General features: G+C 64.3%; 43 protein-coding genes and 1 pseudogene (1 of these 44 only partly in view). 10 read left to right on the top strand and 34 right to left on the bottom strand.

What is annotated here, in order from left to right:
* The first annotated feature begins 80 nt into the window (after window positions 1–80).
* Complete coding sequence (locus IVB13_RS17730) at window positions 81–1,667, top strand: AMP-binding protein (protein WP_247295044.1); 1,587 nt, start codon at window positions 81–83, stop codon at window positions 1,665–1,667.
* 69 nt (window positions 1,668–1,736) lie between these two features.
* On the opposite strand, the gene IVB13_RS17725 is transcribed toward IVB13_RS17730, so the two are convergent.
* Window positions 1,737–2,903 carry an acyl-CoA dehydrogenase family protein gene (locus tag IVB13_RS17725; RefSeq protein WP_007613843.1) on the bottom strand — a complete coding sequence of 389 codons (1,167 nt, stop codon included), beginning with the start codon at window positions 2,901–2,903 and terminating at the stop codon, window positions 1,737–1,739.
* 179 nt (window positions 2,904–3,082) lie between these two features.
* On the opposite strand from IVB13_RS17725, the gene IVB13_RS17720 reads away from it, so the two are divergent.
* Together IVB13_RS17720 and IVB13_RS17715 are read left to right on the top strand one after the other, a co-directional pair.
* Window positions 3,083–3,586, top strand: a complete 504-nt coding sequence (locus IVB13_RS17720) for a MaoC/PaaZ C-terminal domain-containing protein (protein ID WP_018454038.1) — start codon at window positions 3,083–3,085, stop codon at window positions 3,584–3,586.
* Window positions 3,586–4,437: a CoA ester lyase gene (locus IVB13_RS17715; protein WP_162496395.1), complete on the top strand. Its 852-nt coding sequence runs from the start codon at window positions 3,586–3,588 to the stop codon at window positions 4,435–4,437. The genes IVB13_RS17720 and IVB13_RS17715 overlap by 1 nt, the downstream gene beginning before the upstream one ends.
* A 186-nt stretch (window positions 4,438–4,623) precedes the next feature.
* Here IVB13_RS17715 and IVB13_RS17710 read toward each other — a convergent pair whose 3' ends face one another.
* A complete protein-coding gene (locus IVB13_RS17710; protein ID WP_085361511.1) occupies window positions 4,624–5,421 on the bottom strand; it encodes a fumarylacetoacetate hydrolase family protein in 798 nt (265 codons plus the stop codon).
* Window positions 5,422–5,619: 198 nt separating this feature from the next.
* Here IVB13_RS17710 and IVB13_RS17705 point away from each other — a divergent pair, with 198 nt between their 5' ends.
* Window positions 5,620–6,519, top strand: coding sequence for a LysR substrate-binding domain-containing protein (locus IVB13_RS17705; RefSeq protein ID WP_018454035.1), 900 nt, complete (start codon window positions 5,620–5,622; stop codon window positions 6,517–6,519).
* A 105-nt stretch (window positions 6,520–6,624) separates the two neighbouring features.
* Here IVB13_RS17705 and IVB13_RS17700 read toward each other — a convergent pair whose 3' ends face one another.
* The 13 genes and pseudogenes from IVB13_RS17700 to IVB13_RS17645 all read right to left on the bottom strand — a co-directional run bounded on the left by IVB13_RS17700 (window position 6,625) and on the right by IVB13_RS17645 (window position 20,107).
* The gene (locus IVB13_RS17700; protein WP_018454034.1) at window positions 6,625–7,737 is read right to left on the bottom strand and encodes a trypsin-like peptidase domain-containing protein; all 1,113 of its coding nucleotides are present in this window, start codon (window positions 7,735–7,737) and stop codon (window positions 6,625–6,627) included.
* Between the two features lie 27 nt (window positions 7,738–7,764).
* Window positions 7,765–7,890, bottom strand: coding sequence for a hypothetical protein (locus tag IVB13_RS40220; protein WP_018454033.1), 126 nt, complete (start codon window positions 7,888–7,890; stop codon window positions 7,765–7,767).
* The gene (locus IVB13_RS17695; protein ID WP_085395707.1) at window positions 7,890–8,222 is read right to left on the bottom strand and encodes a hypothetical protein; all 333 of its coding nucleotides are present in this window, start codon (window positions 8,220–8,222) and stop codon (window positions 7,890–7,892) included. Before IVB13_RS17695 ends, IVB13_RS40220 begins: the two co-directional genes overlap by 1 nt.
* Window positions 8,223–8,355: 133 nt before the next feature.
* Complete coding sequence (locus IVB13_RS17690) at window positions 8,356–8,817, bottom strand: Hsp20 family protein (RefSeq protein ID WP_018454031.1); 462 nt, start codon at window positions 8,815–8,817, stop codon at window positions 8,356–8,358.
* A 240-nt stretch (window positions 8,818–9,057) separates the two neighbouring features.
* Window positions 9,058–10,548 carry an amidase family protein gene (locus IVB13_RS17685; RefSeq protein ID WP_247489892.1) on the bottom strand — a complete coding sequence of 497 codons (1,491 nt, stop codon included), beginning with the start codon at window positions 10,546–10,548 and terminating at the stop codon, window positions 9,058–9,060.
* Window positions 10,549–10,565: 17 nt separating this feature from the next.
* Window positions 10,566–11,363, bottom strand: coding sequence for a xanthine dehydrogenase family protein subunit M (locus tag IVB13_RS17680; protein WP_247489890.1), 798 nt, complete (start codon window positions 11,361–11,363; stop codon window positions 10,566–10,568).
* A gap of 11 nt (window positions 11,364–11,374) precedes the next feature.
* A pseudogene (locus IVB13_RS17675) lies at window positions 11,375–13,758 on the bottom strand (xanthine dehydrogenase family protein molybdopterin-binding subunit).
* A gap of 2 nt (window positions 13,759–13,760) precedes the next feature.
* Window positions 13,761–14,252, bottom strand: a complete 492-nt coding sequence (locus IVB13_RS17670; protein ID WP_247295051.1) for a (2Fe-2S)-binding protein — start codon at window positions 14,250–14,252, stop codon at window positions 13,761–13,763.
* A gap of 21 nt (window positions 14,253–14,273) precedes the next feature.
* A complete protein-coding gene (locus IVB13_RS17665) occupies window positions 14,274–15,380 on the bottom strand; it encodes an ABC transporter ATP-binding protein (protein ID WP_085395710.1) in 1,107 nt (368 codons plus the stop codon).
* An 8-nt stretch (window positions 15,381–15,388) separates the two neighbouring features.
* The gene (locus IVB13_RS17660; RefSeq protein WP_018454025.1) at window positions 15,389–16,291 is read right to left on the bottom strand and encodes an ABC transporter permease; all 903 of its coding nucleotides are present in this window, start codon (window positions 16,289–16,291) and stop codon (window positions 15,389–15,391) included.
* A complete protein-coding gene (locus tag IVB13_RS17655) occupies window positions 16,288–17,205 on the bottom strand; it encodes an ABC transporter permease (protein WP_085361515.1) in 918 nt (305 codons plus the stop codon). Before IVB13_RS17655 ends, IVB13_RS17660 begins: the two co-directional genes overlap by 4 nt.
* A 55-nt stretch (window positions 17,206–17,260) precedes the next feature.
* A complete protein-coding gene (locus IVB13_RS17650) occupies window positions 17,261–18,610 on the bottom strand; it encodes an extracellular solute-binding protein (RefSeq protein WP_247295053.1) in 1,350 nt (449 codons plus the stop codon).
* A 195-nt stretch (window positions 18,611–18,805) separates the two neighbouring features.
* Window positions 18,806–20,107: an MFS transporter gene (locus IVB13_RS17645; RefSeq protein ID WP_204512143.1), complete on the bottom strand. Its 1,302-nt coding sequence runs from the start codon at window positions 20,105–20,107 to the stop codon at window positions 18,806–18,808.
* A gap of 352 nt (window positions 20,108–20,459) precedes the next feature.
* Between IVB13_RS17645 and IVB13_RS17640 the strand changes: the two genes are divergently transcribed.
* The 3 genes from IVB13_RS17640 to IVB13_RS17630 are packed head-to-tail and all read left to right on the top strand — an operon-like array spanning window position 20,460 to window position 24,221.
* On the top strand, window positions 20,460–21,674 hold the full coding sequence (locus IVB13_RS17640) for an ABC transporter substrate-binding protein (RefSeq protein ID WP_085351926.1): 1,215 nt from the start codon (window positions 20,460–20,462) through the stop codon (window positions 21,672–21,674).
* Window positions 21,675–21,681: 7 nt separating this feature from the next.
* Window positions 21,682–23,409 (top strand): FAD-dependent oxidoreductase, encoded by a 1,728-nt coding sequence (locus tag IVB13_RS17635; RefSeq protein WP_085385314.1) that lies wholly within the window; start codon window positions 21,682–21,684, stop codon window positions 23,407–23,409.
* Window positions 23,410–23,426: 17 nt separating this feature from the next.
* Window positions 23,427–24,221 carry an IclR family transcriptional regulator gene (locus IVB13_RS17630; RefSeq protein WP_085361518.1) on the top strand — a complete coding sequence of 265 codons (795 nt, stop codon included), beginning with the start codon at window positions 23,427–23,429 and terminating at the stop codon, window positions 24,219–24,221.
* Between the two features lies 1 nt (window position 24,222).
* On the opposite strand, the gene IVB13_RS17625 is transcribed toward IVB13_RS17630, so the two are convergent.
* The 6 genes from IVB13_RS17625 to IVB13_RS17600 form a co-directional block, all read right to left on the bottom strand.
* On the bottom strand, window positions 24,223–24,996 hold the full coding sequence (locus IVB13_RS17625; protein ID WP_085351929.1) for an SDR family oxidoreductase: 774 nt from the start codon (window positions 24,994–24,996) through the stop codon (window positions 24,223–24,225).
* Between the two features lie 58 nt (window positions 24,997–25,054).
* Window positions 25,055–25,645, bottom strand: a complete 591-nt coding sequence (locus IVB13_RS17620; RefSeq protein WP_143273367.1) for a thiamine pyrophosphate-dependent enzyme — start codon at window positions 25,643–25,645, stop codon at window positions 25,055–25,057.
* Window positions 25,645–26,184, bottom strand: coding sequence for a thiamine pyrophosphate-binding protein (locus tag IVB13_RS17615; RefSeq protein ID WP_085351930.1), 540 nt, complete (start codon window positions 26,182–26,184; stop codon window positions 25,645–25,647). The genes IVB13_RS17620 and IVB13_RS17615 overlap by 1 nt, the downstream gene beginning before the upstream one ends.
* Window positions 26,185–26,507: 323 nt before the next feature.
* Entirely contained in the window at window positions 26,508–27,251 is a 744-nt protein-coding gene (locus IVB13_RS17610; protein WP_085351931.1) for an aspartate/glutamate racemase family protein, read from the bottom strand.
* 9 nt (window positions 27,252–27,260) lie between these two features.
* Window positions 27,261–28,526, bottom strand: coding sequence for an FAD-binding oxidoreductase (locus IVB13_RS17605; RefSeq protein ID WP_085351932.1), 1,266 nt, complete (start codon window positions 28,524–28,526; stop codon window positions 27,261–27,263).
* 3 nt (window positions 28,527–28,529) lie between these two features.
* The gene (locus IVB13_RS17600; protein WP_247295055.1) at window positions 28,530–30,191 is read right to left on the bottom strand and encodes a thiamine pyrophosphate-binding protein; all 1,662 of its coding nucleotides are present in this window, start codon (window positions 30,189–30,191) and stop codon (window positions 28,530–28,532) included.
* Window positions 30,192–30,395: 204 nt separating this feature from the next.
* On the opposite strand from IVB13_RS17600, the gene IVB13_RS40215 reads away from it, so the two are divergent.
* Window positions 30,396–30,521: a hypothetical protein gene (locus IVB13_RS40215; protein ID WP_256464935.1), complete on the top strand. Its 126-nt coding sequence runs from the start codon at window positions 30,396–30,398 to the stop codon at window positions 30,519–30,521.
* A gap of 83 nt (window positions 30,522–30,604) precedes the next feature.
* Here IVB13_RS40215 and IVB13_RS17595 read toward each other — a convergent pair whose 3' ends face one another.
* From IVB13_RS17595 to IVB13_RS17570, 6 genes are read right to left on the bottom strand one after another with little or no spacing between them, the layout of a single operon-like run.
* Complete coding sequence (locus IVB13_RS17595) at window positions 30,605–31,390, bottom strand: ABC transporter permease (protein ID WP_085361521.1); 786 nt, start codon at window positions 31,388–31,390, stop codon at window positions 30,605–30,607.
* Window positions 31,387–32,253 carry an ABC transporter permease gene (locus IVB13_RS17590; protein ID WP_247489888.1) on the bottom strand — a complete coding sequence of 289 codons (867 nt, stop codon included), beginning with the start codon at window positions 32,251–32,253 and terminating at the stop codon, window positions 31,387–31,389. The genes IVB13_RS17595 and IVB13_RS17590 overlap by 4 nt, the downstream gene beginning before the upstream one ends.
* A 19-nt stretch (window positions 32,254–32,272) precedes the next feature.
* A complete protein-coding gene (locus tag IVB13_RS17585) occupies window positions 32,273–33,322 on the bottom strand; it encodes an ABC transporter substrate-binding protein (protein ID WP_247295057.1) in 1,050 nt (349 codons plus the stop codon).
* A gap of 22 nt (window positions 33,323–33,344) precedes the next feature.
* Window positions 33,345–34,652, bottom strand: coding sequence for an FAD-binding oxidoreductase (locus IVB13_RS17580; RefSeq protein ID WP_247295058.1), 1,308 nt, complete (start codon window positions 34,650–34,652; stop codon window positions 33,345–33,347).
* A 15-nt stretch (window positions 34,653–34,667) separates the two neighbouring features.
* On the bottom strand, window positions 34,668–35,384 hold the full coding sequence (locus IVB13_RS17575; protein ID WP_018454007.1) for an HAD family hydrolase: 717 nt from the start codon (window positions 35,382–35,384) through the stop codon (window positions 34,668–34,670).
* Window positions 35,385–35,420: 36 nt separating this feature from the next.
* Window positions 35,421–36,503 carry an ABC transporter ATP-binding protein gene (locus IVB13_RS17570; protein WP_018454006.1) on the bottom strand — a complete coding sequence of 361 codons (1,083 nt, stop codon included), beginning with the start codon at window positions 36,501–36,503 and terminating at the stop codon, window positions 35,421–35,423.
* A 210-nt stretch (window positions 36,504–36,713) separates the two neighbouring features.
* Between IVB13_RS17570 and IVB13_RS17565 the strand changes: the two genes are divergently transcribed.
* Window positions 36,714–37,652 (top strand): LysR family transcriptional regulator, encoded by a 939-nt coding sequence (locus IVB13_RS17565; RefSeq protein WP_204512151.1) that lies wholly within the window; start codon window positions 36,714–36,716, stop codon window positions 37,650–37,652.
* 57 nt (window positions 37,653–37,709) lie between these two features.
* Here the strand turns inward: IVB13_RS17565 and IVB13_RS17560 are convergent, their stop codons facing one another.
* The 7 genes from IVB13_RS17560 to IVB13_RS17530 form a co-directional block, all read right to left on the bottom strand.
* Window positions 37,710–38,621 (bottom strand): lipase family protein, encoded by a 912-nt coding sequence (locus tag IVB13_RS17560; protein ID WP_085361526.1) that lies wholly within the window; start codon window positions 38,619–38,621, stop codon window positions 37,710–37,712.
* A 263-nt stretch (window positions 38,622–38,884) separates the two neighbouring features.
* On the bottom strand, window positions 38,885–40,075 hold the full coding sequence (gene uxuA / locus IVB13_RS17555; RefSeq protein ID WP_204512152.1) for a mannonate dehydratase: 1,191 nt from the start codon (window positions 40,073–40,075) through the stop codon (window positions 38,885–38,887).
* 15 nt (window positions 40,076–40,090) lie between these two features.
* Window positions 40,091–41,140, bottom strand: a complete 1,050-nt coding sequence (locus IVB13_RS17550) for an L-idonate 5-dehydrogenase (protein ID WP_085361528.1) — start codon at window positions 41,138–41,140, stop codon at window positions 40,091–40,093.
* On the bottom strand, window positions 41,137–42,543 hold the full coding sequence (locus IVB13_RS17545; protein WP_085351941.1) for a TRAP transporter large permease: 1,407 nt from the start codon (window positions 42,541–42,543) through the stop codon (window positions 41,137–41,139). The genes IVB13_RS17550 and IVB13_RS17545 overlap by 4 nt, the downstream gene beginning before the upstream one ends.
* 4 nt (window positions 42,544–42,547) lie before the next feature.
* Complete coding sequence (locus IVB13_RS17540) at window positions 42,548–43,126, bottom strand: TRAP transporter small permease (RefSeq protein ID WP_018454000.1); 579 nt, start codon at window positions 43,124–43,126, stop codon at window positions 42,548–42,550.
* Between the two features lie 136 nt (window positions 43,127–43,262).
* Window positions 43,263–44,222: a sialic acid TRAP transporter substrate-binding protein SiaP gene (locus IVB13_RS17535; protein WP_018453999.1), complete on the bottom strand. Its 960-nt coding sequence runs from the start codon at window positions 44,220–44,222 to the stop codon at window positions 43,263–43,265.
* Between the two features lie 105 nt (window positions 44,223–44,327).
* Window positions 44,328–45,137, bottom strand: a complete 810-nt coding sequence (locus IVB13_RS17530; protein WP_247489886.1) for a FadR/GntR family transcriptional regulator — start codon at window positions 45,135–45,137, stop codon at window positions 44,328–44,330.
* 145 nt (window positions 45,138–45,282) lie between these two features.
* On the opposite strand from IVB13_RS17530, the gene IVB13_RS17525 reads away from it, so the two are divergent.
* Window positions 45,283–46,606, top strand: partial view of a mannitol dehydrogenase family protein gene (locus tag IVB13_RS17525; RefSeq protein ID WP_247489884.1) — the 5' portion only. 146 nt of this gene lie beyond the right edge of the window; the window shows 1,324 of its 1,470 coding nt (coding positions 1–1,324); the start codon lies at window positions 45,283–45,285; its stop codon lies off the right edge, out of view.

The raw sequence follows: 46,606 nt of genomic DNA, 5'->3' as shown, positions 1-46,606 counted from the left end.
AGAAACTTCTTGGCCGCCGTCCACCTCGCCGCTCTCGTCGCTTATTGGATCAATTGAGTCTGAACCCTAGTCCGGTTGCCATGAGCGCCAATGAATTCTCGCTGCAATCGCTGATCCGGGCCGAGGCGGCCGCTGATCCCGCCTTCGTGTTCGACGGCACGCTGGTTTCGCGCGCCGAATTCTCGGAACAGATCGAGCAGACCGCCGCCTGGCTTGCCGCGCGCGGTATCGGCAAGGGCGACGTCGTCGCGGTCTGGCTGGTCAACCGGATCGAATGGATCGCACTGCTGTTCGCCGCCGCCCGGCGTGGGGCAATCGTCGCCGCCGTCAATACACGCTACCGCAGCGCGGAGGTCGCGCATCTCCTGAAGCTGTCCGGCGCCCGTGTGATGGTGATCGAAGCCGCGTTCCGCTCGATCGACTTTGCCGCTATTCTCGCCGACGTCGCCAAGGACGAGGTGCCCGCGCTGCGAGAACTCGCGGTGGTCGGCGCGGATGAGATTCCCGCCCAATGGCCATGCGTACGCTTCGACGCCTTCGACAAGCCTTATCCGCCGGCTACGCCGGAGGAGGAGGACGTCGGTCTGCCTCTGCTGCTCTACACGACGTCGGGCACCACCAAGGGACCGAAGCTTGTCGCGCATTCACAGCGAACATTGGCCACGCACGCCGCCGCCGTTGCCAAGGCGCTCAAACTCTCGCCGCAGCGCCATGCGCTGCTGGCGATGCTGCCGTTCTGCGGCACTTTTGGCATGACGAGCCTGCTCGGCTTCGTCGCAGCGGGCGCGGCCGTCCATGCGCTCGACGCCTTCGAGGCCGCGCCGGCGCTGAAGATTCTCCGCGAGTGCGGGATCACGCACGCCTTTGGTTCCGACGAGATGTTCCGCCGCATCCTCGCCCTCACCGACGCGCCGCATCCATTTCCGCATCTCGAGGCATGCGGCTTTGCCGCGTTCCAGCCCGGCTGGCGCGAGCTTGCGGCGGAGGCCGAAGCGCGCGGCATGCCGTTGCACGGCCTCTACGGTTCGAGCGAGGTGCAGGCGCTGTTCTCGATCGCACGCTCGAGTGATGGCTTCGCCGATCGCATCGAGGGCGGCGGCTGGCCGATGTCGCCGGAGGCCAAGGTCCGGGTGCGCGACACCGAGACCGGCGAACTCGCCCCTCGCGGCGTCTCCGGCGAGATCGAGATCCGTGCGCCGTCACTCTTTCTCGGCTACTACAACAATCCCGACGCGACGCGCGACGCCTTCACCGCGGACGGCTTCTTCCGCACCGGCGATATCGGCCAGCTGCGCGGCGACGGCTCCTTCGTCTACGAAACCCGCGCGGGCGACGCCATGCGGCTCGGCGGCTTCCTGGTTGCGCCCGGCGAGATCGAGGACGAACTCAAATCGTGCGCTGGCGTGGCCGACGCCCAGGTCGTCGCGGTCGATCTGAAGGGAAACGCACGCTGCGTTGCCTTCGTGATCCCCGCTCGGGAAACCCACCACGAGCCGCCGCGGCAGGACGCGCTGATCGCGCGCCTGCGCGAGCGGCTCGCCGGCTACAAGGTCCCGGCTCGGATCTACGTCGTGGAGGCCTTCCCCGTCACCGACAGCGCGAACGGCGTCAAGATCCAGCGCGCCCGGCTTCGGGCCATGGCGATGGACCGGATCGCGGCCGAATAGCTCTGCCGTAGCGCGTCACGGTGATCGGGCGCGAATATCGCGGCGCCCGGCAATGGTACGTGTTCGAGCTTAGTATGACTTGGCCAGTCCAAGCACCTTTTCCGCGATGAAGCTCAGCGCAAGCTGCGGGCTGACCGGCGCGATGCGCGGAATCAGAACTTCACGCAAGTAACGCTCGACGTGAAACTCCTTGGCATAGCCAAAACCGCCATGGGTCATCACCGCCTGCTCGCAGGCGTGATATCCGGCCTCACCCGCAATGTATTTCGCGGCATTGGCGGCGCCACCGCAAGGCATGCCCTTGTCGTATTGCCAGGCCGCCGACATCACCATCAACCAGGCCGCCTCGAGCTCGACCCAGTTTACAGCCAGCGGATGCTGAATGCCCTGGTTCTTGCCGATCGGCCGGTTGAACACCACGCGGGTCTTGGCGTATTCGGTCGCGCGCGACAGCGCGAGCTTGCCGAGGCCGACGGCTTCCGCGGCGATGAGAATGCGCTCGGGGTTCATGCCTTCGAGAATGTACTGGAAGCCTTTGCCCTCTTCGCCGATGCGATCCTCCATCGGGATTTCAAAGTCCTCGAAGAACAGCTCGTTGGAATCGACGACCTTGCGGCCCATCTTCTCGATCTCGTGGACCTTGATCCTGTTGCGGTCGAAGTCCGTATAGAACAGGCTCAGCCCATGCGTCGGCGAGCGCACGTCCTCCAGCGGCGTGGTGCGCGCCAGCAGCAGGATCTTGTGCGCGACCTGCGCGGTGGAGATCCACACCTTCTGGCCGTTGACGATATAGCGGTCGTTCTTGGCCACCGCTCGGGTCTTGAGCTGTGTGGTGTTGAGGCCGGTGTTGGGCTCGGTCACGGCAAAGCACGCCTTCTCGCGGCCCTCGACCATCGGCGGCAGCATGCGCTTGCGCTGTTCCTCGGTGCCGAACACGACCACGGGATTGAGACCGAACACGTTGATGTGCACCGCGGAGGCGCCGGACATGCCGGCGCCGGATTCCGCGATGGCGCGCATCATAATCGCGGCTTCGGTGATGCCGAGGCCGGAGCCGCCATATTCCTCCGGCACGCAGATGCCGAGCCAGCCGGCGTCCGCCATGGCCTTGTGAAAGTCGTGCGGGAAGCCGCCGTCGTGGTCCTTCTTCAGCCAATAGGCGTCGGGAAAGTCTTCGCAAACCTTTGCGACGGCGTCGCGAATGGCTTCCTGCTGAGCGGTGAGCGCGAAATCCATATTCTTGATCTCCTTCTTGGGAGAAGCGAACGCGCAATCTCCCCCTCGTCGCGTTCCCCACGCGAAGGCCGTGGCGGATTGGTGCGCCCGAACGTGCCTTCGCTTGCGTTCTTTAACTTGAAAAGCAGGGTACAGATACGTGAATTTCCCTATCAACTGTGTGTAGCATGCATAGGGTCATGCGGCGCGAGGATGCGAGCGCGCCGTTATTTCGCAGGGAGGAAACCGCGATGGCCGGACTTTATTTCGAGGAGTTTTCGGTGGGCCAGGAGTTCAGGCATCCCCTGACGCGGACCGTCACGGAGATGGACAACACCCTGTTCAGCCTGCTGACGCTCAATCCGCAGCCGCTGCACATCGACGCACATTTTTCGGCCCAGACCGAGTTCGGCCAGCGCATTTTCAACAGCCTTTACACCCTCGGCATCATGATCGGCATGACGGTCTATGATACGACCATGGGGACCACCGTTGCCAATCTCGGCATGACGGACGTCACTTTTCCGAAACCGGTCTTCCATGGCGATACGCTGCGGGCGACGACAAAGGTGCTTTCGTTGCGGGAATCCAAATCGCGCCCCAAGGCGGGCATCGTCGAGTTCGAGCACCACGCTCTCAACCAGAACGACGAGATCGTCGGCAAATGCCGCCGCATGGCGATGATGCACAAGAGGCCGGTCTGATGCGTTCGATGCTGTTCGTGCCGGGCGACTCCCCGCGCAAATTCGAGAAGGCCAGCGAAGGCAACGCCGACGCGCTGATCATCGATCTCGAAGATTCCGTCGTCACCGACAAGAAGCCGGAGGCGCGCGGGTTGACGCTGACGATGCTGAAGGGCCGCAACAAGCCCCACCAGCTCTATGTCCGCGTCAACGCGCTCGACACCGGCATGACGCTCGCCGACCTTGCCGCGGTGATTCCGGGCCAGCCCGACGGCATCGTGCTGCCGAAATCGCAGGGCGGCGACGACGTGCGACAGGTCGCGACCTGGCTGGAAGCTTTGGAAGCTGCGGCTGGTATCGCCATTGGCTCAACACGCATCGTCTGCGTCGCGACCGAAACCGCAGCTTCGATCTTCGGGCTCGGCAGCTACAAGGGCTGCTCTCCTCGCCTCGCGGGCCTGATGTGGGGCGCGGAAGATCTCTCGGCCTCGCTCGGCGCGACTGAGAAAGCGGCGGGCGGCGTGTTCCACAGCCCTTATCGTCTGGCCCGCGATCTCTGCCTGATGGCGGCCGCCGCGGCCGAGGTCGCGCCGATCGACACCGTCTATACCGACATCGACAATCTCACCGGACTCGAACAGGAAACGCGCGCGGCGCGGCGTGACGGTTTTTCGGCGAAAGCGCTGATCCATCCCAAGCACGTCGACGTGGTCAACGCGGCGTTCGAGCCGACCGAAGCCGAGCGCAATTGGGCCGAGAAGGTGATCGCGGCGTTCGCGAGCAATCCGAACTCCGGCACGCTGCGCCTCGACGGCCAGATGATCGACAAGCCGCATCTTCGCGCCGCAAAGAAGATCCTCGGCCAGAGTTAGATCAGGACGCCGCGCTGCGACAGATGGGATCGAAGCCACTCTCAGCGTCGTCGTGGCCGGGCTTGTCCCGGCCATCCAGGGCTTCCACGCAACCGGCACCCAAAACGTGGATGCCCGGGACAAGCCCGGGCATGACGAAGCGAAACGTCCGGCCCCTCACTTTCCGCAGGCGGGGAGAGGGGAGCGTTAGACGATCTTGATCGACATATCCGGCAAGCCGTCGAGCTTGCACAACAGCACGTCGCCCTTCACGACCGGGCCGACATTCTCCGGCGTGCCGGAATAGATGATGTCGCCGGCCTTCAGCTCGAACGCTTCCGACAGTTTTGCGATTTGCTCGGCCACGCTCCAGATCATCTTGCTGAGATCCGAGCTCTGCTTCACCGTCCCGTTGATCGCCAGCGAGATGGCGCCCTTGTCGAAATGCCCGGTCTTGCTGGCCGGGTGGATCGGGCCGATCACCGCGGCGTGGTCAAAGCTCTTGCCGATCTCCCACGGCTTCTTCTCCGCGGCCATCCCGTTCTGGAGATCGCGCCGGGTCATGTCGAGGCCGAGCGCGTAGCCATAGACGTGGTCGAGCGCCTTCTCGGCCGGGATGTTGCTGCCGCCGGATTTCAGCGCGGCGACCAGCTCGACCTCGTGGTGATAGTTCTTGGTCAGCGACGGATAGGGATGATCGGCGACTTCGCCCACGGCGACGTTCTGGATCGCGTCGGTGGGCTTCTGGAAGAAGAACGGCGGCTCGCGGTTCGGGTCCGAGCCGCGCTCGATCGCGTGCGCCGCGTAGTTGCGCCCGATGCAGTAGATGCGGCGGACCTGGAACACCTGAGTTTCGCCGACGATCGGGATGGTGACCATCGGCACTGGAAAGATCGGCTTCGGGCCGGCCTGCGCCGCGGCCGGCGCAACTTCCGCGATTGAGGCAGCACTTGCCGCCGCGGCAATTGCGAGCAGCTCCCGTCGCGTTGCTGATGTCTCTTTCATGGCTTGTGCTCCCTTTTTATGTTCGTTGGGCGCATAATGCGCGCCGAGCCGCCTGATAATCAATATTCAGTATGCCAGCAATGCTGGACCGGCACGTCGACTAATTTAGAACAGGCCGGCTGCAGCCGAGCCTTCCGAACCGGCTCCCTTTCACCCTAGCATGGAACTTGCATAAATTCTGGGCGACATGGACGCCGCATGAACCTCATCAGCCTCGATATCCGCATGCTCCGGTCGCTGATCTCCGTGGTCGAGACCGGCAGCATCACCGAGACCGCGCGGCGGCTGGGCCGCACTCAGCCGGCGATCACTCTGCAGTTGCAGCGGCTGGAGGAGCTCACCGGCAAGCAATTGTTCGAGCATGTCGGGCGCCGGCTCACGCTGAGCGAGGACGGCACCACGGTTCTCACCTACGCCAAATCCATCCTGAGGTTGCATGACGAATTGATTTCGCAGCTGGCGTCACAGGAGATCGAGGGTCAGGTCGTGCTCGGCACGCCCGACCTCTATGCCGCCTTCATGCTGCCGCAGATCCTCAGCGTGTTCCGAAAATCATTCCCGCGCGTCCAGGTCGAGCTCAATTGCGCGCTCTCGACGCCGCTGGTGGGCCTCGTCAAGCGCGGCGATGTCGACATCGCGCTCGTCACCCGCATGAACGATTTTACGGGCGGCCAGGTGGTACGGCGCGAGCAACTGGTCTGGATGACCGGCGAGCAGTCCTCCGCGCACCAGGAACGGCCTATCCCGCTGGCGTTGCTGCCGCCCGGCAACATCTATCGCGACTACGCGATTGACACGCTGGAACGTGCGAATCTGCGCTGGCGCATCGCCTGCGTCAGCGAAAGCGTCGGCGGCCTCCAGGCGGCGGCCTTCGCCGGCATGGCCGTGACCGTACTCGGCCGCAGCGCGCTGGTGCCGGCGATGCGCGAGATCGGCCCGAACGAGGGCCTGCCGCCGCTGCCGAAGATCGAGCTGCTGCTTTACAAGTCGAGCGGCGCGACCTCGAAGGCGGCGACCGCCTTGCACGACTATCTCGCGCACTATCTGCGCCTCGACGAGGAGCTCAGCGGCCGCGGCGAGCCGATCGAGCTGGGATAAAGCCATCCGGACGTTCGCGCAGCGGTCGTCCCAAACTGCGTCCCGGGTCCACGATCGCAGACAAAGAGCGACCGGCTTGCTGCGGTGATATCCTCTTTGATTGGCCTAGCGAACGAGGCGGTTGCTTCCTGCATTGGCATTGCGCGGCTCGGTTGCTGGAGCCACTCGGACGAGGACCGTGAGCGGTGTGCCGTTGCGCAGCAGAGCGAGCTTCACCTCGTCGCCGACCCGCGCAAGACCAATGGTATTGCGCAGCTGCGCGGCGGTGCGGATCGGGCGGCCCTCCGCCGTGGTGACAATGTCGCCCTTGTGCAGGCCAGCCTTCTCGGCCGGCGAATCCGCGGCAACTTCGGCGATGAGCGCGCCTTCGGTGCGTCCCTTGTTGACGGACGGGTGGAGGTCCTTCAGCGAAATGCCGATGCGACCGCGCTCGACCCTGCCGGTGGCGATGATCTGCTCCATCACCTTGCGCGCCATGTTGACGGGAATGGCAAAGCCAATACCGACATTGCCGCCAGCGGGCGAGATGATGGCCGAATTTATGCCGACCAGTTCGCCCTGCAGGCTGACCAGCGCGCCGCCGGAATTGCCGGGATTGATAGCGGCGTCGGTCTGAATGAAGTCTTCATAACCCTGCTTGCCGAGGCCGGTTCGGCCTAGGGCGCTGACGAGGCCCGACGTCACCGTCTGGCCGAGGCCGAAGGGATTGCCGATCGCGAGCACGAAGTCCCCGACTTCCAGTGCGTCGCTGTCACCGAGGGGAAGCGCCTTCAGTCCGGTCGGATTCTGGATCTGGAGCACGGCGACGTCCGTCGGCGAGTCGCGGCCGACGACCTTTGCGGAAAACTGCCGGCCGTCCTTGGTCGTGATCTGGAGGGCGGAGGTGCCTTCGACCACGTGGTTGTTGGTCAGCACGTAGCCGCTCCGGGCATCGACGATCACGCCGGAGCCGGTCGCGCTGACTTCCTTCTCGATCTGCCTCGGAACGTCGAAGAATTCGCGGAACAGCGGGTCACGATAGAGCGGATTGTCCTCGCGTACCCGGCCGTGCACCGAGATGTTGACCACCGCCGGCGTCACCTGCCGAACCAGAGGCGCCAAAGTCGGCACCGAGCCGCCCGGCTTCAGATCGGGGATCTGGCCTGCGGCGGGATGTGACGCCGTCAGTATCAGCACCAGCAACGCAAGCGAGAACGAACGCATAGCAATCGTCTTCATGACCAGTCGCATCGTCTGAGATTGAAATCAGAGAGCCGCTTCACGTTTGTCTGGCGGCACGTCGAGCCAGCCTTGCAAGGCTAGAAATGGAATGGCCCAGGCCGCGGAGACCTGGCCGACCAGCACCAGAGCAAGAACGGCCTGCGTGAGCATCACGCGCCTCGCCGTTCTGCGGCGGCCCAAGGCCGCCGCAAGCGCATCGGGACGCCGCCGCCGCGCGGCGGGTCGTCGTCATTGTCGCCGTCGAGCCGGCGCAGGGCCGCGAGAATATCGGCGAGCCGAATCGTACGGTTCATGCCGGGAATTTCACGCAAAGCGGGACAGGATTCGACGGCGTACATGTCGGACGCCCATGACGACAGAATGATCCGCTTCTCCGGCGTGGAGAGCTCCTTTGCATTCAGGACATCCGCGGGCGAACCGTAGTGAACCGCGGGATGAAACAGCGGGTTGAGATTTCCGGAATTCGTATTCACGTTTGTCATCGGTTGGGCCTCCCCTGACGCTCCTTTCGAAGGGATGGATGTGCTGATGATCGAATGGCCGTTCTCTCATGCATGTGGGAGCGCGGCGCGCATATCTGAGCGCCGCGTTCCACCATTCCCCTCGATCGAGCGCTTAGGCTGCTTTCTTCTGCTCGATCTGAGTTGCAGGAGAGGCCGCGCCCGCGATCTGGATCCGGCGCGGCTTCATCGCTTCCGGAACCTCACGGACGAGGTCGATGATCAAGAGGCCGTCCTGGAAGGACGCCTGCTTCACCTGGACATAATCGGCCAGGTTGAACACGCGCCGGAACGGCCGTGCGGCGATACCCTGGTACAGATATTCGCCCGTCGCACCTTCGGGCTTCTTGCCCTCGACGGTCAGCGCATTCTGTTCGGCCGTCACCGTGATATCGTTGACGCCAAAGCCCGCCACAGCGAGGCTGATCCGGTAGTGATCTTCGCCGGAGCGTTCGATGTTATAGGGGGGATAGTTGTCTTCGCTCGCCTGGCGCAGCGCGCTGTCGACGAGACCCGCCAGATGATCGAAGCCGACGGTGGAGCGCCACAGGGGCGCGAAGTCAAACGTGGTCCTCATAACCAAGTCCTCCAAAGAGCAAGATGGATACGAAGGAGCGCAGGACAGGGTTTTAGACGGGTCCAAAGACACCGGCCCGGCGCCCGCTCCGGGCCCCTCGCGGGCACCCGGCACACCGCTCTCGCGGCGAAAATGACTTAGAAGAACGCAAGTCGACTTCAAGAGGGCCCCTCGAAAAATTTTTCGGGCGCAGAGGCCGACCGGCAGGACGCGGCCGGCCCGCTCCAGGCCGGGTTCGGCTCACGCCTTCGCGCGGGCACGATCCGGTTCGCGCAACGCCAGCTGCGGCCAGAACGCCGCCCATGGCTGGGCCGCTTCGAACGCAGCGGCGATGCGGAAGATCGTGGGCTCGTCGAGCCAGGGAGCGACGATCTGCAAGCCGATCGGCAGCCCATCGCGATCGAAGCCGCAGGGCAGCGTCGCGGCCGGAAGGCCGGCGAGATTGATCGGCCAGGTGAAGGGCGACCAGCCGAGATGCGGATCGACATTGCCGCCGTCGATCGTGTCGACGCCGAGGCGGCCGGCCTCGAACGCGGTCACCGCGACGGTCGGCGTCACCAGCGCATCGACGCGCTCGAACAGCTTCAGGAAGCTGCTGCGAGCCTGGGCGCGGCGATACCCTGCTTCGATATAGTCCGTGCCGCTGTAGCGCCTGCCGGCACTGATGACGTCAAGATAATCTGCTTCGGAGCTGCCGAGATCGGCCGTGGTCTTGCTCGAGACCGCGCCCGCCTGTTCGGTAAAGGCGATCGGCTTCAGCGTGTGCTCCAGGATCCCGGGATCGAGGCCCGGACCATCCATGGTGACCTGCGCGCCGCAGGCATCGAGAATGGCCAGCGCCTTGCCGAACGCCGCGCGCACATCGGGGCTGACCGCGGCGTAGCCGAGATCGACGCTGGCGCCGATGCGAATGCCGTTCAACGGCGCGGCCTTCGTATCGAACCGACGCGCCGCCACCGGCAGGCTCGCGGGATCGCGCAGATCGTAAGCAGCGATGATCTCCAGCGTCAGCGCGGCATCCGCGACCGTGCGCGTAATCGGCCCGGTATGCGCGAGCGAGCCCCAGGACGGTGGCGAGAAGCCGGGCGAACGGGGCACCAGGCCAAAGGTCGGCTTCAGGCCAAACACACCGCAGAAGGACGAGGGCACGCGGATCGAGCCGACCCCATCGGTTCCGATCGCGATCGGACCGCAGCCGGCGGCAACGCCCGCCGCCGCGCCGCCGCTCGATCCGCCACTGGTGCGACCCGGGTTCCAGGGATTGCGCGTGGTGCCGGTGACCGGGCTGTCCGCCGTCAACTTGTAACCGGACTCGCAGGTCGTGGTCTTGCAGGTGACGATCGCACCCGCTTCCTTCAGCGCTGAGACAACCGCCGCGTCGACATCGGGCACGAACGCCTTGTTCATCGGTGAGCCGCCATAGGCCGGCACGCCCGCGACAAAGACCAGGTCCTTGATCGTGACGGGGACACCGGCGAGCGCTCCCTTGGTCTCGCCGGCGCGCATCTCCCTGGTGAGACGGTCGGCCTCCGCCCTCGCCTGCCCGTACATCGGCGTCACCACCGCGTTGCAGGCCTCGTTCGTCGCCTCCAGTGCGGCAATGGTGTCGTCGACGACATCGCGCGGAGTGAACGCCTTGCGCCGGTAGCCGGCCAGGATCTCGGTTGCGGAAAGCGAGCCAAGGCCAGTCGGCACCGGCGGGAAGGCCGTTCGGCCGGAACCATCAGTCATCATCAACCCTAAAAGAGCTAGCTGAGCGCCGCGTCGACGGCGCGCTTGGCCATGACCGTGACGAGATGTGCACGGTAGTCGGCTTCGGCGTGGACATCGGAGGTGAGACCGTCGGTGTCGATCCTGATCGCCGCGATCGCGGACGGATCGAAATTTCGCGACAGTGCTTCTTCCATCGGGGGAACGCGGAATACGCCGGAGCCCGCGCCGGTCACGGCCACGCGAACACCATCGGCGAATTTCGCGACGAACACGCCGACCAGCGCATAGCGCGACGCCGGCGCCTTGAACTTGGCGGAGCCCGCCCTGAGCGGCACGGGAAAGCGGATCGCCGTGATGATCTCGCCAGGTTCAAGCGCGGTCTCGAACAGACCACGGAAGAACCCGTCGGCCGCGATCTCGCGCGTGCTGGTGACGATGGTCGCGCCCAATCCGAGCACACCTGCCGGATAATCGGCCGACGGATCGTTGTTCGCGACGGAGCCACCGATAGTGCCGCGGATGCGTACGGCGGGATCGCCGATCATCGAGGCCAGCGCGGCGAGACCCGGGATCTTCGTCTGCACCAGCTTCGAGGCTGCTACCATGCCATGTGGCGTCATTGCACCGATGGTGATGGTGCCGCCGTCGTTGGTGATGCCCTTCAGATCTCCGAGCCTCGACAGGTCGACTAGGGCTGGCGGACTGGCGAGCCGCTGCTTCAGCGTCGGGATCAGCGTCATGCCGCCGGCGAGGAGCTTGCTGTCTTCGATCGAGGTCAGCAGTTTGGCAGCGTCGGGAATCCGGTCCGGCTGGTGATAGGCAAACGGCTTCATTGTCATCCTCCCTATTCCGCAGCGACCGGCAGCGACGCGTTCTGCAGCAGGCGCCAGATCCGGTTCGGCGTTGCCGGCATGTCGACATGGGTGACGCCGAGATGCGACAGCGCATCGACCACCGCGTTGATGACGGCGGCCGGCGAACCGATGGTGCCGACCTCGCCGCAGCCCTTCACGCCCATCGGCGTGTGCGTACACAGCGTCGAATGGGTCGCGATGTTCATCATCGGCATGTGGTCGGCGCGCGGCATGCAATAGTCCATCAGCGAGCCCGATAGCAGCTGGCCCGAGCCCTCGTCATAGACCGCGTTCTCGTACAGCGCCTGACCGACGCCCTGCACGATGCCGCCGTGCAACTGGCCCTCCACGATCATCGGGTTGATGACAGTGCCGACGTCGTCCACCGCGGTGTAATTGACCAGCGTCACCGTGCCGGTCTCCGGGTCGATCTCGACCTCGGCAATGTGGCAGCCGCCGGGATAGGTGAAGTTGACGGGATCATAATAAGCCTGCTCTTCGAGCCCCGGCTCCAGCACTTCGAGCGGATAGTCGTGCGGCACGTAGGCGGCGCCCGCGATCTCCTCGAACGTCCTCATGCGGTCGGTGCCCGCGACCGAGAATTTTCCGGCCTCGAACTGGATATCCACTTCGGCCGCTTCAAGCAGATGCGCCGCGATCTTCTTGCCTTTCGCGACCACCTTGTCCGTCGCCTTCGACAGCGCCGCGCCGCCGACCACCAGCGATCGCGAGCCATAGGTACCCATGCCAAACTGCACGCGATCGGTATCGCCGAACACGATGTCGACATTGTCAAACGCGACGCCGAGCTTTTCCGAGACGATCTGCGCGAACGTCGTCTCGTGGCCCTGGCCGTGATTGTGCGTGCCGATCATGACCGTGACCTGGCCGGTCGGATGCACCCGCACGGTGGCACTCTCATAGAGCCCGCCACGCGCGCCCAATCGCCCCGCGAAGCGTGACGGCGCGAGGCCGCAGGCCTCGACATAGGTCGAGTAGCCGAGTCCACGGAATTTGCCCCTGCGCGCCGACTCCGCCTTGCGGATACCGAAGTTCTTGACGTCGGCCGCGACAAGAGCGCCGTCGAGACACCCCATCGGATCGCCGGAATCGTACTGCACCAGCACCGGCGTCTGATACGGGTAGGCCCCCTTCGGGATCATGTTGCGTCGGCGGATCTCGACGCGGTCGATGCCCATCTCGCTGGCTGCGACGTCGACGATGCGCTCCAGCACGAAGGTCGCCTCGGGTCGGCCCGCGCCGCGATACGCGTCGACCGGAACCGTGTTCGTGAACACCACCTTCACGTTGCAGTAGATCGCTGGCGTGGTGTAGACGCCGCCGAGCAGCGGTCCGTAGAGATTGGTCGGGATGTTCGGTCCGAAGGTCGAGAGATAGCCGCCCATATTGGCGAGCGTGTTGACACGGAAGGCCAGAAATTTTCCGGTCTCGTCCAGTGCGAGTTCGGCCTCGGTGACGTGATCGCGGCCGTGGCGATCGGAGACGTAGCCTTCCGACCGGCTCGCGACCCATTTGATCGGCCGCATCACGCGCTTGGCGGCCCAGGTAATCACGGCCTCTTCGCCGTAGTGGAACTGCTTGACGCCAAAGCCGCCGCCGACATCGGGCGCGACCACGCGTAGCTTGTGCTGCGGAATGTTCAGCACCAGCGCGCCCATCAGGAAGCGCACGACATGCGGGAACTGGCTGGTGGTCCAAAGCGTGAAGCGATCCGTGCCGGGCTCGTATTCGGCGATCGCCGCGCGCGGCTCCATCGGGTTGCCGATCAACCGGTTGTTGACGAGGCTTTTGCGACATGGGCCGCCTTCCGGAAGGCGGTCTCGACCGCGGCCTTGTCGCCGAGCTCCCAATCGCAACAGATGTTGTTCGGAACGTCGTCGAACAGTTGCGGCGCGCCGGGCCGCACGGCTTCGAGCACGCCGACCACCGAGGGCAGCACCTCGTAATCGACTGTCAGCAGCTCGGCTGCCGCGCCGGCCTGCGCCGGCGTCTCCGCGACGACGAAAGCCACCATGTCGCCGACGAAGCGCACCTTGCCCTGCGCCAGCATCGGGAACGGCGGCTCCTTCATCGGCACGCCCTTGGCATCCGAGATACCCCAGCCGCAGGGCAGCGAGCCCAGCTTGTCGGCGGCGGCATCCTCGCCGGTCAGCACCGCGATGACGCCGGGCGATGCCAGGGCCGCACTCTTGTCGATGCCGCGCAGGATCGCGTGTCCGTGCGGCGAGCGCACGAACACACCCGCCGTCATGCCCGGACGCTTGATGTCGGAGACGTAACTGCCGCGTCCGGTGAGGAAGCGCTGGTCCTCTTTCCGTTTAGGTGAAGCGCCGATCCCGATCACATGGCCCATGGTCACTCTCCCTTGGCCACGTTCATGGCGGCGGCGCCTGCCATGACCGAGATGACGATGTTCTGATAGCCGGTGCAGCGGCAGATATTGCCTTCGAGGCCGTGACGGACGTCGACCTCCGTCAGGTTCGGCTTCTCGGCCGCGAGCGCCACCGCCGTCATCAGCATGCCGGGTGTGCAAAAGCCGCATTGCAGACCGTGATGCTCGCGAAATGCCTCTTGCATCGGATGCAGCCGGTTCGAACCCGGCACACCTTGCAGGCCCTCGATGGTGAGCAGCGTCGCACCGTCGAGCGCGGGCGCAAGCAGCGTACAGCTCTTCACCGGCAGGCCGTCGAGGTGCACGACACAGGCGCCGCACTGGCTGGTGTCACAGCCGATATGGGTGCCGGTGAGGTTGAGCCGCTCGCGCAGCAGCTCGGCGACCAGCGTCGCCGGTTCGACATCCACAGTTGTCGGCCGTCCGTTGAGTGTGAAGGATATCTGCACGATCATACTCCTGTGCGCGACGGGTCTTTAGGCGAGTGGAAGCGCGCTGCCGGTGGCCCATGTGGCCATCACGACATCGCCGACGGTGAAGGGATCCGCGAAGAAAGTCTTTTCCGGCACGTAGGCCACGAACGCGTCGTCCGGCACGGTGTCGAGCATGACCTTGACGAAATAGCCCTGGTATTCGATCGCGAGCACGCGACTCGGCAGCGAGGTGGAGCAGCCCGGCGGCAGCGCCCTGCCCGGCCGGACCAGCGCGACATCGTCGCGGCGCACGGCGATGTCGATCTTGTCGCCGACGCTGACCGTGGACCGCGCCTGAAGCGGGACCTCGATGCCATCAGGCGCGGCCTGTGCGAGCGTAAAGGTCGAACCGTTGACCTTCTCGACCCGTCCCGACAGCACGTTCTGCCCGCCCATGAACTCGGCGACGTAACGATCATGCGGATGGGCGTAGACATCGCGTGCCGCGCCCGCCTGCTTGATTCTGCCTTGCTCCATCACCACCACGAGATCGGCGAGCGCGATCGCCTCGAGCTGGGTGTGGGTCACGTGGACGAAGGTGATGCCGAGCTCCTGCTGCATTCGCCTGAGCTCCTGACGCATCTGCACGCGGAGCTGTTCGTCGAGCGCGGACAGCGGCTCGTCGAGCAACAGGACCCTCGGCTCGGTGATCGCGGCACGCGCCAGCGCCACGCGCTGCTGCTGGCCGCCGGAGAGCTGCGCTGGAAGGCGGTCGGCGAATTGCGTCAGATGCACCTTCTCGATCATGGCATCGGCTGCGCGGAGGCGATCGGCCTTCGACATGCCGCGCACGCGGAGCGCAAAGGCGATGTTCTCGCGCACGGTGAGATGCGGGAACAACGCGTAGGACTGAAACATCATCGCGGTGCGCCGCTGCACCGGCGCGAGCCCGACGACGTTCTGGCCGCCGATCACGATCTCGCCGGCGGTCGGGTCCTCGTGGCCGGCGATCATGCGCAGTATCGTGGTCTTGCCGCAGCCGGAGGGGCCGATGAAGCAGCAATAGGCGCCGTCGGCGATCTTGAGGTTGACGCCGTCGACCACATTGCCGACTCCGTCAAAGCTCTTGCAGACGCCCGCCAGTTCGATATCGCCGCGATCGCTCTTCATTTCCCAGCTCAACCCTTTGTGCTGCTGCCGCGCTTCTTCTGGATCAGCACGATGCTGCCCAGGCTCGCGCCGATGACAATGAAGGAGACGATGGTAGTCACGGTGCCGAGCGCATAGAGCGAAGGCGAGGTGACGTTCAGCGTCATGCTCCAGATCTCCAGCGGCAGCGTGTTGAGCGAGCCCGCGGTCTGGAGGCTGCGGGCGAACTCGTCGTAGGAGAGCGTGAAGCCGAACAGCGCGACCGCCACCAGGCCGGGTGCCAGCACCGGGATCATCACCAGCCGGATCGACTGCCAACGGCTGGCGCCGAGGTCGTAGGCCGCCTCCTCCCAGACGTGGTTGAAGCGCGACATCACCGCGAACATCACGAGCACGCCGAACGGCAGCGTCCATGACAGTTGCGCGCCGAGCGCCGAGGTGTACCAGCTCGCATTGAGGCCGAGGGCCTGGAACAACAGACCGGTACCGAGGCCGAGCACGAGTCCCGGTGCGACCAGGCTGCCGATCATCATGTAGAACACGACGGTGTCGCCGCGAAAGCGCTTGCGAAAACCGAGCCCGGCCAGGAACGACACCACCACTGTGATGATAGTGACGATGATCGCGAGCTTGATCGAACGATCGAACGAGCCCTTGACGTCGCCGGTCCGCACTTGGGTGAAGAGATCGACGAACCAGTGCAGCGAAGTGCCCTTCATCGGGAACACGAGGCCGCCACGGATGTCCTGGAACGACAGGACGTAGATACAGAACATCGGGCCGTACAGCGCAATCACATAGAACGCGAACAGTGTCGCCAGAACATAGAACGTCCACGGCCGACCGCCCTTGCTCGGCGCAATCGCCTTTGTCACCGGCGCGATCGCCTTTGACACATCAGCCTTGGGCATGTCGGCGAGAACCGCACTCATCGCGTGATCTCCTGCCTGATGTCGACCGTGCGCAGGATCAGCGAGACGATCGCGACCAGCACCAGCGTCAGCAATACTGCGCTCGCCGCCGCGGTCGGATATTGCAGCACGCCGACATCCTCGTAGAAGGCGCTGACCACAGAGGCCGAGCCGCCGCCGGACATCACCTTGACCACGAAGAAATCGCCCATCACGATCGAGACGACGAAGATGGTGCCGAGGGCGATGCCGCTCTTGGACATCGGCACCACGATCAGCCGCATGATGTCGAAACGACTGGCGCCGGCATCGATCGCGGCCTCGATCAGCTTCTTGTCGATCCGTGCCATGGAATTGAAGATCGGCACGATCATGAAAATGGTGAGCTGATGGACATAGGCGATGACCACCGCAAGGTCGGAGAACAGCAGCACCTCAAGCGGCTGGCGGATCACACCGAGTCCCAGCAGCGCCTGGTTGATCAGGCCTTCCTTGCCGAGCAGCGGAATCCAGGAAATCATCCGGATGATGTTCGAGGTCCAGAACGGCACCGTGCAGAGCAGGAACAGGCCAATCGCCAGTAGTTGGTTGCGGACGTGGAAAACCAGGAAGTATGCGACGAAGAAGCCGATGATCAGCGTGAAGATCCAGGTCAGCAACGTGAACTTGATCGTCGCCAGATACAGCTTCAGCGTCAGCGCCGAATGCAGCACCTCGACATAGCTTGCGAGCGTGAAGCCCGGCGTCAGCCCGCCGAAGCCGTCGGTGGCGAAGAAGCTCGCGGCCAGCACGACCAGGATCGGCGCCACGAAGAACGGTACAAGCACCAGCACGAGCGGCGACACGTAGAGCCAGCCGGCGAGATTTGCGCGTGGTGGGGTTTGAGCTGGACTAAGACTTGGCTGCATGTCGGCAAACGCCTCGAAGTCGGTCATTTGGCACCGGCGCATCGCCGCGCCGGCGCTTCGTTCACGTCAGGGAAAGCAGGTTTCAGGCCACCTTGAAGTCGTTCCAGCGCTTGTTCATGTAGGCGGCTTCGTCCATCAGCGTGTTCCAGCAGGAGATGTTCTTGACGCGGTCGAGGAACGAGCCGCCGTCACGCTTGGTGCCGCTCTTCTCCATCGGCACGCCATAGGGGTCGTTGACCACCTCGGGCGCGGGCTGGCCCTCGTACCAGAACGCCCATTCGGCCGCCGTGAGGAATTTCTTCGCAGTCGAAGGGACCGGGCTGTAATAGCCGTAGCGCGCGACGAAACCGCCCTGCCAGCCCGACAGATACCAGTTGAGATATTCGTAGGCCGCGTCCAGCTTCCTGCCGGAGAGATGTTTCATCAGGCCCATGCCGTTGCACCAGCCGCGATAGCCTTCCTTTCCGTTCTTGATGTTGACCGGCGCGTAGACGCAGGGGATTTCCTTCACGCGTACCGCGGCAACCGCCGGCGACCACATCGACTGGATGACCACTTCGCCCGCCGCCATCAGCTGCACCGACTGGTCGAAGGTGGTCCAGGTCGCGCGGAACTGGCCCTGCTTCTTGAGCTCGATCAGCTTGTTGCAGGTGAAGTCGATCTCCTCCTTGGTCATGTTGCCTTTGTTTCCGTACTTGATCAGCCCGGCGCTTTCGAAGCAGAGCGCGGCGTCCATGATGCCGATTGCGGGCACGTCGAGGATCGCGGCCTTGCCTTTGAATTTCGGATCGATCAGATCCTTCCATTCCGTGACTTCATGGCCGACGAGGTCGGGGCGATAGCCGATGGAGTCGGCGTTGTAGACCTGCGGCAGGAAGGTCGCCCATTCGGTCACGCCGTCGCTCAAATCGGTCGAATCGGGCTTGGCGATATACATGGCCTCGTAGGGCGAGATGCCCTGGCGCGGGATCTTGTGACCGTCGATCTCGCCCTTGGTAAAGATCGGCAGGATGTTGTCGAACTCCTTGACCTTCTTGACCTCGATGCCCTGGATCACGCCGCGCTTGGCAGCGAGCTTGGCCTGCCAGCCCTCGAGATCGGCGATATCGACCGTATTTGGCTGGCTTATGAAGCGGTTGATGGCGGCGGAAGTGTCGAGGTTCTGCATCGTCACCTTGAAGCCGAGATCCTTGGCCGCCTGGTCGCCGATCGCCTTCACCACCGAATAGGACACGCCGACATGGCGCAGCTCGATGTCCTTGATCTCCTGCGCCCAGATGGTTGGGAATCCGCGGATCGCGTCCGATCCTGCAGCCGCGCCGGCCACCGCCGCGGCGCCCTTCAACAGCGTGCGCCTGCTCAGCTTTTTCGCAGACTTGTCGCTCGTCCCCGCCGGATTGGCAGTGGATGTCCCCTTGTCCCTGTCAAGCATGGCAACCCTCGTTGGCTACAATGAACGTGCGCACCGGTCGCCATTGACCGGCTGCGGATGTGATCAATTGCGAGGGAGGCTATGGGCGGGAGGTCGTGAAGTAAAATTGGAAGTAAAAATTCGCTGCATAAACGCGGCTAATGATTCGCCCCGCTGCACCGGCTTTTGGCAACGCGCATAAGATGAAGGCGGCCCTCAGGACCTGAGCGAGTCCCGCGCGGTCTCCGGCGCTATCAACGTTGCGATGATGGTGATGACCGACAGTGCGATGATATACACCGACACCGGCCGGTACGAGGCGGCCCATGCAAGCAGTGCCGTCGCAATCAGCGGCGAGAAGCCGCCACTGAGCGCGGCGGCAACGTTGGCTCCCAGCGATGCGCCGCTATAGCGCACCTGGGTACGGAACAGCTCCGGCATGAAGGCCGCCTTCGGCCCGAACAACAGCGCATGCGTCAGTGTCATCGTCACGACGAGCGCGAGCGTGATCAGCGCAGGCTCCCTGGTGTCGAGGAACCAGAACAACGGAAACGCCAGCGCCACCGAGAACACGCCGCCGGCGAGATACAGCGCTTTGCGGCCGAAGATGTCGGACAGCCAGCCTGCGAGGGGCAGCGTCGCGAGCTCGACGAGCGCGGCATAGACCACCGCGTTGAGGATCACCTGCCGCGGAAGGCCGAGCTGCGTCGTGGCATAGACCACGGTGAAAACAGTGAGGAGATAAGCGAGCCCGACTTCGGACACCGTGATGCCGATCGCCAGCAGGAAGCTGCGCCAGTCGCGGCGCAGGACTTCCAGCACCGGCTGCGCCAGCACCTCCTTGCGCTCGAGCACCTCCTTGAAGTGCGGCGTCTCCGCGAGTTTCAGCCGCACGATGAAGCCGACACCGACGAGCAGGATGCTGATCAGAAACGGCACGCGCCAGCCCCAGCTCAGGAAGTCCGCTTCGGGCAGCTGCGTCATCAGACCGAAAATGCCGGTGGACGCGGCGACGCCGACGGGGAAGCCGATCTGCACCAGACTGCCGTAAAAGCCGCGGCGGTTGCCGGCGTGCTCGGCCACCATGACCACCGCGCCGCTCCACTCCCCACCGAGCCCGATGCCCTGGACGAAGCGCAAAATGACGAGGAAGATTGGCGCCCAGACGCCGATCTGGCTGTAGGTCGGCAGGCAACCGATCAGGAACGTGCCCAGTCCCATCGCGAACATGGTCGCGACCAGCATCTTCTTGCGGCCGAGCCGGTCGCCGTAATGCCCGATGATCGCACCGCCGATCGGCCGCGCGACAAAGCCGACCGCATAGGTCGAGAACGCCGCCAGCGTGCCGACCATGGGATCGAAACTCGGGAAGAACAGCTTGTTCAGCACGAGCGCCGCCGCCGTGCCGTAGATCAGGAAGTCGTACCACTCGATCGCGGTGCCGAGCGCGGCTGCCCACACCACATGCGCCGTCGTCGATTTCTCCGCCGCAGTGGAGACTCCCGATGCTGCCGTCATTGCCATCCGCCCCAAGATTCCTGGGCGACATGATGGCCAATCGTTGTGGCGGTTGCAACTTGCGGGAGTGTTAGTTCTCCCAAGATCAGAATGCGAGATTTTCGCGCCACTGCCTCCTCACTGTCGTCCCGGCGAAGGCCGGGACCCATAATCACAGGGAGGAGTTTGGCAAAGACCGGCGCCCCGGTACTGCGACCGCCCGACTTCGAGAGATCACGCGGTATGGGTCCCGGCCTTCGCCAAGACGACGCGGAGCCTTTATTCTCCATTGACAAACTTATTTGCTAATATCTAACTTGCTGCCACAATAACCGGCCGCGCCAAGCGCGCCCATAAACGAGAGGGAACGACGATGAGAGGGTTTTTGGCCTGCGCCATGCTCGCGGCCATGACTTCGGCTGCCATGACCACCGTTGCGAACGCGCAAATCTCCGACGACGCCGTGCGGATCGGCGTGCTGACGGATCTGTCGAGCTGGGGCCGCGACAACAGCGGGCCGGGCTCCGTGGAGGCCGCGAAAATGGCCTTGGAGGAATTCGGGCCCACCGTGCTCGGCAAGCCGATCGAGATCATCAGCGCCGATCACCAGATGAAGACCGATGTTGGCGTGCAGATTGTGCGCGGCTGGTTCGACAACGGCAAGGTCGATGCCGTCGTCGACATCCCCAATTCCGGCATCGCGATCGCCGTCCACAATATGGTGCGCGAGCGCAACAAGATTGCGCTGCTCTCCGGGCCCGGCGCGAGTTCGCTGACCGACGAGCTTTGCAGCCCGAACACCGTGCACTTCACCTACGATACCTACGCGCTGTCGAAGGTGACGGCCTCCGCCGTGATCAAGGAAGGCGGAAAATCCTGGTACTTCATCACCGCCGACTACGCCTTCGGGCAGCAGCTCGAGAAGGATGCCACGCGCTTCATCAACGAGATGGGCGGCAAGGTTTTGGGCGGCGTGAAGCACCCCACCAATACGGCCGATTTCTCGTCCTTTGCACTCCAGGCGCAAAGCTCGAAATCGGACGTCGTCGCTTTCGCCAATGCGGGCCAGGACACCGACAATGCCATCAAGCAGTCCGGCGAGTTCGGCCTGGTGCAGGGTGGCCAGAAGCTGGTCGGCCTCCTGATGTTCGACACCGATGTCCACGCGATCGGCCTCAAATCCGCGCAGGGTACCTACATGACCACGGCCTCGTACTGGAACATGGACGAGGCGACCCGCGCATGGTCGCGGAAATTCTACGAGCGCACCAAGGTGATGCCGACCATGATTCAGACCGGCGTCTACGGCTCGGTGCTGCATTATCTCAAGGCCATCAAGGCCGCCGGCACCGATGATCCCGCCAAGGCGATGGCCAAGATGCGCGAGCTGCCGATCGAGGATACATTCGTTCATGGCGGACGCTTGCGCGAGGACGGCCGCGTCATTCGCGACATGTATCTCGCCAAGGTGAAAACACCCGAGCAGTCCAAGGAACCGTGGGATTATTTGGAGATCATCAAGACGGTGAAGGGCGAGGACGCCTTCCGCCCGGTCTCCGAGTCGAAATGTCCGTTGCTCAAGAAGTGAGGCCTGCATGACCGGCAACGAGCGCAACGAGACTTACGAGTGCGATGTGCTCGTGGCCGGATCGGGCTGCTCCGGCATGTCGGCCGCCATCACCGCGCGCTATCGCGGCCTCGACGTGCTGATCGTCGAGAAGGAGCCGCGCTTCGGAGGCACCACCGCCCGCTCCGGCGGCTGGCTCTGGATTCCCGGTACCTCGCTGGCCAAGGCCTACGGCATCGAGGAGACACCGGAGCAGGCGCGGACTTACCTGCGGCACGAAGCCGGCAACAACTTTGAAGCCGCGCGCGTCGATGCATTCCTGAGCGCCGGGCCCGAGGCGATCGATTTTTTCACCAGCAAGACGGCGCTCCGTTTCGACATGCCGCTGGTGTTCCCGGACTACCACGCCGAGGCGCCCGGCGGCGCCCAGGGTGGTCGTTCGATGGTGGCGCGCCCGTTCGACGGCCGCGAACTCGGCGACCAGATCAAGACCCTCGGCATGCCCCTGCCCGAGCTGACCGTATTCGGCATGATGCTCGGATCCGGCAAAGACATCGTCCATTTCATGCGCGCGACGAAGTCCCTAAGCTCGGCGGTCTATGTCGCAAAGCGCCTGTCGCGGCATCTGATGGACGTACTGCGCTATGGCCGCGGCATGACGCTGACCAACGGCAATGCGCTCGCCGGGCGCCTGGCAAAATCGGCCCAGGACCTGAAGATACCGATGTGGCTGTCCTCGCCGGTGCGCGAGCTCACTGTCGAGAACGGCACTGTCACGGGCGCCATTGTCGCCCGCGACGGACGCGACGTCCGCATTCGTGCGAGACAAGGCGTCGTGCTCGCCTGCGGCGGTTTCCCGCATGATGTCGAACGGCGCAAGAAGATGTTCCCGCACGCGCCGACCGGGAACGAGCATTTTTCGCCGGGACCGACCGGCAACACCGGCGATGGGCTGCGGCTCGCAGAACGCGCCGGCGGACATGTCGAGGACAGGCTGCCGAACGCGGCAGCCTGGGTCCCGGTCTCGGTCACCAAGCGCAAGGACGGCTCACACGGCGTGATGCCGCATTTCATCGACCGCGCCAAACCCGGTGTGATCGCGGTGATGCGTGACGGCAAGCGCTTTGCCAACGAGGGCAATTCCTATCACGACTTCGTCCAGGCCATGGTCAAGGCGGCGAAACCCGGCGAGGAGATCGCGGCGTACCTGGTCTGCGATCACCAGACCCTGCGCAAATACGGCCTCGGCTGCGTGCCGCCGTTCCCGATGCCGCTGGGTCATCACCTCAAGACGGGATATCTCATGCGCGGCGAGACACTGGAGGCACTCGCGGCAAAAGCGGGTATCGATGCCAGCGCGTTTACCGAGACCGTCAAGCAGTTCAATGCGACCGCACCACAGGGACACGACGCCGCCTTCGGCAAGGGCTCAAAGGCCTATAACCGCTACCAGGGCGATGCGCTGCACGGCCCGAACCCCTGCGTCGCGCCGATCGAGAACGGCCCGTTCTACGCCATCAAGATGGTGGTCGGCGATCTCGGCACCTATGCCGGCATCGTCACCGACGAGAACGCGCGGGCGCTCGATGCGGAGGGACGGGTGATTCCCGGGCTCTATGCCGCCGGCAACGACATGGCGAGCATCATGGGCGGCAATTATCCGGGCGCCGGCATCACGCTTGGGCCGGCGCTGACCTTCGGCTACATTGCCGGCCGTCATCTCGCCGACAGCGCCGCCAAGCGCAACGCGGCGTAAGCCACGCCAGGAGGCGCATGAAAAGAGAGAGCCGCGGCATCCAGTCGATCGAGGTCGGCGGAGAATTGCTCCGCGCGCTTGCAAGATGCGGCGAGCCGATGATGCTGCGCGATCTCGCGCGCGAGGCCGGCATGACGCCGGCCAAAGCGCATCCCTATCTCGCCAGCTTCTCCCGCATCGGCCTGATCGAGCAGGACGAGACCACCGGCCGTTACGAGATCGGCGCGCTGGCGCTGGAGCTCGGCCTGATCAGCCTGCGCCGACTATCCGGCGTACGCATCGCAGGACCGAAGATCGCGGCGCTCGCAAGTCAGATCGGGCATGCGGTCTCGCTCGCGGTGTGGGGGACGCACGGCCCGACCGTGGTGCAGCTCGAAGAACCCGGCCAGCCCGTTCACATCGTGATGCGCGCCGGCTCGGTGATGGCACTGCTGGAGACGGCCACGGGCCGCGCCTTTGCGGCCTTCCTGCCGGAGAAGACGATCAACGCCGCGCTCGAAAGCGGCCTCGATCGTCATGGCGTCGGCTATAATCCGAAGCGCGCCGTGAAAGGCGCGAAGGTCACTGAGATGCTCACAGAGGTCCGCAAGCACGGCCTCGCCCGCGCGCTCGGCGACCCCCTGCCCGGCGTCAACGCATTCTCTGCGCCGGTGTTCGATCATTCCGGCCATGTCGCGCTGGTAATCACCGCGATGGGGCCGGAAGGCACTTTTGACGCGCGCTGGGACAGCCCGATCGCCCATGCGCTACGCGATTGCGCGGGCGGCATTTCGAAACGACTGGGTCACGGGATGACGGCTGCGGCGGAGTGATCTACTTCACCGGCACCGTGTAATTCAGAATCAACCGCCCACCATCTGGATAGATCGTCTGCCCCGTGATGTAGGACGCATCGTCACTCGCAAGAAACGCGACGACGGAGGCAACTTCGCTCGGCTCGCCGCCACGGCCGGCCGGCGTGCGTGACATCACGGTCTTGCGGGCATCTTCCGAGGTGTAGATGGACGATGCCACCATGTCGGTCAGAATCGTGCCCGGCCCGACCGCGACGACACGAATATTGTGCGGAGCGAGTGCGACGGCAGCGACCGAGGTGAGCTGCTTCATGCCGCCCTTGGACATGGCGTAGGTCGCAAGCGCCGGGATTGCCAGCAGTGCATTGACCGAGGACATGTTGATGATGACCCCGCCGCCGCCTTGCGCGATCATCTGCTTCGCCGCCGCCTGCACGCCGAAGAACGCGCCCTTCAGGTTGATGCCGATGATTTCATCGAATTCTTCTTCGGAGATCTCCAGGAGGTCCCGGTTGCGAGCGACGCCGGCATTGTTGACCATGATATCGAGCCGGCCGAACTCTTTTGCGGCAGTTGCGACCAGCTGGTCGACATCGGCACGCTTTGCGACATTGCCGACGACAGTGCGCAAGGCATCCGGTCGCGCGAGTTCGGCGGCCGTCGCGGCCAAGCCCTCGGCATCGACATCCGAGATGACGACCTTGACGCCGTCGTCCAGGAATCGCTTTGCGCAAGCCTTGCCGATACCGCGCGCCGCGCCGGTGATGGCGGCGACCTTGCCGGATAGTTTCATGGTCTCACTCCAGAGTAGCTGCTTCGACAGCAGACTGTCGCCGGGCGAGAAACCCGGCTCAGACCGACGCGAAGCTAAGATGAGCACGGAACCGGTTCTTGATAAAGACGGCATCGCGCGAGGGTAGCGAGCGCGGCGGATTTTCGGCCAGAACCTTGATGACAAAAAGGCGCGGGCCATCGGCCGGCTCGTCGAGCTGCGTCGCCAGACGTTCCACCTCCTCGAGCGTCCGCACGGTCCCGGTCGCGGCAAAGCCGCAGGCCACAGCGATCGCAGTGAGATCGACGCCGCGCCCGGTGTGGCTGGCCTGCATACCGGTCTCGCCAAAATGCTGGTTGTCGATCACGACGATGTCGAGATTGCGCGGGCGCGCGACGCCGATGGTGGCGATGCCGCCGAGGCCCATCAATTGCTCGCCATCCCCGGTCAAAGCGAGGACGCGCTTTCCCGGCTGGGCTTGCGCGAGGCCAAGCCCGATCAGCGCGGCGCCGCCCATGGCGCCCCAGAGATAGAAATTGCCGTCATGGTCGCCGACCGAATGAAGATCATAGGTCGGCGAGCCGAGGCCGGACACGACCAGCGTGTCCTTGCGATTCTTCAGGAGCGCGGCGACGGCGGCGCGGCGGTCGAGCTGAGCTTGCATTGGCATCACCACTTCTTCTTGCCGATCAGGCGTTGCCCGATCAGCACCGCGATCTGCTGATCGGAATCGTAGGCGAGCGCTGCGGCCGATTCCACGGTCTCGACCAGATCCTCCGCCGTCTCCGCGCGCATCACCTTCAAACCAATCGCTTCCAGCGAGGGCTGCGTCGCACGGCTCATCGGCACCTGCCAGGGATTGAACTCGGCCCATTCGCCGCGCATCGTCACCAGCATCAGCAGTGGAAATCGTCCGATCGCCGACAGCGACAGCATGTTGATGCAATTGCCGACCCCGCTCGACTGCATCAAGAGCACGCTACGCTGGCCGCCGAGCCAGGCGCCTGCGGCGATGGCGACGCCCTCCTCTTCCGTCGTCAGCACGTTGGTGGTGACGTCGCGGTCGGCGGAGAACAGGCGGATGAGCTGGCTGTGACCGGCATCGGGAACGTAGAACATCTGCCGCACGTCGGCGGCTTTCAGGATGCGGTAGAGCTCGGACGGCCAATCGTCTGCGCGCGTGTCGGGATTGGATTGAAGGCTGTGCACCGCTGGTCTCCGTGGATTTCGAGAGGCACTCTAGCGATGTTCAGGCGCCAAAGCTCTGACCGTCTGGCGCGATCAGGTATCGAGGGATTGTATAGCTGCCTCTTCCGCTGCCGGTGGGACAGCGCACGATGCGCATGGCTGCGCCCTCTCCCCTTGCGGGAGAGGACATCACCGCTGACAGATACAAACTCATTTGGGTGAGGGGTATCTCTCCGCGAACTCATCCGCATCCATATGCGCGGAGAGATATCCTCATCCGGCGCTTCGCGCCACCTTCTCCCGCACGGGAGAAGGAAGAGGAGTCATAGACAACTTCTCGACCTCTAGCCAAACTGGCGCGGTCGCAGCCCGGCATGAAACCAGGTGATCATGGAATAGATATCGTAGACGGGCAATCCGACCTCGGCCTGAAGCGCCGCTGCATAAGGCGGCATGTTGGTGCATTCCAGCACGATCGCGCCGACATCCGGGTTCCTGGCGATCAGCTCCTTGCCGGCCTCGACCACATCACGTTCGGCCTGCGCAATGTCCATGTCCTCCTTCTCGGCCTTGATCAAGACGCGGAAGAATTCCTTGCCGTGCTCGGTGCCGACCAGCGGCGTATCGAGCGGCACGCCGGCGCCTGCGAGATGGGCCGGCGTCAAGGTCGAACCGGATACCGTGACGAGGCCAACGCGCTTGCCCGGCGGCAAGGTCGCCTGCACCCACGGCACCTGCATCAGTGACGAGGTCGCAACGGGAACGCCGACCGCGGCCGCGATCTCCTTCTGGAACAGCGAGAGGAAGCCGCAATTGGTGGTGATGGCCTCGGCCCCGAGCCGCACCAGGTCCTTTGCCGCGTCGATGAAATCAGGCAGCAGACCGGCGGCGCCCTTCAATACCACCTTCTCGGGCGAAGCCCCGCTCACCACACGATAGAGCACGGGGAAGGGCCAGGTGGTGCCGTTGCCCATGTCGCCGGGAATGCGGGGAAAGCGCGCCTCCAGCATCAGGATGCCGAGCGGCGCTCCATAGATGGCCTTGCCGCCGCGGGCTATTCGGGGGGACGAGTTGGCTGGAGCGGTCATGATGCGATCTCAGAGAAAACGATCGGGCGAAAACGGTGCGAGCGGAATTTCCGGCGGCTTGCCGCTCAGAAGCTGGGCGACGAGACGACCGGTGCGGGCCGAGCCGACCAGGCCGATATGGCCGTGGCCGAAGGCATAGACGATGTCACGCGAGGCCCGCGCGTAACCGATGCAGGGACGTCCGTCCGGCATGCTCGGCCGATGGCCGAACCAGGTCTTGATACGCGAAGCCGGAATGTCCGTGGGCAGTTTCGGGAACATGCTGACGAGATGGTTGCGCAGGATCTCGGCGCGCTTCCAGTTCGGTGCGGCCTCGAGGCCGGCGATCTCGACCGTGCCGGCGGCGCGCAAACCCTTGTCGGTCCAGTTCACCACCATCTTCGCATCCGAGGCCATCATCGAGCTGCGCGGCCCCGATTCCGGATTCTCGATCATGACGTGATAGCCGCGCTCGGTCTCAAGCGGCAGCGGATCGCCGATGGACGCCGTGAGCCGCTTCGAATGCGCACCGGCGGCAATCACCGCGGCATCGCACGCAATCTCGCCGGTCTCGGTCAGGACAGCCACGAGCTTGTTGCCGGATAGCTTCAGCCCAATTGCCTTGGCCCGCACGAGCTTGGCGCCGCTTGCTAGGGCATGTTGCGCGAGCGCCGCGACATAGGCACCGGGATCGCGGCAGCGCCCGGCCTCCTCCACCACCACGCCAAAAGTGTAGCGCGGATGCAAATCCGGCTCGCGTTGACGCATCTCGTCGGACGAAAGCTCAAGCCATTCGACGCCGACGCGCTTGCGCACGCGCCAACCGAGATCGTTGTCGAAATTGCCGCGTGACGGGAAGACATGCATCACGCCGTTACGCTCGATCAATTCAGGGACGCCCGCCTCCTCCGCGAGCTTCCTGTGCAACTGCGGCGCGTCCTTCAGGAGGCCGCGTAGCGCGAAGGCCGTCGTCTCGACCCGCGCCTCGGTCCAGCCCGAGAGCAGATATTTGACCAGCCAGGGCAGCGCCTTCGGCAGATAAGACCAGCGGATCGCGAGCGGCCCGAGCGGGTCCACCAGATAACCCGGCACCTTCTTCCAGACACCGGGCTCGGCCGGCGGGATTACCGAATGCGAAGAGAGCCAGCCGGCATTGCCGTAGCTCGCCGCCTGTTCGCCACCGGGCTCGCCGGCGTCGATCAGCGTGACGCGATATCCCTCGCGCAGCGCCTCGATGGCGCTGATCACGCCGACCGCGCCGGCACCGATGATGGCGACGTGGCGGCCCTCCGACATCGCTTAAGCCTTCACCGCAGGGGCGAAGTCCTTGCCGACCGACATCGCGCGCGGATCGATGATGCAGTGGAGGATCGACGGCTTGCCCGAGGCGAGCGCACGCTCGAACGCCGGCGCGAACTCTTCGGTGCGCTCGACGCGCTCGCCATGGCCGCCGAACGCTTTTGCGTACATCGCAAAATCCGGGTTCTTGAGCTGGGTGCCGACCACGCGTCCCGGATAGTCGCGCTCCTGGTGCATGCGGATGGTGCCGTATTGCGCATTGTCGACGATGATGACGACGAGCGGCGCATCGTATTGCACGGCAGTCGCGAATTCCTGCCCGTTCATCAGGAAGCAGCCGTCGCCGGCGAACGCGATAACGGTGCGATCCGGATATTGCCGTTTCGCGAGCACCGCCGCCGGCACGCCATATCCCATCGAGCCCGAGGTCGGCGCGAGCTGGGCGGCAAAGCTGTGGAAGCGATGATGGCGATGGATCCAGCCGGCGTAGTTGCCGGCGCCGTTGCAGACGATCGCGTCCTTGGGCAGGCGATCGCGCAGCCAGGTCATGACCTGGCCGTACTGGAACGTGCCCGGCAGCTCGCGCGCCTTTTCGGTCCAGGCAAGATAGTCGGCATGCGCCTTGGCGGCCTCGCCCTTCCAGGCAACGGCGCCTGCCGGCTTCAGCGTCTCGACCGCGGCCGCGAAGGCGGCGGGCGTGGCCTGGATCGCGAGCTCAGGCTGATAGATGCGGCCGAGCTCTTCCGAGCCGGGATGAACGTGGATCAGCTTCTGCCGCGGGGTCGGAATGTCGAGCAGCGTGTAGGATGAGGACGGCATTTCCGACATGCGGCCGCCGATCAGCAAAATGACGTCGGCGTGGTCGAGGCGCGCCTTCAGGCTCGGGCTCGGCCCGATGCCGAGATCGCCGGCATAATGCGAGTGATCGGCGTCGATCAGCGAGGCCCGGCGGAAGGAGGTCGCGACCGGCAGGTCGAACCGCTCGGCAAAGCGCGCGATGCTCCGGGTCGCTTCATCCGTCCAGCGCGAGCCGCCAAGAATGACGAGCGGCGCCTTGGCGCTCGCAAGCATGGCGCCGACGCGCTCGATATCGGCAGGCGCCGGCCAGCTCACCGCCGGCTCGATGCGCATGGCGTCCGCAACGGCTGCGGTCTCGGTCAGCATGTTCTCGGGCAGCGAGATCACCACGGGACCGGGACGGCCCTGCATGGCGACGCGGAAAGCGCGCGCGACCAACTCCGGAATCCGGTCGGGACGATCGATCTCGACCGCCCATTTCGCCATGGTGCCGAACACCGCCTTGTAGTCGAGTTCCTGAAACGCCTCGCGCTCGCGCATGCCGGTGTCGACCTGACCGACGAACAGGATCATTGGCGTGGAATCCTGCATCGCGATGTGGACGCCGTGGCTCGCATTGGTGGCGCCGGGGCCGCGGGTGACGAAGCAGATGCCGGGACGCCCGGTGAGCTTGCCATAGGCTTCCGCCATCATCGCCGCACCGCCTTCGGCGCGGCAGATCATGACGTCGATCGGGCTGTCGTGCAGCGCGTCCAGCGCCGCCAGATAGCTCTCGCCCGGCACGCAGGTGACGCGCTCGACGCCCTGGGCGACGAGCTGATCGATCAGGATCTGGCCCCCGGTGCGGGCGTTGCGAATGGTCATGACGGCTCCCTCAAGGCTTTGGCGATGCGTTTCGCAGCTTCGCGAAATTTTGCTCGGAGCTGGCGTAGGACAGGCCGACAGGGCGCGCAAGATCGAAAGGCTCCTCGCACCCTGCGCAGGCGTCATGCCCGCCCCTGCTGGTTGCACTGCAGCCCATGTCGCAGCCGCTTGCCGGACGAGAGGTGGCGAGCTTCGACGCCTTCGTTGACGACCTGGCCGAACCAGATCGGTGCCCTATTCGACCGCGACCTCAGCGAGGCCGACGTGCCGGCAAACAGCAGGGCACAGATCGTGGAGATGATTTTGGCGTGGCTGGCGGCGAAAGCGTGAGACGGCGAGGTTCGTGCCAAGCATTCGGTGTCGTCCTGGCGAAGCCAGGACCTCCTGGCTTTCGCCAGGACGATGAACAAAAATCACCCGCCCTTTTTCTGCCGCGCGCTCGCCAGCAGTACCAGCACGAAGGAGGCCGCCGTCATCAGCGTCGAGATGGCAGCGATGGTCGGGTCGATCTCGTCGCGGAGGGCGGTGAACATGCGCTTGGTCAGCGGCTGATACTGGCCGCCGGAGATGAAAAGCGCGACGATGGTCTCGTCCATCGCCGAGATGAAGGCGAAGATGCCGCCTGCGACCACGCTGGACTTGATCTGCGGCAAGGTCACCGCGAAGAAGCTACGCAGGCGATTCATGCCGAGGCTGCGTGCGACCATCTCCTGCGCCGGATCGAAACTCTGCAAGCCCGCCAGCACCGAAATGATCACGTAAGGCAGCCCCAGCATCACATTGGCGAGCACCAGGCCCGGCAGCGTCGCGACCAAGCCGATTTTGGCATAGAGGAAGAAGATCCCCACCGCAGTGATGATGATCGGCACCACCAGCGGCAACAGCAGCATCATGTGGATCAGCCGCATGATCCGCAGCTTCGACTGGCTGATGGCATAGGCGGCGGAGACGCCGAGCGGCGTTGCGATAAGCACGGTAAGGAGCGCGACCGTCAGCGTTACCCGCGTCGCCTGCATCCAGGCCGCGTTGGAGAAATACTGCTGATACCAGCGCAGCGAGAACGACGGTGGCGGAAAGGTCAGAAAACGCGCGCTGGAGAAGGAGATCGGCGCGATGATCAGCACCGGCAGGATCAGGTAGATCAGCACCAGCGCGCTGATCACATAGAGGGCGATCCGGGCGGGTGACAATCGCGTCATTTCTGCCCCAATATGCGATCGAGCGAGATGAAGCGGCTGACGACGAAGAAGATCGCGAGCACGCTTAAGAGCAGCACGACGGCGACTGCGCTCGCCGCGCCGAACTGGTTGTATAGCTCGACATTGCGGCTCACCAGCATCGACACCATCACCGTGCGGCCGCCGCCGAGCAGTTCCGGCGTGATGTAAAAACCGAGGCAGAGCACGAACAGCATGGTGCAGCCTGCCAGCACGCCCGGCAGAGACAGCGGCAGGAAGACGCGGACGAAGGTGAGCGACGGGCTCGCTCCCAGGCTGGCGCCGGCCTGCATGAGGTCGGACGGGATCTTCTGCATGGTGGCGTAGAGCGGCAGCACCATGAACGGCAAGAGGATGTGTACCGTCGCAACCACCGTGCCGAAGGTGTTGTGCACCAGCGCGAGCGGTTCGCTCGTCACCTCGAGATAACGCAAAAGCTGGTTGATCACACCGGTGCGCTGGAGCAGCGCCAGCCAGGCATAAGCGCGCACCAGCACACTGGTCCAGAACGGCAGCACGACCAGCGACAGGATGAGAATGCTCCATCCTTTCGGCACCGAGTTGGCGAGGTAGGCCACGGGATAGCCAAGCAGCAGCGCGATTCCCGTGACCACGAGGCTGATCTCGAAGGTCAGCGCAAAGCTGCGCCAGTAGATGTCTTCGGTGAAGACGCGGCGATAATTCTCCAGCGTGAAGCCGTCATGGTAGATCGACTGCCAGGCGAGCCAGCCGACCGGCAGCACGATCAGAGCCAAGATCACCAGCAGCGCCGGCGACACCAATGCCAGCATCAGGCCGTGTTCGCGACGCTGATGCTTTTGGGAGGGATCCGGCACGGATGTCATCGACGCGGCCTCGCTTCGCCTACTTCTGCATGAACGACGCCCAACGCTTCTCGGTGGCTTCGCCCGCCGGCGAGGACCACCAGGCGTAGGACATCAGGGCCTGCTTGGCCGCATTGGCCGGCTCGCTTGGCAATTGCGCGGCGCGCTCCGGCTTGATCACGCCGGTATCGAACGCCTTGGGATTGCCCGGGCCGTAATCGATATTGAGCGGCAGATTGGCCTGGTGCACGGGATCGACGGCCTCGTTGAGAAACTTGACGGCCGTCTCGAGATTCGGCGCGCCCTTGAGGATGCAGAGCGAGGTGCTTTGTAAAACGCCCTGGTTGTAGGTGAAGGCGACCTTGGCGCCTTCCTTCGCGACCGCACTGACACGGCCATTCCAGGCCATCTCCATGTCGACCTCGCCGTCGTTGAGCAGTTGCGCCGACTGTGCGCCGGAGGTCCACCACACCGTGATGTGCGGCTTGATCTCTTCCAGCTTCTTGAAGGCCCGGTCGACGTCGAGCGGATAGAGCTTGTCGGGCGCGACGCCGTCGGCCATCAGTGCCGCCTCGAGCGTCGCGAACGGGTGGTTGCGCAGTGCGCGGCGCCCGGGAAATTTCTGGACGTCCCAGAAATCGGCCCAGCTGTTCGGCGCGTCCTTCGGAAAGGTCTTCTGGCTGTAGGCCAGTACGCTGGAATAGAACTCGTAGGAAACCGAATAGGGGCTGCGATAGGACTCCGGCATCGCGGCGCCATTCGGGATCTTCGAGAAGTCGAGCTTCTCGATCAGCCCCTGCTCGCCCCCACGCAGGCAGTTGCCGGTCGGAGTATCCACGACGTCCCAGATCGGCTTGCCGCTGCCGACTTGCGTCTTGATCGCAGGCCAGGCGTCGGGAATCGAATCTTGGTTGATTGTGATGCCGAGCTTCTTTGCCGTGGGATCGAGGATCGCCACCGTCTGCGCCTGCTGATAGGCGCCGCCTTGCGAGACGAAGGTGATCTGTTCGGCAGCCCTGGCAGCCGTGCCGCTTATCGCGATCGCACCAACCAGCGTGTAGCCAAGTCCAAAAATCCGATTCGTATTCATCCTCGCCTCCTCCAGATAAATGTCACTGTCCGATCGCATCGAGAAACTGGTACCAGCCGGCGACCATGCGCACGGCGGGCTCGCGCAACGGATAGAACGGGATGGCTTTCAATCGCCTCGCGTCGAGCAGCCCGACCTCTGGCGTCTCGCCGCGCACAAAGGCGGCGAGATAGCGGCCCATCAGGCTCGACATCGCCACGCCCGCGCCGTTGTAGCCCATCGAGAACAGCGTGCGGTCGTCGAGCCGGCCGATATGCGGCACCGAGTCCAACGTCATCCCGACCAGGCCCGACCATTTGTAGGCGAGCGGGACGTCGGCAAGGTCGGGAAAGATTCCGACCATCGCCTTGCGCAACGCGTCGAAAGCGGTTTCCGAATCCTGCTTGCCGAAGGCGCCGCGGCCGCCAAAAATCACACGATTGTCGACCATGCGGAACCAACGCATCATGCGCTTGGTCTCGGTGTAGGTGCGCCCGGTCGGCATCAGGCTTCCCGCGAGGTTGCGCGGCAGCCTGTCGGTCGCGATGATGGCGCTGCGGAACGGGATCAGCGTGCGCTGCATGCTCGCGGTCGCGCCGGTGAGGTCGGAATAGCTGTTGGTGGCGATGATCGCCTGCTTTGCCCGCACTGCGCCTTGCGGCGTTTCAGCGGCGATGCCGCTGTTGTCGCGGCGGAGCCTTACGACCGGCGACTCCTGGAAAATCGGGATGCCGCGGCGCGCCACGCCATCGGCAAGGCCGCGCAGATAATTCAGCGGATGGATGCCGCCGGAGCCGGGATTGAGCACGCCGCCGACGAAGATGTCGGAGCCGGTCTCGTCGCGCACTTGCCCCTTGTCGAGGATGCGGACCTCCGCATCCCCCATCTCGCGCTTCATCCAGTTGGCCTCGTCGATCGCGGCCTTCAGGGTCGTCTCGTTGTGAGCGGCCTTGACCTGGCCGGTGCGCGTCAACGCGGCACTGGTGATGCCAAATTCGGAGACCAGCTCCTCGACGGTATCAGTGGATTCATGCGCGATCCCGTACATGCGCTGCGCCATGGCGCGGCCGTGCACGGCGTCGATCTCGCGGAACGAGAGGCGGAACTTTGCGGTGATCACGCCGCCATTGCGTCCACTCGCGCCCCAGCCCGGGCGGTTGGCCTCGAGTACGATCGGCGACAAACCGCTTTTGGCGATGTGGTGCGCAGCAGACAGGCCCGTGTAGCCCGCACCGATGATCACCACATCCGCCTGGTGCTCGCCTGACACGACCGGAAACTCGCGCGCCGGCTCGGCCGTGGCGGCCCACAGCGAGTTGGCCGACGGCAGCGCCTTCCAGTCCCGTGTCATGCCACCGCTCATGCCTTACGCCGCCGGCCCGATGGCCGCATCGGCAAGCGCCTTCAACGTCGGAAAATGGAAGTCCGGCTTGGTCAGCGTCTCCACGGCCGGTGTGCCTCCGAAACCGGCCATGCCCTGGCGGCGCTCGATCCAGCACACCTTGTAGCCGAGTTTCCGCGCAATCCCGATGTCGTGATACTGGCTCTGCGCGACGTGAAGGATATCGGACTGCTTGTAGCCGAAAGCGGACTGGCGGCCCTTGTTGTAGGCGAAAAACTCCGGATCGGGTTTCGCAACGCCAGTCTCGTCGGCGCAAACGGTATCGTCGAAGGGATTGCCGAGCGCGTGCGCGTAACAGGACAGCGCGACGCGGTCGGCATTGGTCATCGCGACCAGGCGGAATTTGGTTCTCAGGCGCTTCAGAGCCTCGACCGAGTCTGGGAACGGTCCCCAGCGCAGCACCGCGAGCTGGAACACGTCGCAGGAGGCGTCATCGGCCTGCAGCCCGAGTTCCTTGGCAAGATAGCGATAGACATGGAACATCACCTCGCTCGACCGCTCGTGGTGCTTGTCGCGACCGCGCTTGTAGGATTCGAAGATCTTGTCGTCGCTGAGCTCGGCCGGCGACTTGCCCGAGATCCGGCGCACCGCGGAGAGCACGCCGGTCTCGAAATCGATCAAGGTGCCGACGACGTCGAAGGTGAGAACCTTGAAATTGCTGAACGAGGCTGCTGACGACATTTTTGGCTTCTTCTCTCGGTTGGACAAGGCTTGGGTTCAGTCCCTCACCCTGGGCACGACGATGGTGTCCTCGGGGTGAAGGGTCACGGTAAGGCTGCCGCCCAGCGGCGGGATGCGGCTGTAGGCCTGGTGATAGCTCGCCTGGCGCAGGCTGAGCACGATGCCATCGGCGAGCGCCAGGAAGATGCGCAGGCTCTCGCCCTGATAGACGATGTCGGTGACCGTGCCGGTGAGCCGATTGCAGGCGGTGTCCGGCGCACCATCGTCGATCAGCAGTTTTTCGCTGTGCACGGCGAGCATCAGCGCGTCCCCGTCGGGAATGGCGCGGGCGCTGCGCAGAAGCACATTGCCGAGCGCAACGCCGGAGGCATCGACGCGTCGCACGGGAAGCATCGTGGCCTCGCCAATGAAACTCGCGACGAAGGAATCCGCGGGATGATCGTGCAGGCGCTCGGGCGCGTCGATCTGGATCAGCCTGCCGTCCTTCATCACGGCGACGCGGTCGCTCATGGTCAGCGCTTCGCGCTGATCGTGGGTGACGTAGATGATGGTGGCGCCGATGCGCTTGTGCAGCGCGCGCAGCTCGATCTGCATGGATTCGCGCAGTTGCTTGTCGAGCGCGGACAGCGGTTCGTCCATCAGGATCAGCCGCGGCTCGAAGATCATGGCGCGTGCGAGCGCCACGCGCTGGCGCTGGCCGCCGGAGAGTTGCGCGATACCGCGCTCTTCGTAGCCGGCAAGACCGACCATCGAAAGCGCCGCGCGCACCTTATCCGGCCAGGCCGCCTTCGGCAGCCGTCGCGCGCGCAAGGGAAAGGCAACATTCTCGCCGACGCTCATATGCGGGAACAGCGCGTAGTTCTGGAACACGACGCCGATGTCGCGCTTGTGCGGCGGCATCCAGGTGACGTCGCGGCCGCCGAACAGGATCGTTCCGCTCGATGGCAGGATGAAGCCGCCGAGGATGCCGAGCAATGTGGTCTTGCCGGACCCGGAGGGGCCCAGCAGCGAGACGAACTCGCCGGCGGCGACATTGAGGGACACGTCGTCGAGGGCACGAACGGCGCCATAGGCCTTGCTCGCGGATCTGATCTCGACGCTTTCCGCTCGTTTGTCCAACGATCGACCTCGCCATGTCCTGAGCCGGCGTGCTTCACTGCGCGCCATAAGCCTGCTTTATAGACAGGAATTTGAGCACTCCTGGTCGAAGCGTGCACCGCACCAACATCTTCGCTCGCAGGCCCTGTCTTTTGGCTATGACGCCAATGACACCAGACTTGGCAAAACTCGGCAATTGCCAAATTCTCACCTGGGTCATAACATGGTGTTATGCCCGAGCTGCGCCGGATGCTGCCCTCAAGTAACGCCCTGTTCGTCTTCGACGCAGCGGCGCGCAATGGCAGCTTCACGGCGGCGGCCGCCGAACTGAACGTCACCCAGCCTGCGGTGAGCCGGATGCTGGGTCAGTTCGAGGACCATCTCGGCGTTCGCCTATTCGACCGCAAGGCGGGACGCGCGGTGCTCACTGAGGAAGGCGAACTCTTGTATCGCCGCGTGCTCGAAGGCTTTCGCAGCATCGAAAGCGGGCTGGTCGAGATCGAGCGGCGCCGGAAGGGCACCGAGACGGTGACACTGTCGGTCTCCTCCGCCTTCACCACGCATTGGCTGATGCCGCGCATCGACAAGCTGCAGAAGCAATTTCCTCAGGTCGATTTGCGCTTTCAGCTGATCTCCGGCGCGCTGCGCGGACCAGTGGAGAATGTCGACCTCGGCATGCGCTTCCGCGATCGCGAGGAGCCGTCATCCGGTGGCACGCTGGTGATGAAGGAGGTCATGCTGCCGATGTGCAGCCCTGCCTATCTCGGCGAAACCGATCCCGCCGAAGGCAACACCATCATTCGGCTCGCCGAGACGCCGGGCGACTGGGCCGCGGATTACGCATCGCTTCTCACCGGGCGCCGCGGTGCGGCCAAGGCGCTGAGCTTCACGGACTATGCCGTCGTGATGCAGGCCGCCCTGCTCGGCCAGGGCATCGCGCTCGGTTGGCTGACGGTCGCCTCGCACTGGCTATTGACCGGCGCGCTGGTGCCCGCCTCCGACACGCTCACCACCACACGCCGCATCTGCGAATTCCTGCCACCGCGCAACCGGCCGATGCGTCCCATCGCCGCCGAGATCCGCGACTGGATCACCGCGCAGATGAAAAGCGAGATCGCCGCGATCGACCGGCTCTATCCGAAGCTCGGCGCGATGGCGGCTTGCTACTAGAGCGTTTTCGGGCGAAGTGGACCGGTTCACGTGAAGAAAACGCATCAAAACCGGAGTCTAGGCGGGTGTCAGCGCGGCACAGTAACGATCGGGCAGGTGATCGCCGATCCCTGCCGGCAGCAGCACCGTGAGCCTGCCGACGACATCCGTCCGCGTGTTCTCGGATACGCCGCTGAGGAGATTGCGGACCTGCTCACCAATTCCAGCATTCGCCATTGGCTCATCCGAACCAACATTCGTCGTGAGCTGGCTGGCGCTGAATTTGGCGCCGCGTGCACAGGCGAGATAACGGCCGACGTGATGAAAGCCAAGCCCGGGCGGAGGCACGGTCGGGACGATGTCGGTGCCGTGCACGAGACGATAGGTCGTCCTGCCGAACGTACCGTTGTAGAGGGCGACGAAATCGTCGCGGCCCACGCGCGGACAACCGTAAAGATAGATCTGCGCATCCGCGAGCTGGAGCTGCTCCCGCGCGAAGTCCGCCGTTGCCACCGCGATCGCGGCGCCGAGGCTGTGCCCAGTGATGAAGATCGGTGATTTGCGCGCCAGCGCTGCCGCCAGTGCGCTCTTCACGTCGTCCCACACGGCCGCCGCCGCATCGACGAACCCCTGGTGCACGGGCGCCTTCGGTCGGCCAAGCGTGAAATCGCTGACCCAGTTCAGGAGATGAAGCGGGTCGGTGCCGGCGAAGGCGACAATGGTTGCGTCACCCTTGCTCGCGATGATCCCGCGCGTGTCGGTCAGCGGCAGCGTCGAATGCGCCGGCTGGCTCAGCAACTTGACGCCGGACAGATCCCAGAAAGGAGAGACCCTGTTGATCGTGTCCGGCACATGGGTCTCGTAGGCGAGTTGCGACATCCACATCATCGCGCGAGCGATGTCGAGATCAAAGCCGGTTGATGTCTCGTTGAATTTTGCAAATGCCCGTCGGTCATATTGATCGGGAGGAAGTTCGACCAGAATGCTCACATCAAGCTCCTAAATGGCTTATTGCTGCAATACGTCGATCGAAAACGGAATGACGCTACCTTCGCATATGGCTGGAATTTTGACAATCTGTGCGCGTGCCCGGGACGTATTCTGCCTTTGCGCCTAAGGGGACAAGGTTGAGACGAGGCACCTCTCCCCCCGCGTCATTGCGAGCGTAGCGAAGCAATCCAGAGTCCTTCCGCGGAGGAATTCTGGTTTGGTTCGCTGCGCTCGCAATGACGGTATGGATAAAGTTTTGGCCTCTATCGATGCTCGATCGCGCGGATCGCGCCGCGGAGCTCGGCCAGGCCGCGGAGGCGGCCAATCGCGGTGTAGCCCGGATTGGTGCGCTTGGTGGCCGCGAGATCGTCGAGCATGCGATGGCCGTGGTCGGGCCGGAACACAATTTTCTGGCCGGGCGAACGCCGCGCGTTCTCCTTCAGCAGCGCCTTCAGCACCGCGACCATGTCGACGTCACCGTCGAGATGATCGGACTCGTAGAAGGACAGGCCATCCGCCTCGCGCTTGGTCGCGCGCAGATGCGCAAAGGCAATGCGCGGGCCGAAGCGTTCGGCCATCGCGGGAAGATTGTTCTCGGCGCGCACGCCAAGCGACCCCGTGCACAGGCAGATACCATTCGCCTTTGACGGCACCGCATCGAACAACGCCTGATAGTCATCGGCGCTGGACGCGACGCGCGGCAGACCGAACAGCGGGCGCGGCGGGTCGTCCGGATGCAGCGTCAATGAGACCCCGAGCTGCTCGGCGACGGGGGTGACGCGGCCCAAAAACTCGGCGAGATGCTGCCGCAGGATTTTTGGCGTGACGTCGCGATATGTTTCGAGCCGATCGCGGAATTGCGGGATGGTCAACGGCTCGGTGGTGGAGCCCGGCAGCGCGCTGGCGATGACCATGACGAGATATTCGATATCGGCCTGGCTCATCTGCTCGAACAGTTTTTTCGCGCGGGCCTGCTGCTCGGGCGAGTATTCCTGGACGGCGGCGGGACGCTTCAGGATGTGCAGCTCGAAGGCCGCGAAACGGTCTTGATCGAAGCGCATGGCGCGGGCGCCGTTCGGCAGCTCCCATTCGAGATCGGTGCGGCACCAATCCACGACGGGCATGAAGTTGTAGCAGATGATCTTGATGCCGGCCGCGGCAGCCGCCTCCAGGCTGGCGATCCATGTCTCGATCGAGCGCGTCGCTTTAGCCCCGAGACGCTTGACGTCGTCGGGGATCGGAATCGATTCCACCACCGACCAGGTCAGCCGCGAGCGCCCGGGTTGGCCGCTCTCGATGAAGTTCTTGCGCTCCTCGACCGCCTTGCGTGTCCAGGCTTCGCCGATCGGCACCTGATGCAGCGCCGAGACGATGTCGCTCGCCCCGGCCTGCCTGACATCGTCGAGCGAGACCGGATCGTCCGGCCCGTACCAGCGCCATCCCTCGAGCATCATAAGAATTCTCCCCGATCAGTTCGCGGTCAGCACGACCTTGACGCTCTGCGAGCGGTCGAGCGCCAGCCGCAGCGCGTCCGGCGCGGTGGACAGCGGCCGCTCGGCGGTGACCAGCGACAGCACGTCGACGCTGCCGTCCGCGATCAGCTCCACCGCCGTCATGAACTCAAGCCCGAAGCGGAACGAGCCGCGCAGGTCGATCTCCTTGGCCATCACCGCATTGGCCGGCACCGGAATCTGGCCACCCGGCAAATTGCCGATCTGCACCACAACGCCGCCGCGCCTGACGATACCGATCGCACTGGCAAGGCCTGCAGCCGTGCCCGAGACTTCGAAAGCGACATCGTAGGGGCGCGAGGTGGCCTGCGCCTTCAGGCCTTCCTCGCCGGCTGCGACATTCTCGACGTGAGAGGCGCCGAGCCGGGTCGCAAAGGCCAGCGGCGCCGGCGCGATGTCGGCCACCGTGATGTCGGTCATGCCGGCGCGGCGCGCGGCGAGCATGGTCAGAAGCCCGATCGGACCGGCGCCGAAGATGATGCCGCGCTTGCCATCGATGTTGCCGGCACGCGCGACGGCGTGCAGGCAGACCGCGAGCGGTTCGGCGAGCGCCGCGGCCTGATAGGACACATGATCGGGAATCTTCACGCACTGTGCCGGGATCGCGTCGAAATAGTTGGCAAAGCCGCCCTGCATGTGCGGTGTCTTCGAGGCCGAGCCCATGAAGTAGATATTTTCGCAGAGGTTCTGCCGGCCTTGGCGGCAGGCGCCGCAATGGCCGCACCAGCGCGACGGGTTGACGGCAACGCGGTCGCCGACCTTCAGATTTGCCGCGGAGCCCGCGATCTCCACGACCTCGCCGGAGATTTCATGGCCGAGCACCAGCGGCGATTTCACCACGAAATCGCCGGTCCGGGCATGGCGGAAATAATGCATGTCCGAGCCGCAGATGCCGCCGGCGCCGAAACGGAGGCGCACCATGCCTTCAGCGAGCTTGTCGAGCGGATGCTCGACCATGCGCAGATCTTCGGGGCCAAACAGGGTTGCGGCGAGAGCAGTTGAGGTCATTTGGAAAGTCCCATGTATTTCGGTAGCCACAGGGTCAATTCGGGGATGTAGGTGATCGCGATCAGCGCAACCATCAGCGGCACCAGCCACGGCAGGATCGCCACCGTCGTGCGCTCGACCGAGAGCTTTGCGACGCGCGCGAGCACGAACAACACCATGCCGAGCGGCGGATGCAGCAGACCGATCATCAGGTTCAGCGTCATGATCAGACCGAAATGGATCGGGTCGATGCCGAGCTTGAGCACGATCGGCAACAGGATCGGCACCAGAATGGTGATCGCCGCCGTGGTGTCGATGAAGCAGCCGACGAACAGGATCAGGACGTTGGCGAGCGCCAGGAACACCCATTTGTTGTGGGTGATGCTGAGCATCCAGTCCGACAGCATCTGGGCTGCCTGCGACACCGTCAGCAGCCAGGCGAAGATCGAGGCTGCCGTGACGATGAACAGCACCGAAGCCGTGGTCTCGATGGTGTCGAAAGTCGCTTTCGCGACCGTTTTCATCGTCATGGTGCGGTAGCGTACCAGGCCGAGGAACAGCGACCAGATCACGGCGGCGACCGCGGCTTCCGTTGGGGTGAACCAGCCGAGCGTCATGCCGCCGATCAGGATCACCGGCGCCATCAGCGCCATCACCGCGGAGAAGTCGAAGTACCAGTCGATCGCGAGCAGCGCGAACAGGCCGAGACCAACTGCCCAATTGGTGGAGAGACCGGCGACCGTCAGAAGCCAGACAGCCATCGGGAAGCTCAATACGACGAGGATCTCGAGCCCCGCCGATCCCAATTGCGGCCAGGAGAACGGCGTATCGCTGCCCCATTTGTTCTTGTGCGCGAAGTAGGTGACGGTGGCCATCATCAGGAGCGTCAGCACGACGCCTGGAATGACGCCCCCCAGAAACAGCGCGCCGATCGAGACGTTGGCCATCATGCCGTAGATCACGAAAGGCAGCGACGGCGGGATGATCGGCCCGAGCGTGGCGGAGGCCGCGGTGACGCCCACGGAGAATTCCGTGGAGTAGCCGTGGTCCTTCATCGCCTTGATCTCGATGGTACCGAGACCGGCGGCATCCGCGATCGCGGTGCCAGACATGCCGGAGAAGATCACCGAGCCAATGATATTGACGTGGCCGAGGCCGCCGCGCATCCAGCCGACCAGCGCGACGGCGAATTTATAGATGCGCCCGGTGACGCCCGCGATGTTCATCAGATTGCCGGCCAGGATGAAGAACGGCACGGCGAGCAACGGAAAGCTCTCGACACCGGCGATCATGCGCTGCGCCAGCGTGACGTCGGGCGTCACGCCGCTGACCAGGATGTAGAGCAGCGACGACGCCGCCATGGCGATGGCCACGGGAACGCCGAGCAGCATGAGGATGAGGAAGCCTCCAAGCAACAGCAACATGGAATTACCCTTCAAAGCCGTCGTAGGCGCCGGGACGTTCGAGGATCGAGTAGCCCTGCCGCAAATGTTGTATGGCCACTTGCACCGAGCGGACGAACATCAGCACGAAGCCCGCCAGCACGGCGTAATAGACGTAGTCCTTGGGAAGATTGATGGTGGTCATGGATTCGTCGCCGATGATCTGGATGTAGACCCAGACCAGCTTGATGGCGTAACCGAAGAAGACGATCCGGATCAGATCGATCACTGTCGACAATGCGCGCGCCACAAGGTGCGGAAGATAGCGATAGAGCAGGTCGACCTGGATGTGCCGCGACAGCCGCACGCACATCGAGGAGCCGATGAAGACCACGCCGATCAGGCAGTAGGTCGCGATCTCCTCGGTCCAGGCGTAGCTGTCGTTGAGGACGTAACGGGTGAAGAACTGGAGGAAGACGGCGAGCGCCATCACCCAGAAGATCGCCAGCGCGACCCAGTCCTCAAAAGCGTAGATGCCGAGATCGACCTTGGGCGTCGCCTCTTCCTCGAAGGTGTGGGCGATCTCGTCCGCGGTGATCTGCCGGTGCGTTTCGGCGGTGGACATGGGTGTGCTCCTCAAACTGATCACGTCGTTCCGGGATGGTGCGTCAGCACCAGACCCGGAACCTCGAGATTTTCAGGTGCGCAATTGCACACCGTAGTTCGGTCCAGCGGACCGCCCCGGGATGGCGACTACGTCATTACTTCACCGCCTGAATGCGTTCCCAGTCGGCCTTGCGGTAGCCGAAGGTCTCGAACGCGACGTTCTTCAGCACGGTGTCGCGGAACTCGCTCTTGTCGACCTCGGTGACGGTCAGGCCCTTCTCCTTGAAGAAGGCGACCAGCTTGGCCTCGTTCTGCTTGATCTCCGCGGTCGCCTTGGCGGCGGCCTCCTGCGCGACGTCGGTGAAGGTCTTCTTGTCCTCGTCGCTGAGCTTCTTCCAAAGCGCACCGGCCACCACCGTGTTGAGATGGTCGACGATGTGGCCGGTCAGCACGATGTGCTTCTGCACCTCGTAGAACTTCTTGGCCTCGATCGTGGTGAGCGGATTCTCCTGGGCTTCGACGGTACCGTTCTGGAGCGCCAGATAGACTTCGGCGAACGCGATCGGCGCGGTGTTGGCGCCGCAGGCGCGCGGCATGGCGAGATAGGCGGGCACATCGGGCACGCGCATCTTCAGACCCTTGAGGTCGGCACAGGTCTTGATCGGCTTGTTCGACGAGGTCTGGCGCACGCCGTAATAGGTCACCGCGACGATGTGGTGGCCGCTCTTGTCCTCATAACCCTTGGTGAGCTCCTTGAAGATGTCGCTCTTGGTGTAGGCGAGCAGATGATCGGCATCGCGGAAGGTGTAGGGATAATAGGTCACGCCGATCGGCGGAAAGCTCTTGGCCGCGAAGCTCGAGCCGGAGATGATGATGTCGACCGAACCGAGCGAAAGGCCCTGGTTGATGTCGGCCTCCTTGCCGAGCTGCGACGCTGGATAGACGTCGATCGCATAGCGCCCGTTGGTGCGCTTGCCGATCTCCTGCGCGGCCCAGACCGAAGCAGTGTGGAAGGGCTCCGAGGTCTCGTAGACATGGGCCCATTTGAGCTTGGTCTGCGCCATGCCGGCGCCAGCCGTAGCAATCATCGCCGCGGCCGAGACCGCCAGCACCATTGTCATCTTTTTCAACACTGACTTTTCCTCCATTTTTCAAGTCTGCTTCTTTTAAATCTGCTTCTTGTCCGCCCGCCCCCAAACGCGGGTGCGGGCCGCACGATCTCATCGCGGTCGCGCGCTGCTGCTCGCAGCTCGCTTCTTCTTCGGCGCACGTTCCGGTTTTGTCGGTTTTGCCGTCGATCGCGCCGCGCGCCCGGAGGACGGTCCTGCCGCGCTCTCGGCGCCGAAGTTCTGCGCAAAGCGCTCCTGGGATCTCGCGAGATGATCGCGCATGGCTTCGCGCGCGGCCCCGGGATCATGCGCCGCGATCGCGTCGCGCACCGCGCGATGCTCGTCGAGTGCAGTGCGCCACGTGCCCGGGCTCTCGAAATAATGCGCAAGCTGCGCGAAATAGGGATTGAGGCGCTGGTCGAACAACTCGCCGACCACGCGCACCAGAACGGCATTGCCGAGGCTTCCGGCGATCGCGACGTGGAAGGCGCGGTCGTGGACCATCGAGGCTTCGCCGGGGTGTTCTACATTCTCCATCGCGACAAGGGACGCATCGATGCGGGCAAGGTCGTCCTTCGTCGCCACGCGCGCGGCTTCTTCGGCGATGGCGCTTTCCAGGAACTCGCGGGCACGCAACAGCTCGAACGGGCCCTCGATGACGGAAGCAGGCGCGGTCGCCGCAACCTTCGCAGGCTCGATCACATAGATGCCGGAACCGACGCGGATACGAAGGCGGCCCTCGACTTCGAGCGCGATCAGGGCTTCGCGCACCGTCGGCCTGGATATCTTGAGCTGCTCGGCGAGTTCGCGCTCGGTCGGCAAGCGGCTGCCGACCGCGTACTCACCGCTGTCGATCAGGCTTCGCAATTGATCGGCGACTTGGCGATAAAGCCGTCTCGCCTCCACAGCTTCCAGCGGCACGCTGGTCCTCCCGAAAGGGTCATGCCGGCAGCTCTCGCTGCCCGCGGCCCGCCAATTTTGGAAAATTGGTCTTACCAATTGACCGCAAGCATTGACCGAGGACGGGCGCCATGTCAAGCAGCGGCCAAACAAGGGGAGAGACGACATGCGCCTCGGCCGCGCCAATCTCGACCGGCTGCCACCCGGCATCCGCCGCCCGGCCTACAACCGTTCGCGCGTCACCTCTGGCATCGTGCATCTCGGCCTTGGCGCGTTTCATCGCGCCCACCAGGCCGTCGTCATCGACGATTGTCTTGGCGCCGGCGCGACGTCGTGGGGCATCGTCGGCGCGAGCTTGCGCAGCCCTGATACACGCGATGCCCTCGCCCCGCAGGATCATCTCTATACGGTTGCCATCCGTGCAGCCGAAGGCACCGAACACCGCATCATCGGTGCGCTGCTCGACAGCGTGGTCGCGCGCGAAAGCCCGGCACGATTGGTCGAGCGAATGGCCGATCCCGCCATTCGCATCGTCTCCCTCACCGTCACCGAGAAGGGCTATTGCCACACGCCGCAGACCGGCGATCTCGACGAACGGCATCCTGATGTCGTGCACGACCTCAACAATTTCGACGCGCCGCGCTCGGCTCCCGGCTTCATCATCGCCGCGCTGGCGCGCCGGCGGGCGCTGGGCGCCCTGCCCTTTACCGTGCTGAGCTGCGACAACCTCGCCGCCAACGGCCACACCGTACAGCGGATCGTGACGCAATTCGCCGCGCTGCGCTCGAAGGATCTCGGCAAGTGGATCGCGGATACGGTGGCCTTCCCCTCGACCATGGTCGACCGGATCGTGCCGGAGACGACGGATAGTGACCGCGATGCGGTTTCATCGGCGCTCGGTTTACGCGATGCATGGCCCGTCATGACCGAGCCCTTCACGCAATGGGTGGTCGAGGATCGCTTTACGGCCGGCCGGCCCGATCTTGCCGCCGCGGGCGTCGAACTGGTGAACGACGTCAAGCCGTTCGAGCTGATGAAGCTGCGGCTGCTCAACGCCAGCCATTCGGCGCTGGCCTATCTCGGCTATCTCGCAGGCTACGAGACCATCGCCGACACCATGCTGGATCCGCATTTCGCGCGCCTCGCCGCGCAGGTGATGGAAGAGGCCGCGGTGACATTGACGATGCCATCAGGCGCAGATCTGGCCGCCTATCGCGCCTCACTGCTCAAGCGCTTCGCCAATCCGGCACTGCATCACCGCACCTGGCAGATCGCGATGGACGGCTCGCAAAAGCTGCCGCAGCGCCTGCTCGGCGCGATCCAGGATCGTCTCGCCAGGAACCTGCCGATCGCGACGCATGCGCTCGCGGTGGCCGGCTGGATGCGCTACGTCAGCGGCCTTGACGAGAAGGGCCGCACCATCGACGTGCGCGATCCGCTCGCAGCCGAGTTCGCCGGCTTGGCGCGCGAGGCAGGTCCCGTCGCCGAAC

It is taken from the genome of Bradyrhizobium sp. 17, from assembly GCF_023073515.1.
Lineage (GTDB): Bacteria > Pseudomonadota > Alphaproteobacteria > Rhizobiales > Xanthobacteraceae > Bradyrhizobium > Bradyrhizobium canariense_D.
This window is presented reverse-complemented; position numbering and strand designations above follow the sequence as displayed.

What these genes read in the sequence shown, in the direction of transcription:
- IVB13_RS17730 (WP_247295044.1), top strand. Translation starts at nt 81, where the DNA reads ATGAGCGCCAATGAATTCTCGCTGCAATCGCTGATCCGGGCCGAGGCG.
- IVB13_RS17725 (WP_007613843.1), bottom strand. Translation starts at nt 2,903, where the DNA reads ATGGATTTCGCGCTCACCGCTCAGCAGGAAGCCATTCGCGACGCCGTC.
- IVB13_RS17720 (WP_018454038.1), top strand. Translation starts at nt 3,083, where the DNA reads ATGCGGCGCGAGGATGCGAGCGCGCCGTTATTTCGCAGGGAGGAAACC.
- IVB13_RS17715 (WP_162496395.1), top strand. Translation starts at nt 3,586, where the DNA reads ATGCGTTCGATGCTGTTCGTGCCGGGCGACTCCCCGCGCAAATTCGAG.
- IVB13_RS17710 (WP_085361511.1), bottom strand. Translation starts at nt 5,421, where the DNA reads ATGAAAGAGACATCAGCAACGCGACGGGAGCTGCTCGCAATTGCCGCG.
- IVB13_RS17705 (WP_018454035.1), top strand. Translation starts at nt 5,620, where the DNA reads ATGAACCTCATCAGCCTCGATATCCGCATGCTCCGGTCGCTGATCTCC.
- IVB13_RS17700 (WP_018454034.1), bottom strand. Translation starts at nt 7,737, where the DNA reads ATGAAGACGATTGCTATGCGTTCGTTCTCGCTTGCGTTGCTGGTGCTG.
- IVB13_RS40220 (WP_018454033.1), bottom strand. Translation starts at nt 7,890, where the DNA reads ATGCTCACGCAGGCCGTTCTTGCTCTGGTGCTGGTCGGCCAGGTCTCC.
- IVB13_RS17695 (WP_085395707.1), bottom strand. Translation starts at nt 8,222, where the DNA reads ATGACAAACGTGAATACGAATTCCGGAAATCTCAACCCGCTGTTTCAT.
- IVB13_RS17690 (WP_018454031.1), bottom strand. Translation starts at nt 8,817, where the DNA reads ATGAGGACCACGTTTGACTTCGCGCCCCTGTGGCGCTCCACCGTCGGC.
- IVB13_RS17685 (WP_247489892.1), bottom strand. Translation starts at nt 10,548, where the DNA reads ATGACTGATGGTTCCGGCCGAACGGCCTTCCCGCCGGTGCCGACTGGC.
- IVB13_RS17680 (WP_247489890.1), bottom strand. Translation starts at nt 11,363, where the DNA reads ATGAAGCCGTTTGCCTATCACCAGCCGGACCGGATTCCCGACGCTGCC.
- IVB13_RS17670 (WP_247295051.1), bottom strand. Translation starts at nt 14,252, where the DNA reads ATGATCGTGCAGATATCCTTCACACTCAACGGACGGCCGACAACTGTG.
- IVB13_RS17665 (WP_085395710.1), bottom strand. Translation starts at nt 15,380, where the DNA reads ATGAAGAGCGATCGCGGCGATATCGAACTGGCGGGCGTCTGCAAGAGC.
- IVB13_RS17660 (WP_018454025.1), bottom strand. Translation starts at nt 16,291, where the DNA reads ATGAGTGCGGTTCTCGCCGACATGCCCAAGGCTGATGTGTCAAAGGCG.
- IVB13_RS17655 (WP_085361515.1), bottom strand. Translation starts at nt 17,205, where the DNA reads ATGACCGACTTCGAGGCGTTTGCCGACATGCAGCCAAGTCTTAGTCCA.
- IVB13_RS17650 (WP_247295053.1), bottom strand. Translation starts at nt 18,610, where the DNA reads ATGCTTGACAGGGACAAGGGGACATCCACTGCCAATCCGGCGGGGACG.
- IVB13_RS17645 (WP_204512143.1), bottom strand. Translation starts at nt 20,107, where the DNA reads ATGACGGCAGCATCGGGAGTCTCCACTGCGGCGGAGAAATCGACGACG.
- IVB13_RS17640 (WP_085351926.1), top strand. Translation starts at nt 20,460, where the DNA reads ATGAGAGGGTTTTTGGCCTGCGCCATGCTCGCGGCCATGACTTCGGCT.
- IVB13_RS17635 (WP_085385314.1), top strand. Translation starts at nt 21,682, where the DNA reads ATGACCGGCAACGAGCGCAACGAGACTTACGAGTGCGATGTGCTCGTG.
- IVB13_RS17630 (WP_085361518.1), top strand. Translation starts at nt 23,427, where the DNA reads ATGAAAAGAGAGAGCCGCGGCATCCAGTCGATCGAGGTCGGCGGAGAA.
- IVB13_RS17625 (WP_085351929.1), bottom strand. Translation starts at nt 24,996, where the DNA reads ATGAAACTATCCGGCAAGGTCGCCGCCATCACCGGCGCGGCGCGCGGT.
- IVB13_RS17620 (WP_143273367.1), bottom strand. Translation starts at nt 25,645, where the DNA reads ATGCCAATGCAAGCTCAGCTCGACCGCCGCGCCGCCGTCGCCGCGCTC.
- IVB13_RS17610 (WP_085351931.1), bottom strand. Translation starts at nt 27,251, where the DNA reads ATGACCGCTCCAGCCAACTCGTCCCCCCGAATAGCCCGCGGCGGCAAG.
- IVB13_RS17605 (WP_085351932.1), bottom strand. Translation starts at nt 28,526, where the DNA reads ATGTCGGAGGGCCGCCACGTCGCCATCATCGGTGCCGGCGCGGTCGGC.
- IVB13_RS17600 (WP_247295055.1), bottom strand. Translation starts at nt 30,191, where the DNA reads ATGACCATTCGCAACGCCCGCACCGGGGGCCAGATCCTGATCGATCAG.
- IVB13_RS17595 (WP_085361521.1), bottom strand. Translation starts at nt 31,390, where the DNA reads ATGACGCGATTGTCACCCGCCCGGATCGCCCTCTATGTGATCAGCGCG.
- IVB13_RS17590 (WP_247489888.1), bottom strand. Translation starts at nt 32,253, where the DNA reads ATGACATCCGTGCCGGATCCCTCCCAAAAGCATCAGCGTCGCGAACAC.
- IVB13_RS17585 (WP_247295057.1), bottom strand. Translation starts at nt 33,322, where the DNA reads ATGAATACGAATCGGATTTTTGGACTTGGCTACACGCTGGTTGGTGCG.
- IVB13_RS17580 (WP_247295058.1), bottom strand. Translation starts at nt 34,652, where the DNA reads ATGACACGGGACTGGAAGGCGCTGCCGTCGGCCAACTCGCTGTGGGCC.
- IVB13_RS17575 (WP_018454007.1), bottom strand. Translation starts at nt 35,384, where the DNA reads ATGTCGTCAGCAGCCTCGTTCAGCAATTTCAAGGTTCTCACCTTCGAC.
- IVB13_RS17565 (WP_204512151.1), top strand. Translation starts at nt 36,714, where the DNA reads ATGCCCGAGCTGCGCCGGATGCTGCCCTCAAGTAACGCCCTGTTCGTC.
- uxuA (WP_204512152.1), bottom strand. Translation starts at nt 40,075, where the DNA reads ATGATGCTCGAGGGATGGCGCTGGTACGGGCCGGACGATCCGGTCTCG.
- IVB13_RS17550 (WP_085361528.1), bottom strand. Translation starts at nt 41,140, where the DNA reads ATGACCTCAACTGCTCTCGCCGCAACCCTGTTTGGCCCCGAAGATCTG.
- IVB13_RS17545 (WP_085351941.1), bottom strand. Translation starts at nt 42,543, where the DNA reads ATGTTGCTGTTGCTTGGAGGCTTCCTCATCCTCATGCTGCTCGGCGTT.
- IVB13_RS17540 (WP_018454000.1), bottom strand. Translation starts at nt 43,126, where the DNA reads ATGTCCACCGCCGAAACGCACCGGCAGATCACCGCGGACGAGATCGCC.
- IVB13_RS17535 (WP_018453999.1), bottom strand. Translation starts at nt 44,222, where the DNA reads ATGGTGCTGGCGGTCTCGGCCGCGGCGATGATTGCTACGGCTGGCGCC.